The organism is Microbispora sp. NPDC088329 (genome assembly GCF_040685655.1).
Taxonomy (GTDB): domain Bacteria; phylum Actinomycetota; class Actinomycetes; order Streptosporangiales; family Streptosporangiaceae; genus Microbispora.
In genome coordinates this window covers 341966-399636 of sequence record NZ_JBFBIP010000005.1, presented here as the reverse complement: position 1 = coordinate 399636, position 57671 = coordinate 341966, and the positions used below count along the sequence as shown (strand labels likewise).

49 protein-coding genes (2 of these 49 running past the window's edge) are annotated in these 57671 nt (G+C 72.0%); 18 read left to right on the top strand and 31 right to left on the bottom strand.

Annotated features, from left to right (window positions below; all coding sequences use genetic code 11):
* Nucleotides 1–951, bottom strand: partial view of an adenosylhomocysteinase gene (gene ahcY / locus AB0O28_RS13900; RefSeq protein WP_363639820.1) — the 5' portion only. The gene continues 477 nt to the left of window position 1, outside the view; the window shows 951 of its 1428 coding nt (coding positions 1–951); the start codon lies at nt 949–951; the stop codon falls past the left edge of the window.
* A 169-nt stretch (nt 952–1120) separates the two neighbouring features.
* On the opposite strand from ahcY, the gene AB0O28_RS13895 reads away from it, so the two are divergent.
* Genes AB0O28_RS13895 through AB0O28_RS13885 form a run of 3 tightly spaced genes read left to right on the top strand, consistent with a single transcriptional unit; the run spans nt 1121 to nt 3398 of the window.
* Entirely contained in the window at nt 1121–1453 is a 333-nt protein-coding gene (locus AB0O28_RS13895) for a MerR family transcriptional regulator (RefSeq protein ID WP_357035251.1), read from the top strand.
* A 59-nt stretch (nt 1454–1512) separates the two neighbouring features.
* Nucleotides 1513–2736, top strand: a complete 1224-nt coding sequence (locus tag AB0O28_RS13890; protein WP_363639818.1) for a histidine kinase — start codon at nt 1513–1515, stop codon at nt 2734–2736.
* Nucleotides 2733–3398 (top strand): response regulator transcription factor, encoded by a 666-nt coding sequence (locus tag AB0O28_RS13885; protein WP_363639816.1) that lies wholly within the window; start codon nt 2733–2735, stop codon nt 3396–3398. The genes AB0O28_RS13890 and AB0O28_RS13885 overlap by 4 nt, the downstream gene beginning before the upstream one ends.
* Nucleotides 3399–3408: 10 nt before the next feature.
* Here AB0O28_RS13885 and AB0O28_RS13880 read toward each other — a convergent pair whose 3' ends face one another.
* The 7 genes from AB0O28_RS13880 to AB0O28_RS13850 all read right to left on the bottom strand — a co-directional run bounded on the left by AB0O28_RS13880 (nt 3409) and on the right by AB0O28_RS13850 (nt 9765).
* Entirely contained in the window at nt 3409–4848 is a 1440-nt protein-coding gene (locus AB0O28_RS13880) for a DUF6114 domain-containing protein (protein ID WP_363639814.1), read from the bottom strand.
* 46 nt (nt 4849–4894) lie between these two features.
* Entirely contained in the window at nt 4895–5473 is a 579-nt protein-coding gene (locus tag AB0O28_RS13875; RefSeq protein ID WP_363639812.1) for a DUF6230 family protein, read from the bottom strand.
* Between the two features lie 162 nt (nt 5474–5635).
* The gene (locus tag AB0O28_RS13870) at nt 5636–6577 is read right to left on the bottom strand and encodes a cation diffusion facilitator family transporter (protein ID WP_363639810.1); all 942 of its coding nucleotides are present in this window, start codon (nt 6575–6577) and stop codon (nt 5636–5638) included.
* Between the two features lie 34 nt (nt 6578–6611).
* Complete coding sequence (locus AB0O28_RS13865; RefSeq protein ID WP_363639808.1) at nt 6612–7775, bottom strand: SIS domain-containing protein; 1164 nt, start codon at nt 7773–7775, stop codon at nt 6612–6614.
* Nucleotides 7772–7945, bottom strand: a complete 174-nt coding sequence (locus tag AB0O28_RS13860; RefSeq protein ID WP_357035272.1) for a Trm112 family protein — start codon at nt 7943–7945, stop codon at nt 7772–7774. Before AB0O28_RS13860 ends, AB0O28_RS13865 begins: the two co-directional genes overlap by 4 nt.
* 4 nt (nt 7946–7949) lie before the next feature.
* Complete coding sequence (locus tag AB0O28_RS13855; protein WP_363639806.1) at nt 7950–9305, bottom strand: phosphomannomutase/phosphoglucomutase; 1356 nt, start codon at nt 9303–9305, stop codon at nt 7950–7952.
* 94 nt (nt 9306–9399) lie between these two features.
* Nucleotides 9400–9765 carry a DUF3499 domain-containing protein gene (locus tag AB0O28_RS13850; RefSeq protein ID WP_139573364.1) on the bottom strand — a complete coding sequence of 122 codons (366 nt, stop codon included), beginning with the start codon at nt 9763–9765 and terminating at the stop codon, nt 9400–9402.
* A gap of 166 nt (nt 9766–9931) precedes the next feature.
* On the opposite strand from AB0O28_RS13850, the gene AB0O28_RS13845 reads away from it, so the two are divergent.
* Complete coding sequence (locus AB0O28_RS13845; protein ID WP_363639804.1) at nt 9932–10399, top strand: metallopeptidase family protein; 468 nt, start codon at nt 9932–9934, stop codon at nt 10397–10399.
* A gap of 4 nt (nt 10400–10403) precedes the next feature.
* Here AB0O28_RS13845 and AB0O28_RS13840 read toward each other — a convergent pair whose 3' ends face one another.
* From AB0O28_RS13840 to AB0O28_RS13825, 4 genes are all read right to left on the bottom strand, one after another.
* Entirely contained in the window at nt 10404–11861 is a 1458-nt protein-coding gene (locus AB0O28_RS13840) for a DUF5719 family protein (RefSeq protein WP_363639802.1), read from the bottom strand.
* The gene (locus tag AB0O28_RS13835; protein ID WP_363639800.1) at nt 11858–14725 is read right to left on the bottom strand and encodes a glycosyltransferase family 2 protein; all 2868 of its coding nucleotides are present in this window, start codon (nt 14723–14725) and stop codon (nt 11858–11860) included. The genes AB0O28_RS13840 and AB0O28_RS13835 overlap by 4 nt, the downstream gene beginning before the upstream one ends.
* A gap of 155 nt (nt 14726–14880) precedes the next feature.
* Nucleotides 14881–15138, bottom strand: a complete 258-nt coding sequence (locus tag AB0O28_RS13830; protein WP_079313297.1) for a WhiB family transcriptional regulator — start codon at nt 15136–15138, stop codon at nt 14881–14883.
* A 191-nt stretch (nt 15139–15329) separates the two neighbouring features.
* Nucleotides 15330–17402, bottom strand: a complete 2073-nt coding sequence (locus tag AB0O28_RS13825) for a hypothetical protein (protein ID WP_363639797.1) — start codon at nt 17400–17402, stop codon at nt 15330–15332.
* Between the two features lie 172 nt (nt 17403–17574).
* Between AB0O28_RS13825 and cofD the strand changes: the two genes are divergently transcribed.
* Nucleotides 17575–18510 (top strand): 2-phospho-L-lactate transferase, encoded by a 936-nt coding sequence (cofD, locus tag AB0O28_RS13820; RefSeq protein WP_363639795.1) that lies wholly within the window; start codon nt 17575–17577, stop codon nt 18508–18510.
* 35 nt (nt 18511–18545) lie between these two features.
* A complete protein-coding gene (locus AB0O28_RS13815; protein ID WP_363639793.1) occupies nt 18546–19829 on the top strand; it encodes a coenzyme F420-0:L-glutamate ligase in 1284 nt (427 codons plus the stop codon).
* Here AB0O28_RS13815 and AB0O28_RS13810 read toward each other — a convergent pair.
* Entirely contained in the window at nt 19819–22428 is a 2610-nt protein-coding gene (locus AB0O28_RS13810; protein ID WP_363639791.1) for a bifunctional FO biosynthesis protein CofGH, read from the bottom strand. The two genes, AB0O28_RS13815 and AB0O28_RS13810, sit on opposite strands and share 11 nt — an antisense overlap.
* Before the next feature lie 212 nt (nt 22429–22640).
* On the opposite strand from AB0O28_RS13810, the gene AB0O28_RS13805 reads away from it, so the two are divergent.
* Nucleotides 22641–22994: a hypothetical protein gene (locus AB0O28_RS13805; RefSeq protein ID WP_363639789.1), complete on the top strand. Its 354-nt coding sequence runs from the start codon at nt 22641–22643 to the stop codon at nt 22992–22994.
* On the opposite strand, the gene AB0O28_RS13800 is transcribed toward AB0O28_RS13805, so the two are convergent.
* Nucleotides 22979–23962, bottom strand: coding sequence for a DNA-3-methyladenine glycosylase 2 family protein (locus AB0O28_RS13800; RefSeq protein WP_363639787.1), 984 nt, complete (start codon nt 23960–23962; stop codon nt 22979–22981). The two genes, AB0O28_RS13805 and AB0O28_RS13800, sit on opposite strands and share 16 nt — an antisense overlap.
* Nucleotides 23963–23982: 20 nt before the next feature.
* Nucleotides 23983–25086 (bottom strand): NDP-sugar synthase, encoded by a 1104-nt coding sequence (locus tag AB0O28_RS13795; protein ID WP_363639785.1) that lies wholly within the window; start codon nt 25084–25086, stop codon nt 23983–23985.
* 243 nt (nt 25087–25329) lie between these two features.
* Between AB0O28_RS13795 and AB0O28_RS13790 the strand changes: the two genes are divergently transcribed.
* Complete coding sequence (locus AB0O28_RS13790; protein ID WP_363639783.1) at nt 25330–26136, top strand: SAM-dependent methyltransferase; 807 nt, start codon at nt 25330–25332, stop codon at nt 26134–26136.
* A gap of 71 nt (nt 26137–26207) precedes the next feature.
* Here the strand turns inward: AB0O28_RS13790 and AB0O28_RS13785 are convergent, their stop codons facing one another.
* The 5 genes from AB0O28_RS13785 to AB0O28_RS13765 all read right to left on the bottom strand — a co-directional run bounded on the left by AB0O28_RS13785 (nt 26208) and on the right by AB0O28_RS13765 (nt 31428).
* Nucleotides 26208–27335 (bottom strand): glycosyltransferase family 1 protein, encoded by a 1128-nt coding sequence (locus AB0O28_RS13785; RefSeq protein ID WP_363639781.1) that lies wholly within the window; start codon nt 27333–27335, stop codon nt 26208–26210.
* A gap of 229 nt (nt 27336–27564) precedes the next feature.
* Nucleotides 27565–28491, bottom strand: a complete 927-nt coding sequence (locus AB0O28_RS13780; protein ID WP_363639779.1) for a lysylphosphatidylglycerol synthase transmembrane domain-containing protein — start codon at nt 28489–28491, stop codon at nt 27565–27567.
* Complete coding sequence (locus AB0O28_RS13775) at nt 28488–29378, bottom strand: class I SAM-dependent methyltransferase (RefSeq protein ID WP_363639777.1); 891 nt, start codon at nt 29376–29378, stop codon at nt 28488–28490. Before AB0O28_RS13775 ends, AB0O28_RS13780 begins: the two co-directional genes overlap by 4 nt.
* A gap of 50 nt (nt 29379–29428) precedes the next feature.
* On the bottom strand, nt 29429–30499 hold the full coding sequence (locus tag AB0O28_RS13770; RefSeq protein WP_363639775.1) for a glycosyltransferase family 4 protein: 1071 nt from the start codon (nt 30497–30499) through the stop codon (nt 29429–29431).
* Nucleotides 30496–31428 carry a glycosyltransferase family 2 protein gene (locus AB0O28_RS13765; protein ID WP_363639773.1) on the bottom strand — a complete coding sequence of 311 codons (933 nt, stop codon included), beginning with the start codon at nt 31426–31428 and terminating at the stop codon, nt 30496–30498. The genes AB0O28_RS13770 and AB0O28_RS13765 overlap by 4 nt, the downstream gene beginning before the upstream one ends.
* A 374-nt stretch (nt 31429–31802) precedes the next feature.
* Here AB0O28_RS13765 and AB0O28_RS13760 point away from each other — a divergent pair, with 374 nt between their 5' ends.
* Nucleotides 31803–32078, top strand: a complete 276-nt coding sequence (locus AB0O28_RS13760) for a hypothetical protein (protein WP_363639771.1) — start codon at nt 31803–31805, stop codon at nt 32076–32078.
* A gap of 68 nt (nt 32079–32146) precedes the next feature.
* Here the strand turns inward: AB0O28_RS13760 and AB0O28_RS13755 are convergent, their stop codons facing one another.
* From AB0O28_RS13755 to AB0O28_RS13745, 3 genes are read right to left on the bottom strand one after another with little or no spacing between them, the layout of a single operon-like run.
* On the bottom strand, nt 32147–32512 hold the full coding sequence (locus AB0O28_RS13755; RefSeq protein ID WP_363639769.1) for a permease-like cell division protein FtsX: 366 nt from the start codon (nt 32510–32512) through the stop codon (nt 32147–32149).
* 37 nt (nt 32513–32549) lie between these two features.
* Entirely contained in the window at nt 32550–33443 is an 894-nt protein-coding gene (locus AB0O28_RS13750; RefSeq protein WP_363639767.1) for a permease-like cell division protein FtsX, read from the bottom strand.
* Nucleotides 33444–33476: 33 nt separating this feature from the next.
* Nucleotides 33477–35588 carry a hypothetical protein gene (locus AB0O28_RS13745; RefSeq protein WP_363639765.1) on the bottom strand — a complete coding sequence of 704 codons (2112 nt, stop codon included), beginning with the start codon at nt 35586–35588 and terminating at the stop codon, nt 33477–33479.
* Between the two features lie 191 nt (nt 35589–35779).
* Between AB0O28_RS13745 and AB0O28_RS13740 the strand changes: the two genes are divergently transcribed.
* From AB0O28_RS13740 to AB0O28_RS13725, 4 genes are all read left to right on the top strand, one after another.
* Nucleotides 35780–37459, top strand: coding sequence for a hypothetical protein (locus tag AB0O28_RS13740; protein ID WP_363639763.1), 1680 nt, complete (start codon nt 35780–35782; stop codon nt 37457–37459).
* A 315-nt stretch (nt 37460–37774) separates the two neighbouring features.
* Nucleotides 37775–39718 (top strand): LCP family protein, encoded by a 1944-nt coding sequence (locus AB0O28_RS13735; RefSeq protein WP_363639761.1) that lies wholly within the window; start codon nt 37775–37777, stop codon nt 39716–39718.
* A gap of 308 nt (nt 39719–40026) precedes the next feature.
* Nucleotides 40027–42510, top strand: coding sequence for an acyltransferase family protein (locus AB0O28_RS13730; protein WP_363639759.1), 2484 nt, complete (start codon nt 40027–40029; stop codon nt 42508–42510).
* Nucleotides 42511–42577: 67 nt separating this feature from the next.
* Entirely contained in the window at nt 42578–43714 is a 1137-nt protein-coding gene (locus AB0O28_RS13725; RefSeq protein ID WP_363639757.1) for a glycosyltransferase family 4 protein, read from the top strand.
* Between the two features lie 7 nt (nt 43715–43721).
* Here the strand turns inward: AB0O28_RS13725 and AB0O28_RS13720 are convergent, their stop codons facing one another.
* Complete coding sequence (locus AB0O28_RS13720; protein WP_363639755.1) at nt 43722–44387, bottom strand: hypothetical protein; 666 nt, start codon at nt 44385–44387, stop codon at nt 43722–43724.
* Between the two features lie 24 nt (nt 44388–44411).
* Entirely contained in the window at nt 44412–44762 is a 351-nt protein-coding gene (locus AB0O28_RS13715; protein WP_363639753.1) for a hypothetical protein, read from the bottom strand.
* A gap of 138 nt (nt 44763–44900) precedes the next feature.
* On the opposite strand from AB0O28_RS13715, the gene AB0O28_RS13710 reads away from it, so the two are divergent.
* On the top strand, nt 44901–46883 hold the full coding sequence (locus AB0O28_RS13710; RefSeq protein ID WP_363639751.1) for a histidine kinase: 1983 nt from the start codon (nt 44901–44903) through the stop codon (nt 46881–46883).
* On the top strand, nt 46871–47515 hold the full coding sequence (locus AB0O28_RS13705) for a response regulator transcription factor (RefSeq protein ID WP_363639749.1): 645 nt from the start codon (nt 46871–46873) through the stop codon (nt 47513–47515). Before AB0O28_RS13710 ends, AB0O28_RS13705 begins: the two co-directional genes overlap by 13 nt.
* A gap of 261 nt (nt 47516–47776) precedes the next feature.
* Here AB0O28_RS13705 and AB0O28_RS13700 read toward each other — a convergent pair whose 3' ends face one another.
* Both AB0O28_RS13700 and AB0O28_RS13695 read right to left on the bottom strand, forming a co-directional pair.
* Nucleotides 47777–48496, bottom strand: coding sequence for a DUF6596 domain-containing protein (locus tag AB0O28_RS13700; RefSeq protein ID WP_363639747.1), 720 nt, complete (start codon nt 48494–48496; stop codon nt 47777–47779).
* Nucleotides 48493–48762, bottom strand: a complete 270-nt coding sequence (locus tag AB0O28_RS13695; RefSeq protein WP_363639745.1) for a hypothetical protein — start codon at nt 48760–48762, stop codon at nt 48493–48495. Before AB0O28_RS13695 ends, AB0O28_RS13700 begins: the two co-directional genes overlap by 4 nt.
* 149 nt (nt 48763–48911) lie before the next feature.
* Between AB0O28_RS13695 and AB0O28_RS13690 the strand changes: the two genes are divergently transcribed.
* Together AB0O28_RS13690 and AB0O28_RS13685 are read left to right on the top strand one after the other, a co-directional pair.
* A complete protein-coding gene (locus AB0O28_RS13690; RefSeq protein WP_363639743.1) occupies nt 48912–49661 on the top strand; it encodes an acetoacetate decarboxylase family protein in 750 nt (249 codons plus the stop codon).
* Between the two features lie 113 nt (nt 49662–49774).
* A complete protein-coding gene (locus tag AB0O28_RS13685) occupies nt 49775–52993 on the top strand; it encodes a BTAD domain-containing putative transcriptional regulator (protein ID WP_363639741.1) in 3219 nt (1072 codons plus the stop codon).
* Here AB0O28_RS13685 and AB0O28_RS13680 read toward each other — a convergent pair.
* Entirely contained in the window at nt 52914–53636 is a 723-nt protein-coding gene (locus AB0O28_RS13680; RefSeq protein WP_363639739.1) for an ABC transporter permease, read from the bottom strand. The genes AB0O28_RS13685 and AB0O28_RS13680 overlap by 80 nt on opposite strands.
* A 23-nt stretch (nt 53637–53659) precedes the next feature.
* The gene (locus AB0O28_RS13675) at nt 53660–54604 is read right to left on the bottom strand and encodes an ATP-binding cassette domain-containing protein (RefSeq protein ID WP_363639737.1); all 945 of its coding nucleotides are present in this window, start codon (nt 54602–54604) and stop codon (nt 53660–53662) included.
* Between the two features lie 153 nt (nt 54605–54757).
* Here AB0O28_RS13675 and AB0O28_RS13670 point away from each other — a divergent pair, with 153 nt between their 5' ends.
* Nucleotides 54758–55963, top strand: coding sequence for a cytochrome P450 (locus tag AB0O28_RS13670; protein WP_363639735.1), 1206 nt, complete (start codon nt 54758–54760; stop codon nt 55961–55963).
* Between the two features lie 45 nt (nt 55964–56008).
* On the opposite strand, the gene AB0O28_RS13665 is transcribed toward AB0O28_RS13670, so the two are convergent.
* Nucleotides 56009–56890 carry an ion transporter gene (locus AB0O28_RS13665; RefSeq protein ID WP_363639733.1) on the bottom strand — a complete coding sequence of 294 codons (882 nt, stop codon included), beginning with the start codon at nt 56888–56890 and terminating at the stop codon, nt 56009–56011.
* A gap of 97 nt (nt 56891–56987) precedes the next feature.
* A protein-coding gene (locus tag AB0O28_RS13660; RefSeq protein ID WP_363639731.1) for a glycosyltransferase crosses the window boundary here: on the bottom strand, nt 56988–57671 show its 3' portion. It continues 198 nt past the right edge of the window; the window shows 684 of its 882 coding nt (coding positions 199–882); the start codon falls outside the window, past its right edge — the gene reads right to left on this strand; it ends in the stop codon at nt 56988–56990.

The following is a 57671-nucleotide window of genomic DNA, read 5'->3' as shown; positions in this document are numbered from 1 at the left end:
GCAGGTGACGAAGATGTCCGCGATGCCGACGACCTCCTCCAGGGTGGTGACCTGGAAGCCGTCCATGGCGGCCTGCAGCGCGCAGATCGGGTCGATCTCGGTGACGATGACCCGGGCGCCCTGGCCGCGCAGCGCGTCGGCGCAGCCCTTGCCCACGTCGCCGTAGCCGCAGACCACGGCGACCTTGCCGCCGATCAGCACGTCGGTGGCCCGGTTGAGGCCGTCGATCACCGAGTGGCGGCAGCCGTACTTGTTGTCGAACTTCGACTTGGTCACCGAGTCGTTGACGTTGATGGCCGGGAAGAGCAGCGTGCCCGACTTGTGCATCTCGTAGAGCCGGTGCACACCGGTCGTGGTCTCCTCGGTGACGCCCTTGATGTCCTCGGCCACGCGGGTCCACCACTTGTCCTCGGAGACCGTACGGCGGAGCGTGTCGAGGATGACCGCCCACTCCTCCGGGTCGTCCTCACCGGCGACCGGTACGGCGCCGGCCTTCTCGAACTCCGCACCCTTGTGCACGAGCAGGGTGGCGTCGCCGCCGTCGTCGAGGATCATGTTGGGGCCGGAGCCGTCGGGCCAGCGGAGGGCCTGCTCGGTGCACCACCAGTACTCCTCCAGCGTCTCGCCCTTCCAGGCGAAGACCGGCACGCCCTTGGGGTCGTCGGGCGTCCCGTCGGGGCCGACGACGACCGCGGCGGCGGCGTGGTCCTGGGTGGAGAAGATGTTGCAGCTCACCCAGCGGACGTCGGCGCCGAGCGCGACCAGCGTCTCGATCAGCACGGCGGTCTGGATCGTCATGTGCAGCGAGCCCATGATCTTCGCGCCGCGCAGCGGCTGCGCCGCGGCGTACTCCTTGCGGGTCGCCATGAGGCCCGGCATCTCGTGCTCCGCGAGGCGGATCTCTTTGCGGCCGAATTCCGCAAGCGAAAGGTCGGCGACCTTGAAGTCCATGAGTGTGTCTCCTCAGTTGTCCGTCGCTGCGAGTTTAGGCGGCGCGGACGCCGTAGCGCATACGGAGGTACGCGAACCTGACACAAGAATGTGAGATTTCCGCGCGGGCGGGTGCCAGAGGCCCGGCGCACTGTCTAGCGTGGACCCCAGGAACGGGACCGGAGGCACGATGCGCATCACCGAGGCGGCCAGGCGACTCGGCATGTCCCCCCGGATGCTGCGCTACCGGGAGGCCCTCGGCCTGTTGCCTCCCGTTCGGGACAAGGGAGCCCACAGGCGTTTCGGGCCCGACGAGCTGGAGGCGGTACGCCAGGCGATGGAGCTGGAGCGCCGGTTCGACGTCTCACCGGCCGAGCTGGCCTTCGCGCTCCGGGCGCTGTCCGAGCCCGCGGTGGCCCAGGCCGTACGCGACCTCGGTGTGCGCATCGGGCGTATCCAGGCGCCACGCCGCGCGCTGGACTTCGAGAAGGAGAAGGCCCTGCGGCTGCTGAGAGGTCGATGAACCAGGAGTTCACTCCTGGGAGTGACGATCTCCCCTCCGAGCGGAGACAGACTCTCCCCGTGGACATCACTTCGAAGCTCGGATCGATGGAGCGGCGGGTGGCGGCCTTCGACGTCCGGAGAGCCCTCGACTCGCCGCTCCTCGATATCGCCATCGGCCTCGGCCTGTTCCTCCTCGCGCTGGTCCAGCTCGGCGCGTTCCACGGTTACCTCAGCCACGTGGGGATCCCCGCCGCCGGGCTCGCGACGCTGCCGCACGCCCTGCGCCGCCGTCACCCCGTCGAGGCGGTGGCCCTGACCGCCATCGGAGCGATCGCCCTGCTGTTCTTCGAGCGCAGCATCGACGGGGACATCTTCGGCCTCACCTTGCCCGTGTACGCGTCGGGACTGCTGTCCGCCTACACGATCTTCCGCGTGGCCGGCCGGTGGACCGCCTGGCTCCTCGCGGCGGCCTCGTCGGCCGGAGCCTTCCTCGCCGTCTGGTACCTCGGCCCGCACCGGATCGATCTCGCCCTGGGCGGGGCGGCACTGCCGGCCGCGACAGCGCTCCTCGCCGACCTGCGGCGGAGCCGGAACGAGGTGCGCGAAGCCCGGGTGGACAACCTGGAGGCGCTGCGCGAGCAGGCGGCCATGGCCGAGCGGGCCCGCATCGCCAGGGAGATGCACGACATCGTGGCGCACTCGATCTCGATGATCGCCGTCCAGGCGGAGACCGCGCCGTACACCATCGCCGATCTGGGCGACGACGGCAGGAAGGAGTTCGCGGAGATCGCCGCGACGGCCCGGGGCACGCTCGCCGAGATGCGCCGGCTCCTCGGTGTCCTGCGGGCCGACGCACCGCCGGAGACCGCGCCGCAACCCGGCCTGGCGCGGCTGCCGGAGCTGATCGAGCGGCACGGCGGCGAGGTCGACCTCGACGTCGTCGGGGTCGAGCGGGAACTCCCGCAGGCCGTGGACGTCTCGGCGTACCGGATCATTCAGGAGGCCCTGACGAACGCCAGGCAGCACGCGCCGGGCTGCCGCGTGTCGATCGAGATCGCCTACCGGCCCGTGCTGCTCGCGCTCCGCATCGCCGACAACGGACCGGGCCCGGCCCCGGCGGAGCAGACTCCCGCGGAGCGGACGCCGACGGAAAAGGCGTCCGGCGACGCGACCGGCGACGCGATCGGCGGACACGGGCTGGTCGGCATGCGCGAGCGCGCCACGGCCCTGGGCGGCTGGTTCGTCGCCGGGCCGGGTCCGGACGGCGGCTTCCTCATTCAGGTGGGACTGCCCACCGAATGATCAGAGTGCTCGTGGCCGACGACCAGCCGGTGGTGCTCAGGGGGTTCGCCGCCGTATTGGCCGCCCAGCCGGACATCGAGGTCGTCGGCGCCGCCGCCGACGGACGGGAGGCCGTACGGCTGGCCCGCGCCGAGCGGCCGGACGTCGCCGTGCTCGACATCCGGATGCCGCTGCTCAACGGGATCGAGGCCGCCCGGGCCGTCACCGAGATCGGTGTCAGGGCTCTGATGATCACGACGTTCGACCTGGACGAGTACGTCTACCAGGCGCTCCTGGCGGGAGCGAGCGGCTTCCTGTTGAAGGACGTACGGGCCGGGGAACTGGCCGAGTCCGTACGGATCATCGCTCGCGGCGACGCCCTGCTCGCCCCCAAGGTCACCCGGCGGCTCATCGCGGAGTTCACGCGACGGCGGGCCGCCGAGCCCCCGCCGACCGCACCGCGGCGCGCGCGGGCGCCGCTGACCGCGCGCGAGTCCGAGGTGCTGCGGCTCATGGCCCGTGGGCTGTCCAACGCCGAGATCGCGGCGGTTCTGGTGGTGACCGAGCACACGGTGAAGACGCATGTCGCCCGGCTGCTGGCGAAGCTCGGCCTGCGCGATCGCACCCAGGCCGTCGTCCACGCCTACGAGACCGGCCTCGTACGGCCCGGGGACCTCGGCTGATCGCGGGCGCTCAGGCGCCGACCACGAGGTGCAGGTCGTCGGCGCGCAGGGAGTCGGCCGTGACGTACGGCTGCTCGCTGACGACGTCGGTCATCGTCAGCGGGACGTTCAGGGACGGCACCAGTTTGAGCGCCCTGACCAGGAGGTTCGGGTTGTCGGCCGTGAACTCCTGAGGCAGCCCGAGGAGTTTGGCGGTCATCTTCGTCGTGCAGATCACCACGTCGCCCTCGAAGGTGAACGTGCTGCCGGTCAGCGTCGTCGAGCCCATCGTCTGCGTGGGCTGCTCCAGCACGGCCTTGTCCATCGTGAAGCGGAGCATCTTGACCGAGCCGGTCGCGGTGGGCATCTCGACCACACCGGTGAACTTCATTCCGGTCATGGTCAGCGAAGGCGCGCGGACCGCGGCCGTCTCGGTCGCGACCGCCACCGCCCCCGGCGCGGAAGAGACCCCCGGCTCGTCGTCACCGCCCGCCGCGGGCGACGGCGAGGGACTCCTCCTGCCGGTCAGCGACCCCACGACGTCCTGCAGGCTCGTGGGCAGGGCGCCGGTTGGCAGGGCCGTGGGCAGGGCCGTGGGGACCGCGCTGGGCAGGACGCCGTTGAGGACGTCGGACAGGCCGCTGGGAGCGGCGCTCGGGAGGACGCCGGGCAGGAGGGAGCCGCCCTGCCCGCCTGGCACGGGGTCCTCCCGCGCCATGGCCGTTCCGGTCGCCAGGATGACGGGAAGCACGGCGATCGCCAGCGCTCTGGCCGCCGGACCCGGCCCCGCGTCTCCGCGCCCGCCGTCGCCCGGTCGCACACCCCCGTCGTCAGGGCCGCCTTGGGGGCCGTCCTGCGAGTCGTTCGGCACGTCGTCGTCGGGGTCCTCCGGAGAGGGCCCGGCCGCCGGCCCGGCTGCGGACCCAACCTCGGGATCTGGGTGACGGCGAACCCGGGCGACCAGGAACTGCCGGCCTTCGCCCCCGGACTCGGCGGCGGATTCGGCTGCGGACCGCTGCGGCCGGGTCGCGTCCAGCAGTTCCTCGCCGCTGACCACCCGGCGCTCGGTGAAGGTCATCTCCGCTGCCGACGGCCCGGGTGGCACCGGTGGCACGGATGGCCTGGCGGTCTCGGTGGTCTCCGCGGGCGCCCAGGCGACCGCGAGCGCGCCTCCGACCAGGCCGAGCAGCATGCCGACCAGGAAGCCGCCCAGATTGGCGTAGACGAACGACGCGATCGAGACCAGCACGGCGACCACGCCGAGGAAGGCCCGCTGGTTGGGCTGCAGCCAGACCATCAGGCCCAAAATGATCAGCACCAGCGCGATCAGGTAGGTGGCGCCGACCGTGCCCGACTGGATGACCAGCGGCAGGGCCTGGGTCGCGAACGGAATGCTCAGCATTTCCAGGCCGGCCGCGAGCACCAGCAGACCACCCCAGAACGGCCGCGACCGCCGCCAGGATCCGCTCATCGCCGCCCGCCGGGGAGCGTGTGTCCGGCCATGTGAAGCACCCGCATCAGAAGCACTCGTGCTCGCCCGGCTCCACCGCCAGCTTCAACCCCGGCAGCTTGAACGTCGCCGCGTTGACCGACCAGGAGACCTGCCGGAAATCCTTGATGGTGACCGCGCTGGCCTGCTGACCGAACATGCCCGCCGCGCCCTCGGCGCCCGGCACCTGGTCGAGGGAGGCGGCGTCGCGGCCCGCCTCCAGCTTGGTGAAGACCGCGTTGCCCTCGATCTGGGAGGCGTCGACGATCATGTTCTCGGCGGTCACCGGGTCCTTGCCCGTGCCGGCGGTGATCCGGATGGTCACGGCGCCGACGGGCGACTTCACCAGGACCGTCTGGCACATGTTGGTCAAGGTGGCCTTGCGGATGCCGGAGACGGCGACCGGGATCTTCTGACCCTTCTTGTTCTCCACCGTGCTGCCGTACTGGACGAAGCCCTGGCCCTGCAGGGTGTCGGCGGAGACCTTGAACGTGTCACCCGAGACCACGAACGACGCGCCGATCGCCCCCTCGGCCGTCGCGCCGACCAATACGGAGGCGACCGCGAGCGCCGGCACGAACACGAGCGCGAATCGCTTCCATCGCACGCGTCCCTGCCGGACACGTCCCTGTTGAGCCATGAGTCACCTCGGGGGGGAACCAGTCAAATGTAAAAGCAAAGTTACCGACCGGTACCACCGAGGTTGAAGTGACTCACCATCACATTTCAATTACGGTGCGCAGTGAGAACTGGCGGACCGTAACGAGGATCACGCGCCGGCGTGCTGCTCCGAGGCCGCGTCCGCCCGGTAGAGATCCGGCTCCAGGTAGATCACCCGGGCCATCGGAACCGCCTCGCGGATGCGCCGTTCGGCCTCGTCGATGCCCCGCGCCACCTCGCCGGCGGTGTCGTCGTGCTCCACCGCGATCTTCGCGGCGACCAGCAGCTCCTCCGGGCCCAGGTGCAGGGTGCGCAGGTGGATGACCCGGCTGACCTCGGGGGCGGCCTCGAGCGCGGCGCAGATCTTGTCCTCCACCTCGGGGGTCGCGCTCTCGCCGATCAGCAGCGACTTGGTCTCGGTGGCCAGGATGACCGCGATCACGGCGAGCAGCACACCGATCATGAGGGTGCCGACGCCGTCCCACATGCCGTTGCCGGTTATGACGGCCATCGCCACGCCGAACAGCGCGAAGACCAGGCCGATCAGCGCGCCGAAGTCCTCCAGCAGCACGACCGGGAGCTCGGGGGCCTTCGCCCTGCGGATGAACGCCACCCAGGATTGCTCGCCCTTGAGAGCACTCGACTCCTTGATCGCCGTACGGAACGAGAAGCCTTCGGCGACGATCGCGAAGACCAGCACCGCGAAGGCCCAGACCGGCGACTCCACGGGCTGCGGCTCAGCGATCTTGTGCCATCCCTCGTAGAGGGAGAACAGGGCGCCGATCGTGAACAGCACCACGGCCACCACGAACGCGTAGAAGTAGCGCTCCCGGCCGTAGCCGAAGGGGTGCTTGCGGGTGCGCCGCTTCTCGGCGCGCTTGCCGCCGAGCATCAGCAGCGCCTGGTTGCCGGAGTCCGCCACGGAGTGGACCGACTCGGCGAGCATCGACGACGATCCGGTGAACAGGAACGCCACGAACTTCGCCACGGCGATCGCCAGGTTGGCGCCGAGCGCCGCGAGGATCGCCTTGGTACCGCCACCCGCACTCACGATGAACTCCTCATATCAATCGGCCGAGGCGATCCTATTGGGAAATCCCGGAAATCCTGGCCCGGAGTTCCGTAGCCGCCGTGGCCGATGCCGGGTCCATCCCGTACCCGAGCGCGAGGTAGGCAGTCGCGTAGTCGCACAGGCCGACCAGAGCGGCGAGGCGGTCCAGCGGGTGCACACCCTCGGCCAGGATCTCGGACACCGGAACGCCCCGGTCCTCGGCCAGCCGCACGGCGGCCGCGCGGGACCTGGTCACCTGCGGGTGCTCTTCCACGTCGCGCAGCAGGAACAGGCGCAGGCGCACGCCCTCCCCCGGCTCGTCGGCGAACGGGTCGGCGAAGACGTCCCGTCCGGCCAGCGGACCGTCGAACGTCACGATCTGGTTGTGAGTGGCCTCGGGCAGTTCCCCCCAGATCGCCGGGTAGCCCGCGTCCTCGCTGAGCCGGTCGGCCAGGCGGCGGGCCGCCACCGCGGCCAGCGGCGAGGTGCCCCAGATGACCGGAAGCGTCCCGGCCAGCTCCAATGCCAGCGTCTTGCCGGGGTTGATGAACGACTCGCTCGACGGGCGGCACCGATGGGCCAGGTCCTCCAGCCGCTTGGCCACCGACTCGAACTCGCTCTCCCCCGCCGGGACCAGCCCGAGCGCGGCCGCCGCCAGGATCGGCGGCACCAGGAGCGACCACAGCGTGGCCTTCGGCTGTCCGGCCACCCCGGTCGCCCCGCCCACCGGCACGTACGGCCCGCCCGCGCGCGCGACCAGGGCCGACAGCGGCGAGTCGGGGGCGCCCACGCCGACGAGCGCGCACCCGCGCCGTACGGCCTCGGCGGCCACGGCGACGGTCTCCTCGGTCCCGCCGGAGCGGGAGACGGCGATGACGAGGTCGGCGGCGCCGGTCCAGCCGGGCAGCCGATGCCCGCGCACCGTCACCACCGGGACCGGAGCGCCGTACCGGCACAGCGCCTCGAGCACGTCGCCCGCGAGGGCGGAGACGCCCACGCCCGCCACGACGATCGCCCGGGGGCGGCCGTCGCCGCCGATCCGCGCCAGGCCGCTCTCCACCGCCGACCGGTACGCCGCCCGCACCTGGGCGGCCGACGACGCGACGGAACGGAGCATGCCGGAGGGGTCGCCCTCCACCAGGTATGCCTGGTCGTCGAGCCGGTCGGGCTCGAACCGGGCCCCTCCGGCACCGGTCATGCCTTGCGTGCCTCGTCGACGAGGAGCACCGGGATGTCGTCACGCACGGGATAGACCAGCCCGCACGACTCCGAGGTGCAGGCCAGCTCGTCCGTGTCGGGCACGGCGCGGAGCGGGGACTTGCACGCCGGGCAGGCGAGGATGTCCAGCAGCCAGTCGTCGATCTTCAACTCGTCAGCTCCTTACCACGGCGAGCACTTCGTCCCGGACTGCGGCGACCTTCTCCGCGTCGGCGGCCTCCGCGTTGAGCCGGAGCAGCGGCTCGGTGTTGGACGGACGGAGGTTGAACCACCAGTCCGGACCGCTGACGGTGAGTCCGTCCAGCTCGTCGAAGGTAACACCCTCCCGGCCCGCGAAGGTCTCGCGTACCCGGTCGAGGGCGGCGGTCTGGTCGTCGACCCGGCTGTTGATCTCGCCGGACGCGGCGTAGCGCGAGTAGCGGGCCAGCACCTCCGACAGCGGCCGGTCCTGCTCGCCCAGCGCGGCGAGCACGTGAAGGGCGGCCAGCATGCCGGAGTCGGCGAACCAGAAGTCGCGGAAGTAGTAGTGGGCCGAGTGCTCGCCCCCGAAGACGGCGCCGGTGCGGGCCATCTCCGCCTTGATGAACGAGTGGCCGACGCGGGTGCGGACGGGCTTGCCGCCGTGCTCGGCGACGATCTCCGGAACGCCCTTGGAGGTGATCAGGTTGTGGATGATCGTGGCGCCGGGGTTCTTGGCCAGTTCCCGCACCGCGACCAGTGCCGTGATCGTGGACGGCGGGACCGACTCGCCCCGCTCGTCGATGACCCAGCACCGGTCGGCGTCGCCGTCGAAGGCGATGCCGATGTCCGCGCCCTGCGAGACGACCGCCTTCTGCAGGTCGCGCAGGTTCTCCGGCTCGATGGGGTTGGCCTCGTGGTTGGGGAAGCTGCCGTCGAGCTCGAAGTAGAGCGGGGTCAGCTCGATCGGCAGGCCCTTGAAGACCTCCGGCACCGTGTAGCCGCCCATGCCGTTGCCGGCGTCCACGACCACCTTCAGCGGCCGGATGCCCGACAGGTCGACCAGCGTCTTCAAATGGGCGGCGTAGCCCTCCAGCAGGTTCCGCTCGGTCACCGTGCCCTTGCCGGGCTCGCCGCCCAGCCCGCTGTCGAGCAGTTCGGCCGCGCGGTCGCGGATCTCCAGCAGGCCGGTGTCGGTGCCCACCGGCACCGCGCCCGCCCGGCACATCTTCATGCCGTTGTATTTGGCCGGGTTGTGGCTGGCGGTGAACATGACGCCCGGCAGGTTCAGACTGCCGCTGGCGTAGTAGAGCATGTCGGTCGAGCCGAGACCCGCGTTGATCACATCCGCGCCCCGGGAGGTCGCGCCACGGGCGAACGCCGCGGCCAGCGGGCCGGAGGAGGCGCGCATGTCGTGCGCCATCACCACCGAGGTCGCACCGGTCAGCTCCACGAAGGCCGCCCCGACGGCCTGCGCGATCTCCTCGTTCAGCTCGTCCGGCACCACGCCGCGCACGTCGTACGCCTTGAAGATCCTGCTGAGGTCGGCCACTGCACGCCCCTAAAAGTCGTTAAGTTTCGCACCTGAGCCTATAGCGCCTGATTGCCCACCCAACGAGCCCTCCAACGCGCGATTTCGCCCGGGCTCATCGCTCCCTGTTGGGCTGGGCGGACTTGAGCACCCGCAGGTGCCCCCGGCGGCCCACCTCGACCGCCTGGCCGACGGGCTCGCCGGCGGCGGGAGCGGGGCGCGCGGCCTCCCGGACCGCGTTCGCCAGGGCCTCCAGATCGTCCCCGCTGGGGGAGACGGACTCGGACGGAAGGCGCACGACCTCCCATCCCCTGGGCGCGGTGAGCCGTTCCGCGTGCTCCGCGCACAGGTCGTAACAGTGTGGCTCGACGTACGTCGCCAGGGGGCCGAGTACGGCGGTCGAGTCGGCGTAGACATACGTGAGTGTGAAGACGGCAGGCTGCCTGCAGGCGGTACGGGAACAGCTGCGGACGGGGCTCACGGAGGGACCGTATCCGGTCCGCGTTCACATTGCCACCACCCCGCCGCTCTTATTGAACGTGTCGCCACAATTCACTGTTCTCAGAAGTCGACATGACGTTGACGGGCAAAGCGGACACACCCGCGGGGATCCACCGCACCGGCGGCACACGCCTTAAGCTGGCTGCGTGAGCGAGCGGAGCGGTGACAGGCCGGATCCTGTGCGGCGGGTGCGCCGGCGCGACCGGCACGGCCGCGGCATGCGCGGCCCTCTCGCACCCTCGCACGTTCCCATCGCCAAGTCGCGCGGCGAGCGGTTCGACGACCTCGTGCTCGACGCGGTCGACCGGCTCAAGCCGCGGTGGGGCACCCAGCTCGCGTCGGTGGAGTTCGCGGTGGAGGAGGTGCCGCCGGCGGCCGAGCTGGTGGACGGCCCCGCCCGGCTGTCCTCCGATCCCATCCCGCTGGGACGGGCTGAGTCGGCCTCCGGGGAGGATCCGGCCACCGTCGTGCTGTACCGCCGCCCTCTGGAGGCCCGGGCCCGCGACCGGGACCAGCTCGGCACGCTGGTCCTGGACGTGGTCGTCGAACAGGTGGCCAGCCTGCTCGGCCTTACACCGGAGACGATCGACCCCGGCTACGACGACCGCCACTGAAGCTTCACGGGAGCACGACGCCCGGCGCGTCGACGGTCGGGGGCACCAGCGCCCAGGTCCTGGCCATGGCCAGCGGCTGCGTGGTGACCATCTGGCCGTCCTTGACCGACTCGTCGAGGACGCGCCCGCCGTACACCGGCCCGGAGCCCGGCATCGGCCGTACGACGACGCTGAAGCCGCCCTTGGTGCCCTTCGGGGGAGTCAGCCTGATCTCCTTGGTGCGGGCGGCGGGCACCTTCACCTCGACCGGGGCCGGCGCCTCTCCCTTCGTGGGCAGCAGCCGCACCTCCACGGTGGCCGCCCCGAACGGCGCCGACAGCACCAGCCACGAGGTCTGCTTGCCTTCCGCCCGGCCGTCGGCGACGACGCTGCCGAGGTCGACGGAGGCGGCGCCGGCCGCGAAGGCGACGTCCTGCCTCGTCCCCGTTCCGGTGATCTTCATGCCCGCCACGATCGGGATGTCGGACTCCAGCACCAGTGCGGCCGGCTGCCCGCCGATGCCCGTGGACAGGTCGAGCGAGGCCGCCGAGCCGGCCGGCACCTCGATCGTCTCCTTGTTCTTCAGGGCGTAGGAGCCGTCCTCCAGCACGGCCTTGATCCGCACGACCGTGTCCTGCTCCCCCGGCGCGGCGACGTACAGCTCCCGCTGACCGGCGGTGCCGGGGATGCCGGGGACGACGACCCGGGTGGCGGGAGCGGCGGCGACGGGCAGCCAGTCGACGCCCCTGCCCTCGCCCAGCACGGCCTTCACCGCGGCGGCCACCCGGCCGCTCCGGGTGCTCACCTGCAAAGCCATGATCAAGGGGGAGGGTGCGAGGTCGCGCAGCCTGATCACTCGATGCTGGCCGGGCTTGACGACGACGCCGTTGCCACGCTCGCTCAGCACCGGGCCCTCGCCGGAATAGACCATGAACGAGACGTTGGCCGGGGCCGAGTCGGGGTTGGCGAGGTAGAGCGTCATCTCCGCCGCGGCCGGCCCCGGCCCGACGAACCAGCTCTCGGCGCCGGGCTCGACGCACCGCACCCCGGCGAGCCCCCGCTGGGTGCCCGACGTCTCCCGGGCGGTCTGGGCGCTCTCCAGCCCCGCGGCCATCGAACCGGTCGCGTCGACCACGAGGGGGCCGCCACCCGCGGCGATCTCGCGCTGCCACAGCAGGCCCGGCCTGTCGATCACGTCGTCCTTGCCGCCGCTCTTCTCCTCCCCCGGGGCCCTGATCGCCGACAGGGTGGCGCTCCCGGGGGTCTGGGCACGCTCGGGGTCCGCCGGGGTCACCACGCTCACCCGGCTGCCGGACGGCGCCGGGCACACGGCGGTCACCGACTCGACCGGCACCTTGACGGCCTGAGGACGCGCCTGCGCGGCCGGCGCGGGACGGCTGACGAAGGCGACGCCGTATAGCGCGCCCAGCGCGACCAGCACCAGGGCGAGCAGGCCGAAGCGGTTCTCGATCAGTCTCCTCACGCGGGCACCCGATCTTTCCTGCCCTTGTCTTCCTTCGCTCGCCGGCGGCCCCGCGGCCCTTCCTCCACCGGCGCGTCGCCGTAGTCGCCCTCCGGCTCCTTCGTGCGGGCTCCGGGCGAGGCCAGGATCAGCACGAGCACGAGCAGCGCGCCCTGGGCCCACAGCCAGCCCCGGTGCAGCGCCCCGGCGGTCGCCGGCGGCGGGGGCACCGTCACCTGGCCCGCCACACGCCACAGGCCGCCCGTCTCCGAGAGGCTCAGCCGGGCCAGGGCGGGCTGGGAGTCGAGCGCCTGTTGCAGGGCCGGGTCGACGGGGCCAGGGACCGTCACGAAGCGGACCCCGTACGACGCGAGCGTCTGGACGTAGGTGTTTCCCCGGCCCGAGGCCAGCCCGGAGACCGCGGTCGCGAAACGGGGAATCGCGTCCCGGGGCGGTTCGAGGTCGGACTCGCCGATCAACGGGCCCCGGCCGCGCAGCAGCGTGTAGCCGACCCTGCCGTCCCTGGGACGCAGCAGAAGCGTGCCCTCGCCGGGCGCCGACTGGAGCGCGGCGAGCACCGGCACCGGGTCGCTCAGGTCACCGCGCAGCGGGTCGCCGGCGCCCCTGGTCACCCACAGCCCGGCGGCGGCGAGCGGGGTCGCGAAGGCGACCACGACGATCAGCATCGCTCCCAGGCGGCGCAGCCCGCGCGCGGCGCGGAACTCGGCGATGCGGTGCGCCTGGTGTCCCGCGGCCACCAACAGGCCGGTCGCCGCGAACGCCAGCGGCACCCCCGGCCAGGCCGCGCCGTCGATCCGGCTGACCACGATCGCCACCAGCAGCCCGAAGAGCATGACGCCCCAGCCGATCGCGACGACCATCTGGTGACGCCGCAGCAGCAGCGCGGCCAGCGCGACCGCGATCAGGCCCGCCGTCGCCCACATGGGCGGCACCCCGGGCCCGCCGGGGCTGAGCATGAGCAGGGAGTCGGCGCCGAGGCGGGGGTCGATCAGCCGCGCGTCATGCAGGCCGGACTCGAGCAGGATCCGTCCCGGCTCCCTGACGATCTGGGCGAGCCACGGGAACAACAGGACGACCGGGGTGCCGAGACCGATCACGAGCGACCGCCTGACGCCCCTGCGGATGCCGCCGAACGACACCGCGGCGAGCCCGCCGAGGATCGCCACCAGCACGTACACGAGCGGCACGAAGGCCGTGCCCACGGTCAGCAGCAGGCCGAAACCCCAGGCCGCCCGCCGCGATCCGGCGATCACCCGCGTGGCGAGCGCCGCGTAGACGGGCAGCAGCACGATCACGATCGCGGTGCCGAGGCGCCCGCCCGCCACCGCGCCCGTCGCGACCGGCAGCAGGGCGTAGGTCGCGCCCAGCCAGACGCGCGCCGGCGTGTAGGAGATCATCCGTTTCGTCGCCGCGTACGCCGAGATCCCCGCCAGCGGCACGCAGCCGAGCAGCACCACGGCCACGGCCAGCCACGTCTTGCCCAGCGCGACCGCCGACAGCCCGGCCAGCACGGCGACGTACGGCGGGGCCCAGGTCTGCGAGCCGAGCCCGGCGGCGTGATGGTCCTCGACGTAGAACCGCCACAGGTCGGACGCACCTCCGGTGACCGGCACCAGAGCCCCGCCGCCCAGGTGTCCGCCGGAGGACAGGAGCTGGGGCAGCAGCGCCCTTTCGGCAGCCAGCGTGATCACGATGAGGATCAGGCAGAGCACCACGCCGGGGCTGCTGAGCACGCGCTGGACGCCGCCCGAGTCGGTCAGCAGTTCGTCGCCGTCGTCCTCCTGGGCGCGATCCGCGCCCGCGTGGTGGCGGCCCGCCGAGTCCACCGGACCGGCTCCGGCGAGGAAACCCTGCACCATGTCGGCCAGCCGCCGCAGCGCGGCGCCCGGCGGAGTGAGCTTGCGCCGGATCGCCGGCCAGCCCTGCTTCCTGCCCTTCTTCCTGGCCTTGCGGGCCCGGCGCAGGCGCATCGGATGACCGATGACCGAGCCGAGCGCGGCCAGCTCGTCGAGCGCGTTGGCCGGCTGCTTGGCCAGCAGGAACAGCAGGGCCCGCAGCGTGGACCCGAAGACGTTGCGCAGCACCGACCGCACGAGCGCGCCGAACGGCAGGTTCGCCATCAGGACGAACAGACCGTTGCGCCGGTCGAGCCTGCGCGGATGCTCGTCGCTGGTGGCGATCCTGCGGCGCCGCCGCGCCGACGCCTCGGCGTGCCAGGCCACCGCGTCGCTCACGTTGAGCACGCGATGCCCGGCCGTACGGGCCCGCCAGCACAGGTCGAGGTCGTCGCGGAACAGCGGCAGCGCGGGGTCGAGGCCGGACAGCTCGTCCCAGACGTCCCTGCGGATCAGCATGCCCGCGGTGGAGACCGACAGGACGTCGGCGATCCCGTCGTGCTGGCCCTGGTCGTACTCCCTCGGCTCCAGGCCGGTGTCGCGCCGCCCCGACCTGCTGACGGTCACGCCCATCTCCAGCAGCACCCGCCGGTCGAGCCAGTCGCGCAGCTTGGGGCCGAGGATGGCGGCCTTGGGATCCTGCTCGGCGGCCCACAGCAGGGCCTGCAACGCACCGCCGTCGGGCACGCAGTCGTCGTGGAGCAGCCAGACCCATTCCTGACCGGGCGCGGGCGGCAGCCGCCTCAGCACCTCGTGGACGGCCTCGCCGAACCCGGTGGACCGAGGCAGGGTGAGCACGTTGCCCGCGCCGAACGCCTCGGTCAGCAGCTTCCCGCTGCCGTCACGGCTGCCGTTGTCGACGCCCACGACACGGTCGAGAGGCCGGGTCTGGCGCAGCACCGCCGCCAGCGTCTCCTTGAGCCAGCGGGCGCCGTCGTGGGCGACGACGATCGCGGTCACCGAGTGCACGTCGAGTCCTAGGGGGGTCGTACGGCTGAGCGCCGACAACGATACGGCAACCCGGACTCACCCGATCACATCCAGGCGAAACAGACTGTCAGCAGCACCCCAGACATGAATACGGGACCGCGCGCCAAGCGCACGGCCCCGTGCCGGGCTACGACCTAGACGGCCTGGCGCTTGATCTTGCGCCTCTCCCGCTCGGACAGGCCGCCCCAGATGCCGAAACGCTCATCATGCTGCAGCGCGTATTCGAGACACTCGGCGCGCACCTCACACGAGCGGCACACCTTCTTGGCTTCTCTGGTGGAACCGCCCTTCTCAGGAAAGAACGCTTCAGGGTCGGTCTGCGCACACAAAGCGCGCTCCTGCCACCCGAGATCTTCACCATCGAGCGCCTGTGCCATGACCAGATCGGTCATTGCACACCTCCCTGTCGCTCGCCCGCCCACATGGAGCCCCCCATAAAACGCCTGCCCTGTACCCACCCTTGGGAAGGCGTAACAACATGTCTGTAATTACACGCGCGTGGCGCGTGTGGCGTCAAGCGGCATACCGATACCCGGGGAAAGACCTGCTCGCCCCGGTTCGTACGCCCCGATCTACGGTCCTATCAGCGTTCGGAACCATACCAAGGCAGGTTGGGGTCGGTTCCGCGGCCTGCCTGATCGGGGGCGGAACCTTCCTCATACTTTGCCTGCGACCGATCCGGCGTGTAGATGGCCGTCGGGTCGAGTGGCTCCTCCCTGCGCAGCGGGTCGCTGAGCGGGTCCCCGTGGTAGGCGGAGGGGTCGAAGCGGACGGTCTGTTCTGCGGGACCGGCTGCCGGGGGCTGGAACGGCGCGGGCTCGGACTGGGGGTGGCCGAGCGGGTTGTCGTAGTACTCCGGCAGGTCCTGAGGGCCGGTGGGGTGGTCGGGCAGGGCGCCCTGCCGGTAGCTCTGCGCCTGCTGGTAGGCCTGCGCGAGCTGCTGCTCCCTCGGGTCGGCCGGGCCCTCGTACGCGGGGGGAGCGTCGAAGGCCGGGCCACCGGCCGCGTGGCCGGGCGTGTGACCGGCAGTATGACCGGCAGTATGACCGGGGGTGTGACCGGGGGTGTGACCGGGCGTGTGGTCGGCCGCATGGCGGGCGAACTCCGGACCGGAGTACCCGGAGAACGGCGACCCCTGCCCATACTGCTGGTTCTGCTCGTACTGCTGGTTCTGCTCGTACGGCCTGGCCTGGTCGTAGGAGGGCTGGCCGTAATCGGGGGCACCGGGGCCGCCCGGCGCGCCGGGGGAAGCGCTCGGAAACTGGCCGTAGCCGCCGCCGTCGGTCTGCTGGCCCGCGTAGCCGTACTGGTCGAACACCGGGCCCTGCGGCGGCGGGGAGTAATCGGCCCGCTGGGGCGCCGCCTCGGGCTGCGTGCCGTACGCGCCGGTCGGGGGCCGCTCCTGCTGGTAGCCCTGCTGACCGTAGTCGGAGTAGTGCGCGCCGGTCTGGACGTCCTGCAGTGACGGCGCGGGCTGCTGCGCCTGTCCCTGACCATGCCCCTGGGCGGGGGCGGGGATGGGGGCGGGGACGGAAGCAGCGGGCTGGCCGTACGGCGGAGGCTGCGGGGCGGTTGGTGCGGGGTTGTAGACGTCCTGTGGCCGCTCCTGGCCGAAGGCGCCCTGGCTCCGCTCCTGCGCGGCGTACTGCTGCTCCGGGGCGAACTGCTGCTCTGGGGCGTACTGTTCCTGGGCGTACTGCTGCTGGTGCTCGGCGTACCGGTGCTCGGCGGGCGGCAGCGCGGGGTGGGCCGGCGCGGGGTGGGCCGGCGCGCTCTGCCCGTACGCGGGCCCCTGCGGCTGGCCCTGGGGCTGTCCCTGGCTCTGACTCTGGCTCTGGGGCTGGGGCTGGGGCTGGGGCTGGCCCTGCGGCTGGCTGTGGTGAGGGGCGTCGTACTGACCCGGCTGAGGAACGGCCTGGGGAGCGTTGCGCGGGTCGCCCGGAGCGGGGTGGCCGAACTGCTGCTGACCTGGACCCTGCTGGCCTGGACCCTGCTGACCGGGGCCCTGCTGACCGGGGCCCTGCTGGCCGAGACCCTGCTGACCGGTGCTGGGGTTGTGCACGGGCATGCCCGCTCCCGGCGCCTCGCCGTACCCCTGCGGCACCTGCGGCGCATGGGGGGCATGCGGCGTCTGGGGTGCCTGCGGCGGCGCGGGCGCGTAGGACTGGGGCGGGTAGGCGTCCTCGCGCCTGCCGAAGTAGTCTCCCGCCGGCTCCCTGGCGGGCTGGAGCGCGGAGGCCGTGCTCAGCGCGAACAGCGCGCCGAGGACGGCGAGCGCGATCATCGGCAGTCCGGTGATCAGGAGCTCGAACCGGTCGCGGAACGTGGGCAGGTCGCCCACGAGCACGCCCAACAGGGCGATCACGCCGAAGACGACGCCGAGACCGAGCGACCCGGCCGCGCCCAGCGCCACCAGCCGGGCCCGGGGGGTGGGCGCGCCGGCCTTGGCGACGAGCAGCACGGCGCCGGCCACGAGCGCGCTCGAGACCGGGGACACGAGGGAGTGCAGGTTCGCCGCCGCGCGGAGGCCGAACGTGCTGCTCGACGAGGAGCCGATCAGCAAGTGCGCGATGCTCACGAGGACGGTGGTGATCACCACCGCGAGCATCGTCCATGCGGCCGGCTCGCGGAGCCGGCCGGTATCGACCTTGAGCACGACTACCCCCATCGGTCCAAAAGGCACTCGGGGAAGTTTCGCACATGCCTGACTTATGTGTTGGCAGACCCAAGAACCTCACAAGACGAACACACCCTACATTTGGCTGTTCATCCCGTTTTCGGGGTGGGGGGTCGGCGATGCCTCGGGCGGCCGGTGGAAGACTGACGGCATGCGCATCGTGTCCCTCGCCGGAGGAATCGGCGGCGCCCGATTCCTCCGAGGTCTCAAGGCCGCGGCCCCCGATTCCGAGATCACCGTTATCGGCAACACCGGCGACGACATCACCCTGTTCGGCCTTCGTGTCTGCCCCGACCTCGACACCGTCATGTACACACTCGGCGGCGGCATCAACGAGGAGCAGGGCTGGGGACGGGCCGGTGAAACGTTCACGGTGAAGGAGGAGCTCGCGGCGTACGGCATGGAGCCGCAGTGGTTCGGCCTCGGCGACCGGGACTTCGCCACCCACATCGTCCGCACCCAGATGCTGGCGGCCGGATATCCGCTCTCGCAGGTGACCGAGGCCCTGTGCGACCGGTGGCGGCCCGGGGTGCGGCTGCTGCCGATGTCGGACGACCGCACCGAGACCCACGTGGTGGTCTCCGACGAGGCCGGCAGGAGGGCCATCCACTTCCAGGAGTGGTGGGTGCGGCTGCGCGCCTCGGTGCCGGCCGAGCAGATCGTGCTCGTCGGCGCGGACGAGGCCCGTCCCGCGCCGGGTGTGCTCGACGCCATCGCGGCGGCCGACGTCGTGATCCTGCCGCCGTCGAACCCGGTCGTCAGCATCGGCACGATCCTCCAGATCCCGGGCATCCGGGCGGCCCTGGAGGACAAGACCGTCGTCGGCGTCTCCCCCATCATCGGCGGCGCGCCGGTGCGCGGCATGGCCGACGCCTGCCTGACCGCGATCGGCGTGGAGACGAGCGCCCAGGCGGTCCTGGAGCTGTACGGCTCCGCGCTGCTCGACGGCTGGCTCGTGGCCGAGGAGGACAAGGGCGTGACGCTCGACGGCGTCGTGGTGGAGGCCAGGCCGCTCCTGATGAGCGACCCCGAGGCGACGAGGGACATCGCCGCCGCGGCCCTCGCCCTCGCCGAATCCCTCCGCTGACCCCCTTCCCGTGATCTCGTAGACCAAGAGGACCAATGGCCCACATCACCGTAAGCGGCGTCGCCGGGATCCCCGAGGTCGCGCCCGGCGACGACATCGCCCTGCTCGTGGCACGGGCCGCGCCCGACCTGGAGGACGGCGACATCCTGGTCGTCACCTCCAAGATCGTGAGCAAGGCCGAAGGCCGCATCCGCCGGGACGGCAGCCGTACGGCCGCGATCGAGGAGGAGACCGAGCGCGTGGTCGCGCGGCGCGGCGACACGGTCATCGCGCAGACGCGGCACGGCTTCGTGATGGCCGCGGCCGGCGTCGACGCCTCCAACACCTCCCCCGGCACGGTGCTGCTGCTCCCCGAGGACCCGGACGCCTCGGCGGCGCGGATTCGCCGGGGGCTTCGCGAGCGGCTCGGCGTGCGGGTCGGGGTGATCGTCTCCGACACCTTCGGCCGGCCCTGGCGGCACGGCCTGACAGACGTCGCCATCGGCGCGGCCGGCGTACGGCCGGTGGAGGACCTGCGCGGCGGCGCCGACGGCTACGGCAACCCGCTCAACGCCACCGTCACGGCGCTGGCCGACGAGATCGCGGCGGCGGGCGATCTGGCGAAGGGCAAGCTGTCCGGCGTGCCGGTGGCCGTCGTCCGCGGGCTGGGCGACCTGGTGACGGACGAGGACGGCCCCGGCGGGCGGGCCCTCGTCCGCCCCGCCGACGAGGACATGTTCCGGCTCGGCTCGGCCGACGTGGTCTTCGCGCGCCGCACGATCCGCGAGTTCTCCGGCCGCGAGGTCGACCCCGCGGCCGTACGGCGGGCCGTGGCCGCCGCCGTCGCCGCGCCCGCCCCGCACCACACCACCCCCTGGCGGTTCGTGCTGCTGGAGACGCCGGCGGCGCGTACGGAACTGCTCGACGCCATGCGGGACGCGTGGATCGAGGACCTGCGCTCCGACGGTTTCTCCGAGGAGTCGATCGCCCGGCGGATCCGGCGCGGCGACGTGCTCAGGAACGCGCCCTACCTGGCGGTGCCCTGCCTGGTGATGGACGGCTCGCACACCTACAGGAACGACCGCAGGAACGCCGCCGAGCGCGAGATGTTCGTGGTGGCCACCGGCGCCGGCGTGCAGAACTTCCTGGTCCAGCTCGCCGTGCAGGACCTGGGCTCGGCGTGGGTGTCGTCCACGATGTTCTGCCGCGACGTGGTGCGCAAGGTGCTCGGCCTGCCGCACAACTGGGACCCCATGGGCGCCGTGGCCGTCGGTCATCCCGCCGCGCCGCCGAAGGACCGGCCGCCGCGCGACCCGGCCGACTTCTACGTCACGAGGTGACCCCCGGGCGGACGACCGACTGGCACACGCCGTCGCTGCGCCTGGCGGCCTCGGCCCGTTCCTCACTCGGCCGGCCGTACGACGTGGTGCGCTGGCGCAGCGGACGGCCGGTCGGGGCGACCATGGCCGCGATCTCGGTGATCGTCTTGTAGGAGCCGTTCTCGGATCCGGCCATCCGGCTGATCGTCTCCTCCATGAGCGTGCCGCCGAGGTCGTTCACGCCTCCGACGAGCACGTCACGGCAGAGGTCGTCGCGCAGCTTCACCCAGGAGCACTGGATGTTGCGGATCGCGCCGTGCAGCATGATCCGCGCCAGCGCGTGGACCGCGCGGTTCTCCCTGGCGGTCGGCCCCGGCCGGGAGATCCCCGCCAGGTAGATCGGCGCGCTGTGGTGGACGAACGGCAGCAGCACGAACTCGCTGAACCCGCCCGTCTCCTCCTGGATCGACCGGATCAGCCGGATGTGGCGCACCCAGTGCTCGTGGGTGTCCACGTGGCCGTACATCATGGTCGAGGTCGTCGGGATGCCGACCCGGTGCGCCGTGGTGATGACCTCGATCCACTCCCTGGCCGGGAGCTTGCCCTTGGTGAGCACCCACCGGACGTCGTCGTCGAGGATCTCGGCGGCCGTTCCGGGCAGCGAGTCGACGCCCGCCTCCCGCGCCGCGTGCAGCCACTCCTCGACCGACAGGTTCGTGCGGCTCGCGCCGTTGACGACCTCCATCGGCGAGAACGCGTGCACGTGGATCTCGGGGCAGCGCTCCTTGACGGCCCGTGCGATGTCGAAGTAGGCCGTGCCTGGCAGGTCGGGGTGGATGCCGCCCTGCATGCACACCTCGGTCGCCCCGGCCTCCCACGCCTCCTGCGCCCGGTCGGCCACCTCGCTCAGCGACAGGGTGTAGGCGTCGGCGTCGGTGCGCCGCTGGGCGAACGCGCAGAACCGGCAGCCGGTGTAGCAGACGTTGGTGAAGTTGATGTTGCGGTTGACGACGTAGGTGACGTCGTCGCCCACCGCCTCGCGGCGCAGCCCGTCGGCGATCCGGCACAGCTCGTCGAGGCCGGCGTCGTCGGCGCCCGCCCCCGACTGGTCCCCGGCGAGGTCGAGCAGTGTCAGCGCCTGCTCGTCGGTCAGCCGCGCGGGGTCCTTCTCGGCCTGCCGCAGCGCCTCCCGCACGTCAGCCCCGACCGTGCGGCTCCGGGCGCCCGGCAGGCGCTCGCGCAGGGCGTCCCAGTCGCCGTACACGCTGTCGAAGTCGGCGCGGCGGTCGCTCGTACGGCCCTCGGCGTCGACGGCCGTGTGCAGATCGGCCCGTCCGCCGGTGACGAGGCCGCCGAGGCCGCCGTCGGGCTCCTGCCAGGGACGGCCGAGGAGAACCGCGTCCTCCCGGGCGAGCCCGGTGGCGGGGTCGGCCAGCGCCGCCACGTGCTCGCGCAGCCGGGGGTCGAGCCACGGCTCCCCCGCGAGGACGTACTCGGGATAGATCGTGAGGCGCTCGCGCAGCGTGAACCCGGCGGCGGCGGTCCGCGCGGCGAGGTCGTCGATCTGCGGCCACGGCCGCTCCGGGTTGACGTGGTCGGGCGTGAGCGGGGAGACCCCGCCCCAGTCGTCGATGCCCGCCCGCAGCATCAGCGCGTACTCCTCGCCGATCAAGTTGGGCGGCGCCTGCACGCGGACCTTCGGCCCGAGCACCAGCCGTGTCACCGCGATCGTCGCGGCCAGCTCGTGCAGGTCGGCGTCGGGCATGCCGCGCATGGCCGTGTCGGGCTTGGCGCGGAAGTTCTGGACGATGACCTCCTGGACGCCGCCGTACTCCCTGGCCACCCGGCGAATCGCGAAGATCGACTCGGCCCGCTCCTCGATCGTCTCGCCGATGCCGATCAGCAGGCCCGTCGTGAACGGCACGCTGGAGCGGCCGGCGTCCTCCAGCACGCGCAGCCGTACGTCGGGGTCCTTGTCGGGAGAGCCGTAGTGGGCCTCGCCCTTCTCGGTGAACAGCCGCCGTGAGGTGGTCTCCAGCATCATGCCCATCGAAGGCGCGACCGGCTTGAGCCGCTGCAGGTCCTTCCAGGTCAGCACGCCGGGATTGAGGTGCGGCAGCAGTCCTGTCTCCTCCAGCACCCGGATCGCCATCGCCCGGACGTACGACAACGTGTCGTCGTACCCGTGGGCGTCCAGCCACTCGCGCGCCTGGTGCCACCGGTCCTCAGGCCGGTCGCCGAGCGTGAAAAGCGCCTCCTTGCAGCCCATCGCCGCGCCCTGGCGGGCGATCTCCAGCACCTCGTCCGGGGACAGGAAGGCGCTCGGCAGCTTGTGCGGGGCGGTGGCGAACGTGCAGTAGCCGCACCTGTCCCGGCACAACCGGGTCAGCGGGATGAACACCTTGCGGCTGTAGGTGACGACGCCTGGCCGTCCGGCGGCCTCCAGGCCCGCGTCTCTGACCCGCGATGCGTGCGCGAGCAGGGCGTCGAGGTCGTCGCCGCGGGCGCGCAGCAGGATCGCCGCCTCGGCGAGGTCGAGGGCCTTGCCGTCCCTTGCCCGCGCGAGTGCCCGGCGGGTGCCGCTGTCGGAGCTGACGTTCGGGGGTCGCTTCGCCGTCATACGCCGCACCCTACGGGGCGTGGGTCCGTCCGCCGTACCCAGCCCCCGGCGGTCCGAACGGAAGAAGTCATGGCGTACGCCCATCGGGGCCTTTGCGGCCGGAGGGTATGAGCGGTGAGCGAGATCGACGAATGGGCGAGGAATTTATGGCCGCTATTAGGGCAAATAGTGCGTTTTGTCTAGCCTCGGGAATCGCGGCGGTCCTCATCGGAGTGCCGGCGCCGGCGGCGGCCGGCGTGCTCGCGGCGCCGCACGCGGGGCACGGCGGCGGATCGGGCAAGGGTCACGCCAAGCAGGTCACGGACGGCCGCAACACGGCCAACGCCCCCACGATCACCAGCGCCGTCCACCAGGTGTCCACGGGCAGGCGCAACGTGAACGCCGCAGCGGGCAACAACGGTGTCGCGGTCACCGGCCTCCAGCAGGAGGCGAGCGTCAGCTTCTTCACCGACACCCTCAGCGGCAACTGCAAGAAGGGGGTCGCGGACTGCGAGATCAACCAGAAGCTGCGTCCGCACGAGGCCGGTCACCCCCGGCACGGCGGACGCGGTCAGAAGGCCCGGTAGTCGCGCGCCGCCATGCGCGGGCCGCGTGCCGGCGGCCTGAGGCCGCTGAGCTCGATCAGCCTGACCACGCGGTGGCGGTGCCCCCGGAACGGCTCGAGCAGTTCGAGCATGCCGTCGTCGTCGGTCTTCCGCCCGGTCAGCGCGTAGCCGACGATGCCCGGCAGGTGGAAGTCGCCCACGCTCGGGGCGTCCGGGTCGCCGTGGGCCCGCTGGCGCACCTCGGCGGAGGTCCACACGCCGATCCCCGGCAGCGCCCGCAGCAGGCGATCCGCCTCCGCCGACGCCTCCGTGATGGTGGTGGCGGTGCGCTCCAGCTTCTCGGCGTGCCGGGCCGCGTTGACGATCGTCCTGGCCCGTACGGCCTCCGCGCCCGCCCGATGCCAGTCCCACGACGGGATCGCCCGCCACACCTCCGGCGGCGGGACCACGTACATGCCCTCGGGGGCCGGGCCGGGGGCCGGCTCGCCGTACCGGCGCAGCAGGAACCGCCAGGCCCGCCACGCCTCCCTGCCGACCACCTTCTGTTCGAGCACGGCGGGCGCGAGCGCCTCGAACACCCGCAGGGAGCGCCCGATCCGCAGCCCGGCGGCCCTCCCGGCCAGGCCCGCGACGAACGCGGCGACGCCGGCGTGCCGGTCGTCGCCCGAGCCGGCGAGCCGCGCGAGCATCGCGGCGAAGCCGGCCACGTCGTCGTCGGCGCCCAGCAGCGACGGGAGCGTCTCCAGCAGCCAGCCGGCTCCCGGCCCCCACGCCTGCCCGAGGACCTCGTCGCCGCTCACCGTCACGCGCAGCGTGCCGGGCCCTTCGGGGGTGCGCGAGGTGCGCCAGATCGCCCCGTCAGGCGTACGCCTCCAGGCCGGGTCGCCTCCTCCGCGCCGATGTGGGGACAGCGTCAGCACGACGTCGAGCGGCCCGGACGGCCGCCACCGCCGCTCGCTTCGCCGTTCGGTGGAAGCCGCACGGACCATGTCAGACGTCACTGGCCGTTTCAGACGTCGCTTGAGAAGCGGACCGCGCACTCGGGCAGATTTACCCCGGGCCAGACGCGCATACCGGAGATGAGCTCGTTGCCCGGGCCGATCAGCGCGCCGTCGCCGACGACGACCTCGCGCAGCACGGCGCCGGAGGCGACGCGGGCGCCGACGCCGACGACCGAGTCCACGATGGTCGCGCCGGACGCGACGTGGCAGTCCTCGTACAGCACGCTGCCGCGCACGCTCGCGCCGGCCTCGACCGTGGCCCTGGCGCAGACGACGGTGCCGCCGGTGACCTTGGCCTCGGGCGACACGACCGCCCCGTCCAGCAGGAGGCGCTCGCCCGCAGGGCCGGGCAGCGCGGGCGAGCCGAGCCTGCCCAGCACCAGGTCGGCCGAGCCCCGCACGAACGCCGCCGGCGTGCCCACGTCCAGCCAGTACGAGCTGTCGGCGAAGCCGAGCACCAGCTCACCGGCCGCGATCAGCCCGGGGAAGGTCTCACGCTCCACCGAGACCACCTGGCCCTCGGGGATCGTGTCGATGACCGAACGCTGGAACACGTAGCACCCGGCGTTGATCCGGTTGGTCACGGGATTGGGCGTCTTCTCCAGGAAGGCGCTGACCCTGCCGTCGCCGTCGGTCGGCACGCAGCCGAACCTCGACGGGTCGTCCACCTCGGTGAGGTGCAGGGTCACCGCGGCGCCCCGCGCGACGTGCAACTCCACCTGGGCGGCGATGTCGTGACCCGACAGGATGTCGCCGTTCAGCACGAGCACCGGCGCCCCGGGCGGGCAGGTCAGGGCCCGCGCGGCGTTGCGAATCGCGCCACCGGTCCCGAGGGGGGTCTCCTCGGTCATGTAGACGATCTCCAGGCCGAAGCCCGACCCGTCGCCGAACGCCTCACTGAACATCGACGCCCGATAGGACGTCGCGAAGACCACCCGGCGCACCCCGTACGCCCGTGCCTTGGCCAGCTGGTGCGCGAGGAAGGGCACCCCCGCCGTCGGAAGCAGCGGCTTGGGCGTGCTGAGCGTCAGCGGTCGCAGACGTGTGCCCTGGCCGCCCACGAGAAGGATCGCCTCGAGACCATCCGGCGACCGCACAGAACTCTCCCTCACAGCCGCGAGGGTAGCCTAGCCGCGCCCTCCGCATGGCTCGCCGCCGCCGACCGTTGCGCGGACGTTTCCCGACGGGCGCGCAACCTCCGTTCACGAACTTCGAACCGGCGATATGCGGGACCATTTCAGGGACTGGAGAGAAATAGCCCTTTTACGGCGGTTTGCCATTGCGCGGTGCGTTGATCGTTTAGATTGGGGACCGCGTGTCAGACAGTGTCTCGTGGTGTGCCTTAGGAGGATCCGATGAGTGAGGACGCTTCGATTGAGCAGAGATCGGCGCGTATCAACACCTCCGTTCCGCATTCGGCCCGCGTTTGGGACTACTGGCTGGGCGGCAAGGACAACTTCGCCCCCGACCGCGCGGTAGGGGACGAGATCGTGAAGGTCATGCCGGACCTGCCGGTCAACGCGCGGGCCGAACGGGAGTTCATCGGCCGCGTCGTGCGCCATCTGGCCGGCGAGGCCGGGATCGACCAGTTCCTGGACGTGGGCACCGGCATCCCCACGGCGGACAACACCCATGAGGTGGCGCAACGCGTCAACCCCAGGGCACGCATCGTCTATGTGGACAACGACCCCATCGTGCTGGTTCACGCTCACGCGCTGCTGCGCAGCACGCCCGAGGGGGCCACCGCCTACCTCGACGCCGACCTGCGCGAACCCGCGCCCATCCTGCGGGAGGCCGCGCGGACGCTGGATTTCTCCCGCCCGATCGCGTTGATGCTCATGGGCGTGCTGGAGTTCGTACCCGACGCCGTTCAGGCGCACAGGGCGGTGAGCACGTTGCTGGGGGCGCTGCCCCCGGGCAGCTACCTCGCGATCGCGCACAGCGTCCGCAGCCCCTCGATGGACGAGGCCGCCGCCAGATGGAACGCCAGCAACGCCAGCCCCCTCACTCTGCGCACGCCGAAGGAACTGGAGGAGTTCTTCGACGGGCTGGAGTTTCTGCCGCCGGGTTTGGTGTCACTGCCGAAGTGGCGGCCCGAAGCCACCACGAGCTTCCGTCACCGCGAGGTGTACCAGTACGGCGGCGTGGGCCGCAAAGCGTAGGCCGCCCGCGAAGCACACCACCGGCAGGAATGGCGTACGCCTCCTCAGTTCGTGCCCGACGAATCCTGGCCCTAGCCTTCGACGGCGCGCTGATAGGCGAGGAGGTGGGCCTCGGCCGAGTGCCGCCAGGTGAACTCGCGTGACCGGGTGACCCCCGCCTGTGCCAGCGACTCGCGCCGCTCCGGCGACTGCAGCAGGGCGCGCAGCGCCCGCGCGATGCTGTCGGCGTCGGGCTCGGTGTAGGCCACCGCGTCGCCGCCCACCTCGGGCAGGGAGGCGCGGTGGGTGGTCAGCACGGGCGCCCCGCAGGCCATCGCCTCCAGCACCGGCAGCCCGAACCCCTCACATCGCGACGGGGAGGCGACCACGAGCGCCCCGCCGAGGAAGCCCGGCAGGTCGGCGAAGGGCAGGAAACCGGGGCGCACGACCTTCACCCGGGGCGGCAGCGCGGCGACGGCGGCGTCGACCTCCTCGTCCCACGCCGGGCCGCCCGCCAGCACCAACGCGGGCGGCACGGACAGGTCGGCGACCGCGCGCCCGAACCCGGTCACCAGGTTCGGCACGTTCTTGCGCGGCTCCAGCGCCCCGAGATAGGCGACGTACGGCCGCCCGTGCAGGCCCATGCGCCCGGCCACCCGGCGCACGTCCTCGGGCGTGGGCGGGTGGAACAACGTGGGGTCCACCCCGTGATAGGCGACGTCGATCCGGGTGGGATCGGCGGCCAGCACCCGGACGAGCTCGTCCATGGTGGCCTTCGAGGGCACGATCACCCGGTTCGCGTGGCGTACGGCGGTGCGGGTGGCCGACCGGAAGAACGAGGCCCTGACGGGGTCGTGCTGGTCGGGGTCGGTGAACGAGGTCACGTCGTGGACGGTGGCCACCGTGGGCAGGCCCGAGCCCAGCGGGATCGAATAGTAGGGGGCGTGGATCACCTGGGCGCCGGCGTGCCGGGCCAGGACCGGCAGGCCGGTCTGCTCCCAGGCCAGCCGCTTGTTGCGGTTGGTGATCGCGGGCGGTCCGGAGAGGATCCGCGCCGAGGGGGCCAGCGCCGCGTACCGCTCGGCGTCCGCGCGCTGGCAGACCACCGCGATGTCCGCGCCCGCCTCGTGCAGGGCCGCGACCAGTCCATCGACATACCTGATCAGGGCGCCGCGATCGGCGGGGACCGCGGCGGCGTCGACGAGCACCCGGGGTGTCAAGTGAATCGCTCCCCTCACTGGGCCCGCGCCGAGCCGGGAGGATCACTCCCCGCCCGCGCGGTCCCGCTGGTTCCGGCGGTGTTTCCGGCAGGGGCCAGGGGCCCACGCCATGAACTGACGCCTTCCCCCGCATCCCTCCCTGTCACTCTATTTCCGGCGTCCCCCGAAACGTGAGCGATATCACATGAGGGTCGTCCCCGGATGCGCCACCCGCGCCGATTCCACGGGTTCAGGCCGGGACTACGGGTTCCTTCCGCGTACGGACCGAGCGCCGGGAGGCCAGCCCGGCGGCGCCGGCGCACACGAGGTCGCCGACGGACACGATGAGCCGGGAGCACAGCACCGCGGCGGTGGCCTTGGGCCCGTCGAGCACCGGGGCGAGCGCGGCCACCATCGCGACCTCCCGCACGCCCACGCCGGCCGGGGCGATCACGACCACGAACCCCAGGCACCAGGCGAGCGCGAACGCGCCGAAGCTGAGGATCACGGCCGAGGGCCCGCTCGCCCCGAGGCCGTGCACGATCAGCGCCAGGTGCACGCCGTAGGCCGCCCAGCCCGCCAGGGCCCAGCCGCACGCGACGAGCACGCCGCGCCGGGTGAGCGGTCGTTCGAGCGGCGGGCGGCGCAGCTTGCGCAGCCCGAACGCGATGACGCCGTTGACCACCTTCGGATGCAGGGCGGCGACGACCACGGGCACGAGCAGCAGCAGCCAGGCATATCGGGCGACCGACTGCCCGGCGAGCACCGGCAGCGTCACGACGGCCACCAGCAGGCCGGTGCCGAGGTAGATCGGATACGTCAGGAAGAAGGCGGCCGCGCTGCGCGGCCGGGGGATGCCGTGGTCGCGGCCCATCTCCATCTGCGCGAGCATCGGCCACACCGACCCGGGGATGTACTTGCCGAGCTGACCCACGAAGAAGATCTTGGACGCGTCGGTGAACGCCAGCGGGGAACCCAGGTCGGTCAGCAGCGCCCGCCACATGAGCATCCCCGACAGCAGCGCGCCGAGCACCGCCACCAGCGAGCCGGCGAGCTCCGCCCACGACAGCCGGGCGAACCCGTCCGCCACGTCGGTCCACTTGCCCGCCACCGCCCAGACGCCGAATCCCAGCGCCACGAGCAGGAACAGCGCGCGCAGGAGTTTGCGGCGGCTCATCGGGACGTACGGACCGGCTCGGGCGGCTGCGGGAGCGGCGCGCCGAGGGGACGGCGGGGCGTCTTGGTCGCCACCCACAGGTAGGTGGGGACGACCGGCAGCAGCGCCCGCAGGGCCGGGCGCGGGGTCCGCTCCAGCGTGGCCTTGGCGGCGCGGCCGGCCGCGCCGGGGAACAGCTCGCCCCCGGCGAACCGCTCGGGCGCGGCCAGCACCGGGAACGTGTAGTCCCACACGTGGAAGTCCGCCAGCATCCGCCGCAGCCCCGGACGGGTGCGGAAGCGCTCGTAGTAATGGTCGGCGCGGCCGAACGCCCGCACGTACCGGTCGGCCGCGGCGGGCGGCAGATAGGACAGGAAAGGCAGCTTGTAGTGCGGCTCCATGACGCCGAGCCGGTTGCCCAGGCCCAGGTAGAGCACGCCGTCGTCGGACAGCACCCGGTGCATGTCGGCGATCACGGCGTCGGGGTCCACCACGTGCTCGTAGATGTGGTTGAAGACCAGCACGTCGATCGAGCCGTCCGGGAACGGCAGGCGGGAGCCGTCGGCGCAGACGAAGCCCACCCGTCCGCCGAAGCGGTCGGACGCCCTGCGCAGGCCGGGGACGTCGATGTCGAGCCCGAGCGTGTGCCGCGCGCCCGCGGCGGCGAGCTCGTCGGCGATGAACCCGGCCGAGCACCCCACGTCGCCGACGGTCAGCCCCGACAGCACCTCGCCCGGCTTGGCCGCGTCCCTGCCCAGGAAGTGCGCGAGCACAGCGATGATCTTCGCGGCCTTGCGCCGGCGCTTGTCCTCGTCGAGCATCGCGGCCTGGAGCTCGGAGTATTCCAGCTGGGCCGCGCGTTCCCCGCTCACCCTCGTCTCCCGCTCGCTCTCGTCGTCACGCTGCACAACAGTACCCGTGCCCGCCCCGCCCACGTCTCGTGATCACGGGGGTTCGATCAGGCGAGGAGGGTGTCGAGGTAGGCGGCCCAGTGCGGGTCGGGGTCGACGGGCGCGACGCCCGCCCGCAACCGCTCGGGGGTCCCCGGCTCGTAGAACCGCTTGATCGCCTCCGCCAGCGCGCCGGCCGAGCCCGGCTCCACCAGCAGGCCGTCCACGCCGTCGCGTACGTTGTCGGGCAGCGCCCCGACCCGGGTGGCGATCACCGGCACTCCGTGCTCGTGACCGAGCCACACGTTCTGGCTGGCGGTCGCCGACCGGTAGGGCAGCACCAGCGCGTCGGCCGCGGCGAACAGCCCCGGCACGTCCTCGGCCGCCACGTATCCCGGCCGGATCTCGACCCGCTCGGCGAGGCCCAGCCGGGCGATCAGGGCGCGGGTGTCCTCCAGGCCGCCCCAGAACTCGCCCGCGACCGTGAGCCGTACGCCGGGCACCTGCGCGAGCGCCTCGAGCAACAGGTCGAGCCCCTTGTAGGGCCGGACGATGCCGAAGAACAGCAGCCTGTCCCGCGGCTCGCGGCCCGCCGTCCCGCGCGCGCCGCGCGCGGGCAGGTGCGGCGCGAGGGCGGCCACCCGCACCGGCGCGGCGGTGAGCGCGCGGGCGAGGTCCGCCTGCTGCTCCGAGTGGGCGAGCACGCCGTCCACCCTGCGCAGCAGCGCCTTCATCAGCGGCCTGTCGTACGGCTTGGTCTCGTGCGGCAGCACGTTGTGACACAGCGCCACCACGCGGGCCCGGCGGCGCAGGCCGTACAGGATGCCGAGGTAGGCGGGCACCTGCACCGGGCTGAGCACGGCGAGGACGACGAGGTCGGCCCCGCGCGACCGCCGCCCGCAGGCCACCCAGCCGTCCGGCCGCCGCCAGTCGAGGTCGCGGCGCGTGTTCGCGTACGGCTCGCCCTCGGGGCTGTCGATCGTCTGCTGCCCGGGATACAGGAACGACGGGTACTGCGCCCGCCACGACTCGATGACCACGTCGTGGCCCCGCGCCCGCAGCCGGCGGGCCAGCTCGGTGGTGTGCTGCGCCCCGCCGCCCTTGTACGGATACGTCGGGCCGACGATCGCGATCCTCACACATCACCCCGAGATCGCACGATCAGGTCGGCCAGCAGGGCCACCGCACCGATCAGCATGCCGGATATGAAGATCACGATGGCGTTGCTCGTGAGGTAGAAGCCGTAGCGGATCACGTCGTACAGGCCCTTGACGAAACCGATGCCGACCAGCCAGAGCGCGGGCGGCATGAGCACCTTGAGCGGGTTGAAGTACATGACCATCCGCAGCACCTGCAGGATGTAGCGGTAGGCGTCGGAGACGAAGTTGAACTTCGACTTCCCGGCCCGCTTCGCATACTCGATCGGCAGGTAGTAGACGTCGTGCTGGTTCGACATGAACGCCAGCGTGATCGTCGTGACGCAGGAGAAGCCGGGGGGCAGCAGCCGCAGGTACGGCTTGGCGACCGACTTGCGGAAGGCCCGCAGGCCCGAGTTGAGGTCGGGGATCTTCTGCCCGGCCAGCCGCTCGGCCACCTTGCGGATGAACCACTTCGCCGGCACCCGCAGGACCTTGTGCGAGCCCTCCTCGGTGGTGCGCGCGCCCACGACCTGGTCGATCGTCTGGTCCTTCTCCAGGATCTGGACCAGCTCGGGGATGCGCTCGTTCGGGTAGCTCATGTCGGCGTCGGTCCACACGACGATCTCGCCGCGGGCCTCCTGGCTGCCGATGCGCCGTACGGTGCCCGAGCCGCCGTTGCGGTGGAACGCCCTGATCCGCATGTGCGGGAAGCGCGGCGCGGCCTCCTGCAGCCGCGCGAGCGTCTGGTCGGTGGAGCAGTCGTCCACGGCCAGCAGTTCGTAGGTGTATCCGCTCGCGTCCATGGCCGCGCAGATGCGCTCGACCTCGTCGATGACGTGGTCCTGCTCGTTGTAACACGGCAGGACTATCGTGACGTACGGGGTTTCTGCGGGAGTCACGGCGCTTCCAGAGGTCTCGGGCGTGGTCACGTCCGGCTAGGGTACTCTGCCCCGCCAAATCGCGGTCTCACTTCGCGGACGCCCGCACAGCCACCTGCCCCGCCGTCACGGGTGCGCGGGCTGACTTCGGGTCCGCCTGCCTGCCCGCCCGTCCGGAAATCGTATTGCCAGTCGCTCCGAGGGCCGCGAATACTCCTTGTGGTCATCTGCGCGGCGACAGCCGATGGAAACGACGGGGCGGGGTGCGCATGGCGCGGGCGAGGTTGCGGAGGCTGTACGCGGACGGGCGAGAGTTCGTGTGGACGGCCCGGATCGACTACGTGACAGGCGAGCGTGACTGCCACAGATGCGTCCGCCTTCGCGTATGGGGTGCCGGTGCCGGGAAGAACGGCCGCGTGCTCCACGTGGATCTGTTGTCCACGGCGGTCCTGCCCTGGGGGTGTGCGACCGACTCCGCCTATCCGACTCCGAAGGATGTGCGGAAGATCGTCGATCACGCCTTGACGCATGGATGGGACCCCGACCTCGTCGGGGGGACCTTCTTCCTGAGCGAGAGCGAACACGCCGGCGAGTTCGAACTGGACGGTTTCCTTCTCAGCGATCGCCTTCGGGACGACGGAGCGCCAGATCCGACCGAGCGGGTGTTCCGCGCCCGCGCGCGAGAGGCCTCGAAGCCCTGACCTTCCGATCCGCGGATTCCCGAACGGTGCGCCGCCGTCATACCGCGACCGGGAGACTCGGTGAGTCCTCACGGGGGCGCATGCCGCACCACCTTCACGACACCCGGCACACCGGCGAGCGCCCGCCGCACCCGGGCGAGGTCCCAAGAGCCGGCGAACCTGACGTGGAAGGCCTCCGGCATCAGCTCTACGTGGTAGAACTCCGGCCGGTCCACCCAGTGCACGTGACGCATGACGGCCAGGGCGTGCCCGGCGTCCTCGAAGTAGATCTCGTCGACGCCGGGCAGCGCCCGGACGCGGTCGAGCACGGCCCGCCGGTCGGCCGGGCCGCCCTCGCAGTCCTTCCGGTACAGCCGGACCGCCACGTCGGCCCTGCCCCACCAGGGGTCGTCCCGGTAGGACTCGACATGGAAGACCCCGGGCAGCCGCTGCACCTCGCCGAGGACCCGCCCTGCGGCGCCTCGGGAAGGGTCACCGCACCGACACCACCTGGGCGACGCCGGGCATCCGGCCGAAGAGCTTCTCCATATCGGCCCCTGCGGGCGGCCTGTCGAATTTCACGTAGAACGCCTCGGGCAGGGCTCGCGGCCCGACGCCGCTTCCGAGCCCGTTCCAGAGGATCCGCCGACTGTCCTCGAGCGCGTGGGCGGCGTCCTCGAAGTAGACGGCCTCCACTCCGTCGAGGCCCTTGATGCTGTCGAGCACGGCCGCCTTCTCGCGTTCGGAGGTCTTCGTACGCCCCCGGCACGGTTCGTAGAGGTCGCTTTCCTCAGGGCAGAGCTTGATCCCGATGTCGGCCATCCCCCACCAGAGGCTGTCACCGAAGATGTAGACGTTCGAGACGCCGGGCAGCGCCTCCAGGCGACGCCGGAGCGCGTCCCAGTCCCCGGGACCGAGATGGCCGGTATAGGACTCCGGCATGTCGTCGACTCCGGTCACGCTCGCGACCTTGAGGCCCGACGGGTCGTCGGACAGGCCTTCGCGGAAGCTCTCGAAGGCCTGTTCCTTCGACTCGAAGTGGAAGTCCCGGATCTGCGGAAGCGCGTGGAGCGCGGCCTCGATCGCCCGCCTGTCCTCGGTCGTGGCCGTGCGGTGGTGGCAGTTCGGCCAGACCTCGGTGCTGTTCCGGTCGCAGAGGTAGGCCGAGAAGGACCCGCTCTGCGGCCGGGAACCGTCCGGCGGGGGCAGCGGCCAGCCGGACCGCTCGTAGAACCGCCACCCGGCGATCCCGAGCGCGATGAGGCCGGCGAGGAGCACGACCACCAGCCCGGCGATGACGAGCGGCTTCCGGAGGGCGTACATCCGGAATGCCGGCTCCGGCCGCTCGTCACCGGAGGACAATTCCTCCATCGCAGGGGAATCCACACGCCGCACCCTAGATCTAGCCGCGCCCTGGATCTAATCGGTGGGTACGGTCATCCAGACGTCGATGGCGAGCGACCAGGTGCCGTTGGGCGGGTCCACCAGGGAGCGCTCGTCCTGCCGGGTGCGCAGGCTCATCACCCGGGTCGCCGGGCCGTACGCCATGAGCTGCTCGGGCTCGGCGGCGAGCAGCACGGGCACGCGGCCGGTGCGCCGGACGCCCTCGACCAGGCGCAGCACGTCGGCCGGACGCGGCACGTCGCGGCCGGGAACGTGGACCACCCGGGCCGTCGGCACCCCGCACTGGCCACGCACGACCTGCGTCAGCCGGTCGCCCGTGACGCGCTCGGCGACGAGCACGGAGGCGTTCGCCGGGATCGCGCGGCACAGACCCGCCACCGCTGCGGCCTCCCCCCGGTTGACCGGCGAGAACGCGGTGCCGATCGAGGTGATCGCGGGCGGGACCGCCAGCAGCAGCGCCCCCACCGCGACGGCGGCCCGCGAGCGTCCCGGACGGGCGGTGAACCAGCCCGTGCGCGCGAGCCGCCGCGAGAGCCACCGCAGGCCCCAGACGGCGAGCAGCACCAGCCCGGGGATGACGATCGGCACCAGCCTGCGGGACGCGAAGGGGTGGTCGGGGGTGATCGCCGGACGCCAGAGCGTCGTCACCGTCGTCCACCCGATCACGGCCAGCGGCAGCAGCCAGCCGAACTCCCCACCCCTGATCAAACGGCGCGCGAGCACGGCCGCCGCCACGGTCGCCAGCACGACGGCGGGGATCCCGGCGTACCAGAAGAGCCAATTCAGGGAGTGCTCGTAGTACAGCCGCGACCCGTCGCCGGGCAGGCCGTTCGCGACCTGGGTCTTCTCGATGAAGTCGGCCGTGAGCCGGTCCTCGGGCGTGACCGCGACACGGCGCACGGTCTGCACCCAGGGTCGTACGGCGAAGCCCGCCAGGACCAGCACGACCAGGGCCGCGGCGGCGTCCGGCAGCCACCGGGCTCCCGTAGGAAGCCGGCGCGCGCGGGCGGCGATCCAGGGCGCGAGAGCCGTGCCGGCGACCGTGAGCACCACGACGACGGCGCAGATCGCGAGCAGGGGCATGAGCGAGCCCGACAGATACTCCAGGTAGGGCCGGGCGAGGACGTAGCCGCCGGTGAACCCCCACAGACCGCCCACGACCAGGCCGGCCAGCAGGGGCACGCCCAGCCGCCCCTCGGGGAAGGACCTCGCGCGGGGTGTCCGCCGGAGCGCGATGAGCACCCCCGCGAAGGCGAGCACGGGGAGCACGTCGCGCAGTCCGTCGATGCGCACCAGCAGCGCCAGCCCGAACGACAGCCCCGCGAGCGCGGCGGAGGCGAAGCCCGCGGCGGGTGGTGCCGCTCCGAGCGCGGCCCGGAGCCGGGCCCGCGCGTCGAGCAGCAGATTCATCCCGCCGAACAGCAGGATCAGCGAAGGGATCTCGCTGAACGTCGTCCGCGACGTGTAGAGGATCGGCAGGCTGACCGCGAACACGAGGGCGGCAAGAGGCGCCCAGCGCGCGCCCACGAGCCGCGCGGCGGTCCCGGCGACGGTGAGCACCGCGAGCGCGCCCAGCACGGGCGGCACGAGCAGCAGGCCGGGGACGCCGCCCAGCCAGTGGCCGATCGCGTGGATCATCGGCGGCCCGGCCATGAACTGCGGGGCGATCCCGCCGTCGACCGCGTAGAACCCCATGCTGTCGAAGCGCAGTGAGGGGTCGGGGCCGCCGAAGTCCCCCACGGGGACCGGCAGCGACCCGTGCCGGGCGAGCCACACGGCGTACTGCGCGTAGGTCGACGGATCACGCCGGATGATCAGTTGCTCGCCGTGCAGGAGTCCGTTGAACACCCCCGACCCGAGCGCCACGGCGAGTGTGGCCGCCGTCGCCCACCGGTGCCGTGCGGCGCTCCCGGGCAGGCCGCGCAGGCCGTACGCGCACAGCAGGAGGGCGGCGGCGCCGCCGAGCAGCGCCATGGGCAACGGCCGGAACCATCCGAGCAGCAGCAGCGGAAGCCCCGCGAGCAGCCACCCGTTCAGCGCGAGCGCGGGCACGACGGAGACGGCCGCGAGCGTCCTGCCCGCCGCCTCCTGCTCCCGTGGCAGCCGTGAGTGGCCGGATCTGTGCACTGGAATGCACCCGAGACTAGCGGTCCGTCCCGTAGCCCGGCCTTCACCGGGCGACCCGGCCGCCGCGCGCGTCGCCCTCGTCCACAGGCATGAGTCGTCCACAGGCGCGGGTTGTCCACAGGCAGGGGCGGGGCTCGCACGGGGCTTCCGGGGAGCCGGTAGCGTACGCCGGGAGGCAGGCGGGGGGGCGCATGAGGGTGTCGGACAGCCGGGGCTCGGCGCCCTGGCCGGAGCGGGACGAGCCCCCGCACGGGCCCCCGCGCGAACGCCCCGGCCCCGCCCGACACCGGCTGCGCGGGCGTCTGGCGCCCCGCGACCCGTTCCACCCTCTGGCCTGGGCGCGTGCGGATCTCCCCATGTGGGCGCGCCGGCATCGGTGGTTCCTCGTGGTCTTCGGGCTGGGGGCGCTCCTGCGGCTGGTGACCGCGCTCGGGTACCGGCCCGCGCTGTGGTTCCCCGACTCCTACACGTACGTCGTGACGGCCATGCGGCCGAGGCCGGACCTCGTCCGCCCGGCGGGCTACTCGATGTTCCTGAGGCTGCTGGAGGCGTTCCACAGCTTCGCCCTGGTCGTGACCGTCCAGCACATGCTGGGTCTGCTCGTCGGCGTGATGCTCTACGTGACCGTCCTGCGACGCGGCGGCCCCCGGTGGGCGGCCGTCCTGGCCTGCGTCCCGGTGCTGCTCGACGCGTATCAGATCGAGCTGGAGCACCTGCTCGTCTCCGACTCGCTGTTCACGTTCCTGGTCGTGGGTGCGGTGTGCCTGGCGATGCGCCGCCCGCTGACGCCGCGCTCGGCCGCCGCGCTCGGTCTCGTGCTGGCCGCCGCCACGCTGACCAGGACCGTCGGGCTGCCGCTGATCGCGGTCTTCGCGCTCTTGCTACTCGCGTACGGCGTGCGCCGGGCGAGCGGAGCGATGCGCCCGGGCAGGGCGGTGGCCAGGCTCACCGTGCCCTTCCTGGTGGCGGCGCTGCTGCCCGTCGCGGGCTACGCGGGCTGGTTCTACGCGACCTACCAGCGCGTCGGGCTGGTCGGCTCCAACGGTGTCTTCCTCTACGCCCGCACGATGTCGTTCGCCGACTGCTCGGTGATGAAGCCGCCGGCCGACCTCGCCGTGCTGTGCGACTCCCGGCCTCCCGCGTCCCGGCCCGCGTCCCAGGAGTACATCTGGAACGCGCAGTCCCCCCTGGTCCGGCTGCCCGGCATCACGTTCACCGAGGAGACCGACGCCCTGGCCGGGAGGTTCGCCTCTCTCGCGATCCGCAGCCAGCCGCTCGACTATCTGGGCAGCACGCTCGCCGAGCTCGGCAGGTCGTTCACACCGGGCCGGCCCGTCTACCCCGATGCCGAGACGTACGGGTACTACGAGTTTCCGGCGACCGTGCCGCCGCCGCCCGGGCGGCACCCCGCGGTGGTGGGCAAGGAGTTCGCGCAGCGTTACGAGCGTGGCTCCCTCACGGTGCGCATCTCCGAGCCGTTCGCGGGCGCGATGCGGGCCTATCAGGACGTCGCGCGACTGCCGGGCACGCTGCTGCTGGCGATCCTCCTGGTCCCCCCGGCCGCCTGGGCCGTCAGGGCCCTGCCGGCGCGCGTGTCCCGGAGGGCACGCACGACCCGCGCGGCGTACGCGGGTCCAGAGCCCGCGAGCCGGCCCTCTCAGAACCGGCGCGCTCAGGACCGGCCCTCCTCGGGACGGGCCTCGCCGAGGTACGCCCCCGGGAGTTGGGGCATCGCCTGGGTGACGGCCTGGGCGCTGCTGCTCGTCCCGCCCGCCACGGCCCAGTTCGACTACCGCTACGTCCTGCCCGCGGTGCCGCTCGCCTGCCTGGCCGCCGCCCTGTCCGTTCGGGGGCTCCACCGACGGACCTGACGGCTACGACCTGGCCAAACGGCCCACACAACATCAAATTCAGGTAAAGGCAAACTCATTCTCATACCCAAAATGTCGGCGTTTAGTATGCTCTGCCCCTGGATCAGGGGGGCGTGGCACGGCGTGATCGCGGCCCGGATCCTCCCAATCGCGGCGCCCGCAGACGCTCTCGTGACCTACCCTCGGAGCGCGACGTGTGATCGCCAGGCAAGGAGGACAAGTGTGCGAGCGAACCAGTAATCCTTCCGGCCTCTCGCCCGCTCCTCCGGTCACCACACACCGGCGTCCGGCTGCCGATTCCCGGGCGGGCGCGCGGTGAGCGAGCGCAGGCGCGTCGCCGCGCGTACCAGTCCTCCGCAGGCTCCGTCCGACCAGAGAGTCTGGGGTCCCCCGGACGCCGGCTCGTACGACGGGGCCTTCGAGCCCCCGCGAGGCCGCGGATCGGCCCCGGCGCCCGCCGGGTACGCCGACATGCCGGTGGCCGCCACCCCCGCCGGCTACGCCGAGATGCCGGGGAGGCGAGGCGGGCAGCGCCCGCCCCGGGACGACCACCCTCCGGAGGTCTACGACGAGGGACGCCGCCGAGGCGGGCGGCGCGCCGAGCCGAGCGGTCCGCCCGAGCCCCCGTACGACCCCTCGTACGAGGAGGAGCCGCCGCGGCGACGCGGCCGCAGGCGCGGCGGCGACGAGGAGACCGGCCGCAACCCGGTCCCCACCGCACCCACCGTCGCGAGCCGTGCGGCCGGGGGCGGCGCTCTCCCTCCGGACGGCAGGCCGCCTCGCCGGCGTGGCGGAGGCGGTGGCGGCGGCCGGTCCCGCCTCGGGATCGGCGGATGGATCAGCGTCGTGCTCACGTGCGTGATGGTGATCGGCACGCTGACGGCCTACAAGGTCTACCGGAGCACCATCGGCCTGTTCAACGTGGGCAAGTCCGGCGACGACCTCGACAAGAACCGCCCCGTCAACGAGACCGGCGCGATCAACGTGCTGCTCGTGGGCTCGGACACCCGTGCGGGAGACAACAAGAAGTACGGCCAGCACCTGGTCAACGACGGCGAGCGCACCGACACGATCATGCTGCTGCACGTGTCGCCCAACCGTGACGGGGCGACGCTGCTCAGCTTCCCCCGCGACTCCATGGTGATGATCCCCGCCTGTTACAACAGGAACAGGACGGTCGTCCCCGCGCATCTGGGCATGATCAACTCGGCGTTCTCCGACGGCGGGATGATCTGCACGCGCCGGACCATCGAGAGCCTCACCGGGATCCGCGTCCACCACTACGTGAAGGTCGACTTCACCGGCTTCAAGAACATCGTGAACGCGCTCGGCGGCATCGAGATCTGCCTGCCGCAGGCCGTCAACGACAAGAAGTCGAAGCTCACGCTCCCCGCCGGCAAGCAGACCGTGAAGGGCGAGGCGGCGCTCGGCTATGTGCGGCTGCGTTACGGCCTCGGCGACGGCAGCGACATCTCCCGGATCAAGCGTCAGCAGGTCTTCATCTCCCAGGTCGTGAAGAAGGCGACCAGCAGCGCCCTGCTCACCGACCTCGGCAAGCTGCAGAACTTCATCGCCGCCGCGGCGAGGTCCGTCACCATGGACGACGCGCTCAACACCGAGGAGCTCCTCAAGATCGCGCAGAGCGCGCAGAAGCTCTCGGCGAAGGGCTTCAAAGCAACCACCGTGCCGTGGGAGCCGTACGTCGCCGACAAGAACCGCGTCCAGTGGAAGCAGCCGGCCGCGGGCAACCTCTTCAGGGCCATCGCGAACGACACCGAGGTGGCCCCCACCGCCTCCGCGAGCCCGGCCGCGTCCGCCGCGCCCTCGGGGCCGGTGGTCACCAAGCCGCAGCAGGTCAAGGTGCAGGTGTTCAACGGCACCAACACGAACAACCTGGCCAAAGAGGTCGCCGAGGAGCTGACCGGGCTCGGCTTCAACGTCGTCGGCGTCGGTGACGCGAGGAAGCCCGGCGGCATCGACCAGCCGAAGACCATGGTCCGCTACACCGGTCAGGGCTGGAACTACTCGAAGATCCTCGTCGGCAAGCTGGTCAACCCCGTCAGCCCGGAGACCGGCAAGGTGGCGAGCGGCATAGTCACGCCGTTCACCCCGTCGTCGCCTCCGCCGGACGCACCCAAGGGCAAGGTGCGCGGGCCGATCATCCAGCTCGTCATCGGCGCCGACTGGAAGGGTGTCCGCTCCCCCATCAACCTGGGCGACAACGTCGTCACCTCCGACACCAACCCCTGCGCGAGCTGACCCACGTCGCGCCCTGCCCACCACCCGGCCGGGGCTCCAGGCCGACCACCTTGGCGGCGGAGCCCTGGCCCGGTCCGCGTCCGGCGGCCTGACAGAGGAACACGACAGGTGTCACGTTGGTTACGTTCGGCCCCAGAGGCGACATCAGCGTTCAAGAACGTTAGGGTGAGCACCTGGCGAACGCGCCCTGTTCGCCCGTTCGGGCTGATGCGCCGGGGCGCCTTCGCTAGTGTCCGAAAGGACGCGGCGACGCACCCCAGGTCGTAGCCGTTCCCCGAGCCTCCAACAGATAGCTGAGCGTTTCTCCCGTGAGTGACCCCCGCCATCAATCCCCGGTTCCCGGTTTCCCCCAGGGCGTCGACCCCGATGCCGAAGAGGCTCCCACCGGAGTGATAGGCCGCATCACCGGAGAGTGGCCCGCCCCGGGCGGCGGTCTGCCGCAGCGGGAGCCGAAGACCGCGGACCGCCCGCAGACACACGGCCGCCAGACACACGAGCCGCAGACACACGAGCCGCATGAGCACGGGCGACACGAGGGCGGTCTCCCGGCGGCCGGCGACGAGAGCCCGGCCGCGCCGCCGCACGGGCGCCATGAGAGCGGCGAGAGGGCCGAAGAAAGCGCGGCGGGCGCGACAGCCGCGGCCGCGGAAGCGTTGAGCGCCGAAGGCCCGGGTGCCCCGTTCACCGGTTCCGCCCCCGCCGAGGCCGCGCCGCACGACAAGGCGTACGAGCAGCCGTACGAGAAGCCGCCCCTGCCCACGCGCAAGCCGCGGAGCGCGGGGGACCGGAGTGCGGCGTCCATCGGTTCGGCGTCCATCGGTTCGGCGCCCGCCGGCTCCGGGACGCAGGACAAGCCGTACGAGAAGCAGCCCCTGCCCGTACGGAAGCCGCGCAAGCCGGGTGCCTCCCGCCTGGGCATGCCGCCCGCGTCCGCCCCGCAGCCGGACGGCTTCGACTACTTCTCCGCGGGCCGGGACCTGGACCGGCGTAACGCGGAACCGCAGGGCACACCGCCCATGAGCGCCGCCGAGGGCCCCGCATGGCCGCAGGCGTTCCCCGACAACGGTCCCCGCAACCTCTCCGACGCCTTTCCCGGCGTCGGCCGGCGGTCGCCGGGCGGCGCACGAGACGGCTTCGGCTCCCAGGACGGCGCCGACGTTCCCACGCCTCCCTTCGGTGACTCTCCCGCCTTCCCCTCGCCGGCCTTCGGTGCCGGGCCCGAGCCGCTGGGAACGAGGTTCCCCGGTTTCCCAGAACCCCCCGGCTTCCCCGAACCGCCCGCCTTCCCAGAACCGCCCGCCTTCCCCGAGCCTCCGGCGTCCGCGGCCGGCAGGACGGCGAACCCCTTCCTGGACACCCCCCCGTCCGGTGCGGGCCCCGCCTTCCCGCCGGACGATCCCTTCGGCGCCGTTCCGTTCCCCGATACCGCCCCCGGCCCGCGCGGCGGGCGCGGCGTGCCGGACGCCTTCCACGCGGCCGCCCCGGCGGCCTTCAGCCCCGCGCCCACGCCGGACGCACCGGCCCACGCATGGCCTGGCCAGGACGCCGATCCCGCGCAGTGGGATCCCTGGCGACGCTCCTCCCCCGACGGCGCCGACGGTGTGAACGATCCCCGCCAGACCGGTCCGCTCGGCAGGCCGCTGCGCGCTCCGCTGCCCGCCTGGGCCGAGGCACCCGTCCGGCCGGACGACCCGTTCGCGCGAGGCACGGGACAGCGGGACGGGCTGGAGGACGAGCCCGAGCCGGAGCCCGCTCCCCGGGCCAAAAAGCCCCGCGACCCCTACCTGGACAACGTGAAGTTCGTCGGCATCGCCCTGGTGCCGATCGGGCACTCGCTGGTCCCGACGCTGGCGGCCGACTCCTCCCGGGCGGCGTATCTATTCATCTACGTCTTCCACATGCCGCTGTTCGTCATCGTCAGCGGCTACCTTTCCAGGAACTTCTGGAACTCCAACGCCAAGACCAACAAGCTGGTCGACACGTTCCTCGTGCCGTACGTGATCGTCGAACTGGGGTACGCCCTGCTGCGCACCGCCTTCGGGCACAAGTTCAGCCTCACGATCATGGACCCGGCCTGGTTGAACTGGTATCTGCTCGCGCTGCTGTTCTGGCGGCTGTCCACACCCGTGTGGAAGCGGATGAAGTACCCGTTCGTCATCTCGATCGCCGTGTACCTGTTCGCCGGGTTCTCCGAACTGTCCGGCGACTTCAGCATGGACCGCTTCTTCGGACTGCTGCCGTTCTTCGTCCTCGGCCTCGTGCTCAAGCCGGAAGTCTTCGACTTCCTCAAGCAGCGCTGGGTGAGGGTGCTGTCGGTGTTCGTGCTGGTGGGCGCCGCGGGCGTGGCGATCTTCCTGGTGAAGAACTACTCGATCAAGCTCGGCCCGATCTACTACAAGGACAGCTACAAGGACCTCCACCTGGTCTGGTGGAAGGGCATGCTGCTGCGCACCGGCCTGCTGGTGGCCGCGCTGGCCATGTCGGCGGCCGTGATGTCGCTGGTCCCCCGGCGCCAGACCTGGTTCACCGACCTCGGCACCCGCACGCTCTACTGCTACCTGCTGCACGGCGTGCCCGTGATGATCGCCAAGGAGATGGGCTGGCTCAGCTTCTCCTGGCTGTACGGCCCGCTCGGGGTGGCGGCCATCGCGTGCTCCTGCTTCGCCCTGGCCATCGTGCTGTGCCTGCCGGTGACCCGTAAGGCGTTCAAGTGGCTGCTCGAACCCCGGCTGGTCTGGCTGTACAGAAGGCCGAGCGGGCAGGTGCCGCAGCCGGCGAACACCGGAAGTTAAGCCTCATTTCGGGAGGCATTCACTTCGCACATCCGGTCACTTCGGATGACGCGGTCAGCCTCCCCATATGAGGGTATGCGTCGGCACGACAGTCCATCACCCGGAGGACGCGCGGATCACCCACCGGCAGATCCGGGCGCTGCTCGACGCGGGGCACGAGGTGACCTTCGTCGCGCCGTTCACGCACTGTAACGTGACGCCGCGGCCGGGCATCCGGGCCGTCGACGTGCCGCGGGCGGTGGGCCTGCGCCGGGGAAGGGCGCTGCGGGCCGCCGCCTCCGCCCTGCGCACGGCGGCGCGGGACGCCGACCTGCTGCTCGTGCACGACATCGAGCTGCTGCTCGCGCTGCCGCGCAGGCGGCCTCCCACGGTCTGGGACGTCCACGAGGACACGATCGGCGCGCTGGGCGCCAAGACGTACCTGCCCGGGCCGTTGCGGAGCGTCCTGCCGCCGCTGATCCGCGCGGTGGAGGGCCGGGCGGAGCAGCGGCTCCACCTCATCCTCGCGGAGGAGTCCTATCGTGAGCGCTTCCCCGGCGCGCATCCCGTGGTGCCCAACCACACGTACGTACCGCCGGCGCCGCCCCCGCCGCCCGGGGACTCCCGCATCGTCTACGTGGGTCACATCTCCCTGGCGCGCGGCGCGGCCGAGATGGTGGAGATCGCCCGGCGGCTCCGGCCGTACGGCGTCCGCCTGGACCTGATCGGACCGGCGGACGCCGCGGTGCGTCCGATGCTGCGTGACGCGCAGCGCGCGGGGCTGCTCGACTGGTTCGGATACGTCCCCAACACCCACGCGCTGCGGATGGCCGAGGGCGCCCTGGCCGGGCTGTCCCTGCTGCACGATGTGCCGAACTACCGCGAGTCGACGCCCACGAAGGTCGTCGAATACATGGCCCGCGGCGTCCCCGTCGTCACGACCCCGCTGCCGAGGGCGGCGTCCCTGGTGGGCCGGGTCGACTGCGGGACGATCGTGCCGTTCGGCGACGTCGGCGCGGTGGCCGACGCGGTCGTGCAGTGCGTGCTCCGCCTGCGCGCGGATGCCGAACGGCGTGCCGCGATGGGCGTCCGGGGCTACGTCGAGGCGCTGAACCACTACCACTGGCCGGCCGTGGCCGGGGAGTTCGTCGCCCTGCTGGAGCGCTGGGCCCAGGCGCCGAACCACGTTCCGGCCCTGAGCCCCGGCCGTACGGTCCCGGCCTGACCGCCGCTCAGGGCCGGCGGGACGCGGCCAGCAGGCGCAGCCCGGCGACGGCGAGGCCGGCGGCCTGAGTGAGCGCGCCCGCGACCTCGAACCACTCGGTGCCGGCCACGAGCCCGATCACGTGCAGCGGCGGCCACGCCATGATCGCGACGGCGGCCCAGAGCGGCACCACGCGGGCACGGAGCAGGGCCAGCCCGAGCAGCAGCGTGCCGACCAGGTTGCCGAGCACGAAGAGCAGGAACACCCAGACGGCCGACGGGTCGCTCTGGGCGCCGTCGAGGACCGCCGCGTAATCAGCGAGAGGACCCCCGCGCTCGACCATGACGGTGGCGGTGATCCCCGAAAAGGCGACGGCGAAGTAGCAGATGTATCCGGCCGCCATGAGGGTCGCGCCGAGGAAGCCGAGCCTGCTGCTCCGGTCTCCGATGAGGCGCCTGGCGCCGAGGACCGCCGGGACCATGAGCAGGCTGCCCAGCATCGCGGCGACGGTGGCCAGGCGCATCTCGCCGGGGTGAGCCGCCGTCAGCGCCAGCGCCTGCGCGCCGGTGGCGTCGCTTCCCCCGTGGCGTGTGGCCCAGGCGTACGTCGCGTTGGCGACGACGAAACCCAACGGCGCGGTGAACAGCGCCAACGCGAGCGGCGCATGACGAGTGTGCGGCGGAGCCGTGTCCATGACTCTCCTTGGGCCGGGACGGGGTCAGGCGTGGGAGCGCAGGGCCGGGGCGAGGAACGCGACGCATGCGAGGGTGAGCACGATCCCGGCCGCGGCCACCGCGATCGCCGGCGCCGGGACCCCGTCGGCGAAGAACGCCGGCACCGCGGTGAGCGCCGACAGCAGCCTGGTGACGATCACGGCCACCACCCCGGCGCGGCTGCCGCGCCAGGCCGGCACGACGCCCACCACGGTGATCAGGCCGAGTACGCCGTCGGCCAGGGCCACCGCGAACGGCGGGTGCTCGCCGTCGCCGAACGGCACGGAGATCACGTCGATGAGACCGAACAGGCCGGCGATGACCAGGCCGGCGACGAGAAGGACGGAGCGTTTCATGGGCTTCTCCTGAGCTGCGGGATACCGATGTCCGCAGTGTGCGCGCGCCGGCCCCGCCGGCGGATCCGGGCCGCCCCCGGTCCGATCTCCGTGCTGGCACGTATTCACCCCGGCCGCCCCGCGGCCTACGGTGTGCTCGTGGCACTCCCCCGTCTGCTCGCCTACGCCGCCGCGATGCTGGTGTGCGCGCTGATGGGCGCCCCGGCGGTGCTCGCCGTCGCCGGCGACGGGACGGTGGCGCCGGACGGCATGGCGCTGGTGATCGGCGTCGCGCTCACCCTGCCCTCCGTCGTGCTCGGCATGCTGGTCGCCGCCCGGCGTCCGCGCAGTGTGGTGGGCCTGCTGCTGGTGCTGGCCGGTGCGACGACCGTGTACGTCGCGGTGGGCGAGTCGTACGCGAGCCTGGCCGTGCGGCGGGGGCTGTTCACCGAGGTCTACGCCGCGCTGTCGCAGGGCGACTGGATGTTCCTGTATGTGCCCGCGGCGCTGCTCATGCTCGTCTTTCCCGACGGACGCCTGCCGGGCCGGCGCTGGCGCTGGGCCGTCGCCGGGCTGCTGGTCGTGCCCGTGCTGTTCATGCTGATCGCGGCATGCGTCCCCGAGGCGTATCAGCCGCCGTTCGAGAACACGCCGCACCTGCTGCGGCCTCCCCGGGCGTACCTGCCGGTCCTGGAGGTCGTGGGGGTAACGCTGCTGCCGGTCTTCCTCGGGCTGCTGATCACGTCGGCGGCGGCGATGGTCATCCGCTACCGGCGGGCGGCCGACGAGGTGAGCCGGGCACGGGTCAAGTGGTTCGCCCTCGGTGCCGGTTTCCTGCCGCTCACGCTGCTGCTGTGCTGGGCCGGTTACCTGTTTTTCGGCGGCCCCGACCTGGCGGTGTTCGGCCTTTCGGCGACGGCCGTGGCGATCCCGGTGTCGACTGCGATCGCGGTGCTGCGTCACGACCTCTACGACGTCGACCGGGCGATCAGCGCGGCGGTCACCTACGGCCTGGTGACCGCGGTCCTGCTGGCCTTCTACATGGCCGCCTCGTTCCTCGTCGGCTTCGGCGCCGGGCGCGGCTCGCCCGTCGTGGCGGCGGCCGCCACCGCCGTCTGCGCCGCCGCGCTCTCTCCCCTGCGTGTACGGCTCCAGCGCCGGGTGGACCGGCGGCTCTACCCGGCCAGGCAGGCCGTGCTGACCGCCGTCGCGCGGCTGCGTGACCGCATGCACGCCGGGCAGGCCCGGCCGGAGGAGCTGGAGGCGGCACTGCGTGACGCGCTGCGCGACCCGGACCTGCGCGTCGGCTACCGGCTGCCCGGCGCGACCGGGCTGGTCGACGCGAGCGGCGCCCCCGTCGATCCCGGCGACTCCCCCGTGACACCCGTGCGGCTCGGGGGCCACGAGATCGGTGCGCTCGTGCGCGGACGAGCCGGAAGCCGGGAGCTGCTGCGCGAGGCGGCAGACGCGAGCGCGCTGCTCATCGAGGTGGTGCGGCTGCGGATCGAGGTGAGCCGGGCGCTCGACGAGGCCGAGGCCGGCCGGACCCGGCTGCTGCACGCCGGTTACGAGGAGCGGCGGCGGCTCGAACGCGACCTGCATGACGGGGCCCAGCAGCGCCTGGTGTCTCTCGGCATGGCGATCCGGCTCGCGCAGCGTCACCTCGGCGGCGGCACGGCCGGCGTCGACGCCCTGCTGGACGAGTGGGTGGCCGAGCTGGCCGCCGCGGTCACGGAGCTGCGGCAGATCGCGCACGGCCTGCGGCCGAGCAGCCTCGACGACGGTCTCGGCAACGCGCTGGTCATGCTGGCCGGGAAAGTCCCGGTGCCCGTGGCGCTCGACGTGTCGGCCGGCGACCTGCCCGACGACGTGGCGATGACCGCCTACTACGTCGCGAGTGAAGCGATGACGAACGCCGTCAAACACGCCGGTTCCGCCGCGATCGGCGTCCGCGTCAGCCGGACCGCCGACCGGGTCACCGTACGGATCAGCGACGACGGGCGGGGCGGGGCCGAGATGCGGCCGGGGGCCGGGCTGGCCGGCCTGGCCGACCGGGTACGCGCGGCGGGCGGCGCGCTGCGACTGTCCAGCCCGGAGGGCGGCGGGACGACGGTGGAGGCGGTGCTGCCGTGCGCGTCGTGATCGGCGAGGACTCCGCCCTGTTCAGGGAGGGCCTGGCCCGTCTGCTCGCCGACGCCGGGCACGAGATCGTGGCGAAGGCCCATGACGCCCCCGGGCTGGTCGCCGCCGTGGACGCCGCCGCTCCCGACCTGGTCATCGCGGACATCCGGATGCCGCCCGACCACACCGACGACGGCGCGCGGGCGGCCCGGCGGATCCGCGACGCCCACCCCGGCCTCGGCATCGTCCTGCTCTCCCAGCACGTCGAGACCCGGCACTCCGTCGATCTGGTGTCCCGCGGCGGGTTCGGCTACCTGCTCAAGGACCGGGTCTTCGACGTGGACGACTTCCTCGACACGCTGCGCCGGGTGGCGGCGGGCGGTTCCGCGCTCGACCCCGAGGTCGTCTCGCGTCTCATCGGCGTACGCCGGGCCGCCGACCCCCTCGCGTCGCTCAGCGCGCGCGAGCGAGAGGTGCTGGCGCTGATGGCGGAGGGCCGGACGAACGTCGGCATCGCCCGGCGGCTCTACCTGACCGACCGGACGGTGGAGACCCACGTCAGCTCGATCCTCGCCAAGCTCGGCCTGCCCGGCACTGAGGAGGACCACCGCCGCGTGCTGGCCGTCCTGCTCTACCTGAACTCCCGGACCTGACGCAGCCGCCGCTCGAGGAAGGCCCGCTCGGAGGCGTTCCGGGTGCGGGCGATCGCCGTCTCGTACGCCCGCGCGGCCTCCCCCGGCCGAGCCGCCGCAGCAGGTCGGCCCTGACGGCATGGAACAGGTGGTAGCCGTGCAGGTCGAGACCGTCCACGAGGGCGAGCGCGGCCTCCGGCCCGTCCACCTCGGCCACCGCGACGGCCCGGTTCAAGGCGACGACAGGGTTCGGGGCGAGGGCGAGCATGTGGTCGTACAGGCTCAGGATCTGCCTCCAGTCGGTGGCGGCGGCGATCGGCGTGGACCGCGTTGATCGCCGCCTGGATCTGGTAGGGCCCCGGCCGGCCGCGCCGCAGGCACGCCCGCACGATGTCCTGGCCCTCGGCGACGAGCGCGCGGTCCCACCGGCCGCGGTCCTGCTCCGCCGGACGGGGTGGTGCGGGCGTCGCGCCGCGCGTGGACGAGCAGCATGAGCGCGAGCAGCCCCATCACCTCCGGCTCGTCGGGCATCAGCGCGGCCGGCAGGCGGCCGAGCCTGATGGCCTCCGCGCACAGGTCGTCGCGGGCCAGCCGGTCGCCCGCGCTCGGCGTGTGCCCCTCGGTGAAGATCAGGTAGACGACGGCGAGCACGGCCCTGAGCCGCTCCGGCAGGTCGGCCTCCCGCGGGACGCGGTACGGGATCCCCGCGTCGCGGATCTTGGCCTTGGCCCGGACCAGCCGCTGGGCCATGGTCGGCTCGGGGACCAGGAACGCCCGCGCGATCTCGGCCGTGGTGAGGCCGCCGAGCAGGCGCAGCGTCAGCGCGACCCGGGCGGCCGGGGCGAGCGCGGGATGGCAGCAGGTGAAGATCAGGCGGAGCCGGTCGTCGTGCACGGCACCCTCCTCGGCCGCTTCGTCGTCGGGGTCGTCAGGGGCGTGCAGCAGGGCCGCCCGCGCGTGCCGGTCCGCACGCAGGGACTCACGCCGGTGGCGGTCGATCACCCGGTTGCGGGCGGTCGTGATGATCCAGCCGGCCGGGCTCGGCGGTGTCCCGTCGCGCGGCCACCGTCGGTGACGAGCTCCTCCCCGTCGCGCACCCGCACCACGGTCGCCGTGGCCGGGTCGTGCAGCCCGCCGGAGAAGACCCACGCCCCCGCGGCGCGCAGTTCCTCGTTGAGGACCGCCAGGTCCCGCATGATCGGCTCCAGGACCTCCGGCGGGGGCGTCCCGCCGTCGGGCTGCTGGATGCTGAGCAGATAGTGCCTCATGGTCTCGTCCGCTTCCTCGGCGAGGCCCGCCCGGCGCGGGCCCGTTCACCTTCTACACGAACGGCCGCCCCGGAAATCGACATCAGGACTGGCACAACCTTGCCGCCGTACGGCTGTCGCCCGGCCGCCGGGCTTGCTGTACTGGAACCATGGCAAGCCATGTCGTCCAGGGGCGCAGGGTCGAGACGCCGGTGGAGGTCCGCGACGCGTCGGTCTGCCTCGCCGCCTTCCTGGTGCGGGCCGACGCCGCCCGCGCCGTCCTCGCGTACTCCAGGATGGACGTCACCGAGGTCCTGCCGGGCAAGGCCCTGTGCTCGCTGGTGTTCGTCCGTTACCACGACTCCGACCTGGGCTCCTACAACGAGTTCGGGGTCACCTTCCTCGTACGGCCGGCCGACGCGGGCCCTCCGCCGAGACGCGGTCCGCTGGCCGGGCTGAGGGACCTGCGCGGGGCGGGGTCGGGCGCCTTCGTCCACTGGCTGCCGGTCGACCAGGCGTTCACGCTGGAGGCCGGGCGGGTTATCTGGGGCTTCCCCAAGGAGCTGGCCGACGTGGACCTGCGGCTCGGCTCGCCGTACAAGCGGTGTCTGCTCCGCAGGGACGGCCGGATGGTCGTCGATCTGCTGGTCAGGCCCGGCGTTCCGGCGGCGCCCGCGCCGCTGCTCGGCGCGGCCCTTGCCGCGCCGGACGCCTACGCCCACCTGGACGGCGTCACCCGCCGCATCCCCTGGACGGCCCGCGCCCGGGGCATCCGCTGGCGGCCGGGCGGCGCGCTCATCCGGCTCGGCAACCATCCGATCGCCAAGGAGCTCAGCGAGCTCGGCCTGCCCCGGCGGGCCCTGATGACGGCCACGGCCGAGCACGTGTCGATGGCGTTCGAGGAGCCGGGACCGGCGTGACGCCCCGCCACCCGAGCCGCTGACACCTATGGTCACGAGCCGCAGCCCGCGAGACGGGCGACGGCGTATGCGGTCCCGGCCGAACACCGGTGGTGTGCGAGACAATCACTGATGTGCGAGTCGGATTGCTCGGGCCGTTCGAGGTCCGGAACGGCGATGGCGCCGTGGTGGAGGTTCCCGGGATCCGGCTGCGCGCGCTGCTCGCCGCACTCGCCCTCGAGCCCGGCCGGATCGTCCCACGTGCGAGGCTGGTGGACTGGATCTGGGGGGAACGGCCGCCCGCCGACGAAGTGAATGCCTTGCAGGCGTTGGTGTCCAGGCTGCGCAGGGTGTTGCCCGACGGTGCGATCGAGGCGGATTCCGGCGGCTATCGGCTGGCCGTGGCTCCCGACGCCGTGGACGTGTGCCGGTTCGAGCACCTGGTCGGTCAGGCCCGCACCGCCGAGCCCGCAGCGCGGGCCGAACTGCTGCGGTCGGCGTTGGCACTGTGGCGCGGCACGGCCATGGCGGACATCGCACTGCGGGACAGCGACGCGTTCGACGCCGCGATCGCGCGTCTGGACGAACTCCACGTCGCCGCGCTCGGGGATCGGGTGGACGCCGACATCCGCCTCGGCCGCGGCTCGGAACTGGTCTCCGAGCTGACCGAGGTGGTCGCCGCGTTTCCGCTACGGGAAGGGTTCGTGGCTGCCCTGATGCGGGCGCTCGCCGAAGCGGGGCGTACGGCTGAAGCGTTGACCGTGTATCAGCGGACGCGCGAGCGGCTCGCCGAGGAGCTGGGCACCGATCCGTCGGCCGAGCTCTCCGCGCTGCACACCGCATTGCTGCGGGGCGAGCTGGGTGAGCGGGCGGAGAACGGCAGGACGAACCTGCGCGCCGAGCTGACGAGTTTCGTCGGCAAGGACGACGACGTCTCCGCGGTCGCCGGTCTGGCCGTCACACACCGGCTGGTCACCTTGATAGGGGCGGGCGGCTCCGGCAAGACGAGGCTGGCCACGGAGACCGCGCGGACCATGCTCGCCGAGCTGCCGGACGGGGCGTGGCTGGTCGAACTGGCCTCGGTGCGGGCGGGCGGTGAGCTGGCGCAGGCCGCCCTCACCTCGATAGGCCTGCGCGACCAGGCGCTGCTCGGCGCCGCCCGGGGTGGGGAACCGATGGATCAGCTTGTCGCCGCGGTCCGGGAGCGCGCGATCCTGCTGATCCTGGACAACTGCGAGCACGTGATCGAGGAGGCCGCGGCTTTCGCGGATCGGCTTCTGGGAGAGTGCCGGAGGCTGCGTATTCTGGCCACGAGCAGGGAACCGCTCGGTATCACCGGGGAGGTGCTGTGGCAGGTCGAGCCGCTCGCGCTGCCCGCGAAGGGAGCACACCCCTCCGAGGTCGGCTCCTCGCCCGCCGTGCGGCTGCTGCGGGACCGCGCGGGTTTGGTGCGCAAGGACATCGGCTCCGACGCGCACACCTTGTCGGCCATCGCACGGATCTGCCGGGCGCTCGACGGGATTCCGCTGGCGATCGAACTGGCCGCGGCACGGCTGCGCACCATGTCCGTCGAGCAGCTGGCACGCCGGCTCGACGACCGTTTCCACCTCTTGACCAGCGGCAGCCGTACGGCGCTCCCCCGGCACAAAACGCTGCGCGCGGTCGTGGACTGGAGCTGGGATCTGCTGACCGAGGCCGAACGTCGCGTGCTGCGGCGGCTCTCGGTGTTCTCCGGCGGGGCGAGCCTGGAAGCGGCCGAACGGGTGTGCGGGGACGACGCGGGGGATGAGGCGTTCGCCGGGGAGCAGGTGCTCGACCTGCTGACCGCGTTGATCGAGAAGTCGCTGCTGCTCGCCGACGGCGAGGGCACGCCGCGCTACCGGATGCTCGACACCATCAGGGAGTACGCGGCGCACCGGCTCGCCGAAGCCGGGGAGACCGAGCAGGCGCGCCGGGCGCACCTCGCCTACTTCACCGAACTGGCCGACACGGCCGATCCGCACCTGCGCCGGGCCGAGCAGCTGGAATGGCTGGCCAGGCTCGAGGCCGAGCACGACAACATCAGTGCGGCCCTGCGCGGGGCGATCGCGGAGGGATGGGCCGAGGAGGCGATGCGGCTCGTCGGGGCCGCGGGCTGGTACTGGTACCTCAGCGGGCACAGGGCCGAGGGCACCGAGTTGAGCGTCGCGGCGGCCTCGCTGCCCGGTCAGGTGCCCGACGAGGTGCGGGCGATGGCGTACACCATCGTGGTGGTGTTCGTGACCTCCAGGATCGGCGGTGATCAGTTTCAGGCGCGGGAGTGGATCGAGGAGGCGCACCGGCTCGCCCAGCGCAGCGGGTATCGCAATCCGCTGCTCGGGTTCGTCGCGCCGCTGGAGCGGATGCTGCAGGGGCCGGCGGAGTTCCTGCCCGCGTTCGAGCCGCTCATCGGCGACGACGATCCGTGGGTGCGCGCACAGGCCAGGCTCGCTCGTGGCCGGCTGCGGCTCACGCTCGGCGGCGACGAGACCGATGTGGACATCGACGCCGAGATCGGCCTCGCCGAGTTCCGTACGCTGGGCGACCGATGGGGAACTTCGCTGGCGCTGACCTTCCTGGCCGATCGGCTCGCCATGCGCGGTGAGTTCGCGCGCGCGTGCGAACACTACGAAGAGGCGGCTGTGGCGCTGACCGAGGTGGGTGCGACCGAGGACGTGGTCGTTCTGCGGGCGCGGCAGGCTCAGCTGTACTGGCTGCTGGGCGACGAGCCGTCCAGCACCTCCGCGATGGCCGAAGCGCAGCGGTGCGCGAGCGGGATCACCTGGCCGGGCGTGCTCGGCGAGCTGGCGTTCTCTCAGGCACAACTGGCGCGCTGGCGCGGCGAGCCGGACCAGGCACGCCGGCATCTGGCCAAGGTGCGGGCGACGCCGGACAACAGGGCGATGGACCAATCCGCCCGCGCCAGGACCATGGACCTGTTCGGCTACCTCGCCGAGGATCTCGCAGAGGCCCGCGGATATCGGACCGAGGCCTTCTGCGCGGTTGTGGAGGTGATGTACCCGCCGATGATCGCCGAGGTGTTGATCGGGATCGCGGATCTCGCGCTGCGGCAGGGGGACCACGAGCAGGCCGCGCGACTGCTCGCGGCGAGCGACGCCGTGCGCGGCACGCCGGATCTTTCGCAGCCGGACGCCGCCAGGATCGCCGCGGATGCACGGAATCACCTCGGTGAACCCGTGTTCACCGAGGCGACCCGTGACGGCGGGAGGCGGGATTGGCGCGAGCTGGCCGAGATCACGCTCGCTTCTCGAACGACGCGCGCGCCCACAGGTAGCCGACCAACGCCAGCCCCGCACACCAGGCGATCGCCGTGATGGCCGAGCCCGCCGACGGCGCGCCGGTCAGCAACCCGCGCAGGGTTTCGATGATCGGCGTGAACGGCTGGTATTCGGCGAACTGCCGCGCACCGGGACCCATCTTGCCTGCCGGCACGAACGCGCTGCTCAGGAAGGGAAGGAGCATCAGCGGGACAGCGGCGAGGCCCGCGCTCTCCGGCGTTTTCGCCGCTAGTCCGAACGCGACGGTCAGCCAGCCGATCGCGAACACCGTCAGCACGACGATGCCGATCACGCCGAGCCATTCCGCGAAACTCGCCGACGGCCGGAATCCCATCAGGAACGCGACCCCGGTGACGAACGCGATGGCCACCAGGCTCCGCAGCATGGTCACGATCACGTGCGCGTTCAGCACCGCGGCCCGGGACACGTCCATGACGCGAAGCCGGTTGATGAATCCGGTCGTCATATCGGAGTTCACCGCGATCGCGGTGGCGCCGATGCCGTAGCAGATCGTCGTCAGCATCAACCCCGGTGTCGCGTAGTCGGCGTAGTCGACGCCGACGCTGAACGCGTCGCCGAACACGTAGACCATCAGGAACATCAGAAAGACCGGCATGACGACGCCGTTGAACAGCGCCATCGGATTCCGCATCGTGTGCCGGAAGTTGCGCCGCAGCATGGTCCCGGAATCCGCGATGACGTTCATCGGGCGTTGACCTCCTTGTTCGCGTTGCCGGTAAGGGCGAGGAAGACGTCATCCAGGTCCGGTGTGTGCACCGACAGTTCCTCGACGTCGATGGAATGCCGATCGAGCCGATCGAGCAGCGCGCGCAACGACCTCACCCCGCCGTCGCCGGGCACACGCAAGGTCAGCTCTTCGTCGTCCCTCGCGGACCCGGGCAGGATGCGTGCCGCGGCGTCGAGTTCGTGCCGTCCGGTGAACCGCAGCCGGACGTGGCTGCCGGGGACCCTGCGCTTGAGCTCGTCGGCGGTGCCCTCCGCGACCAGCCGGCCCTGATCGAGCACCGCGATGCGGTCGGCGAGCTCGTCGGCCTCCTCCAGATACTGGGTGGTGAGGAAGACGGTCGTACCGCCGGCGACCAGTTCCCGGATGATCTCCCACATGGTGCGGCGGCTGCGCGGATCGAGGCCCGTCGTGGGCTCGTCCAGGAAGATGATCCGCGGCTCGCCGACCAGCGTCATGGCGAGGTCCAGCTTGCGGCGCATCCCACCGGAGTAGGACGCCGCCGGTTTGCCCGCCGCTTCGGCCAGTTCGAACCGGTCGAGCAGCCGGCCGGCGATCCGCCTGCCCTGCGCCTTGGGCAGGTGCAGGAGATCGGCCATCATCAGCAGGTTCTCCTCGCCGGTCAGCAGGGCGTCCACCGCGGCGAACTGCCCGGTGACCCCGATCGCCGCGCGCACCGCCCTGGTTTGCGTGACCACGTCGTGCCCGGCGACGACCACCTGGCCGGCGTCGGGGGTCAGCAGCGTGGTCAGCACGTTCACCGTCGTGGTCTTGCCTGCGCCGTTGGGCCCGAGCAGGGCGAAGATCGTCCCGGTCCGCACATCCAGGTCGATGCCGTCGAGCACGATCTTGTCTTTATATGCCTTCCGCAGCCCCGAGGCCGCTATGGCTGAGCCGTTCATGGCGTTCACGATCGCGGAGGGCTCTGATACCAGGCCGTCACCGAGCTGACACGGCGACGGCCCCGTATCAGCTCGACGACGGCGCGGTGTCAGGGCGGTCGGCGATCGTGGAAACACGCACTCTCGCGAGTGAAACCCCGGCCCACAAGAGGAATGACCATGGTCCACACCGTCACCGCCCTGCCGACGGCACGTCAGCCCGGCTGCCCCTTCGACCCGCCGGCCGAGCTGATCGACGCCCGCCGGCACGGCCCCATCAGCCGCTACCCCTTCCCTGACGGGCACCAGGGCTGGCTGATCACCGGATACGACCTGGTCCGGTCGGTGCTGGCCGACTCGCGGTTCAGCTCGCGCAAGGAACTAATGATCCACCACCCGTCCATCGACTACACCGGCGTGGAGGTCCCTCCGGCGCCGCCCGGCGAGTTCCTCCTCATGGACGAGCCGCAGCACGGGCGCTATCGCAAACCGCTGGTGGGCAAGTTCACCGTACGGCGGATGCGGCAGCTCACCGAGCGCATCGAGCAGATCACCGCCGACCACCTGGACGCCATGGAGGAGGCCGGGCCGCCGGTGGACCTGGTGACCGCGTTCGCCAAGCCCATCCCCTCCATCGTGATCTGTGAGCTGCTGGGCGTGCCATACGAGGACCGGGGCCGCTTCCAGGACCAGATCGACACGTTCCTCGGCGGGGAGACCAGCGACGAGGACCTGATAGCGGCCTACACCGCGACCCAGCACTACCTCGCGGAGTTGGTGGCCGCCAAGCGCGCGAACCCCACCGACGACGTGCTCAGCGACCTCACCGGCAGCGATCTCACCGATGAGGAGCTGAGGGGGATGAGCCTGATCCTGCTGGCGGCCGGGTTCGACACCACCGCGAACATGCTGGCGCTGGGCACCTTCGCGCTGCTGCGCAACCCGGAGCAGCTCGCAGCACTGCGTGCCGATCCCGCGCTCACCGACCGGGCCGTGGAGGAGCTGCTGCGTTATCTGAGCGTCGCCAAGACGTTCATCAGGACCGCGCTGGAGGACGTCGAACTGGGCGGCCAGACCATCGAGGCCGGCACGACGGTCATCCTGTCGTACAACACCGCCAACCGTGACCCTGAGCGCTTCACCGATCCCCACCTGCTCGACCTCCGGCGGCAGGACGGCGGGCACCTGGCTTTCGGCCACGGCATCCACCAGTGCCTGGGTCAGCAGCTGGCCCGCGTCGAGATGCGGGTGGCGTTCCCCGCGCTGCTCAACCGCTTCCCCACGCTGCGCCTGGCCGTACCGGCCGAGGAGGTCGGCCTCCGTCCGGAGACCGCGGACATCTTCGGGGTGAAGAGCCTCCCGGTCACCTGGGACGCGTGACCGAGAGCCACACGAAGGCGCTCGCCGGAGAAGTGGTGCCCGGCTTCACGGGTCGTGACGGCAGGAGCAGCGGTCCGCTTCCGAGGGGGCGTCGGCTTCTGAAGGACGGGCGTCCACGGTCACCGGCAGGCCGGCCGCCAGCCGGTCGACCTTCTCGCTCAGCGCCCTGATCTCGTTCATGACCGCGATGTGCTGCTCCAGCTCCAACGCCTGGTCGTCCTTCCACCGCTGGGCGTTGACCTCGGCCTCCATCGCGGAAACGATCACACCGATGAGCAGGTTGAGCACGAAGAACGCCGTGATCACGATGAACGTGGCGAAGAAGATCCACGCCAGCGGCTCCTTCGCCATCACGTCCTCGGCCACCTGCGGCCAGTTCTCGACCGTGAGCACCGTGAACATGGTGAACAGCGACTTCCCGAGATCCCCGAAGTACTGCGGGGCCGCTTCGCGGAAGAGCTGTTCGCCGATCACGGACGCCGTGTAGAGCGACAGCAGCAGGAGGACCACGGCCGAGGCCAGTCCCGGAATCGCGGCGAACAGCGCCGAGACCACCCGCCGCATGCCCGGCACCACGGAGATCAGCCGCAGTACGCGCAGGAACCGGAAGAGCCGCAGGATCGACAACGACTCGGAGGCCGGCACGAGGGCCACGGCGACGATGATCAGGTCGAACCAGCTCCAGGGGTCACGGAAGAACGCCTTGCGGTGCACGACGATCCGCAGGATGATCTCGACGACGAAAATGCCGAGGATGACCCGGTCGATCACGAGGAAGGTCGTGGCGTGGCGGTCGGCCAGCTCGGGCGACGTCTCCAGCCCGAGCGCGATCCCGTTCAGCGCGATGACGGCGATGACCGCACGTTGGAAGACCGGAGAGTCGACGAAAACGCGGAGCCGTTCGCGGTGGAAAACGGGCAATCCCACACCTCAGAAGATCAGGCAGACCAAACGCCCGAAATCTTACAGTTTGGGGTTGACCTCGGTTTCCGGGGAGCGTCACCGCCGACACCCCGGCCGCGCCCTAGACGATGGGCGGGCGGCCGAGACGGAGCATGCGCCAGGCGGTGCGCCAGGCCATGGGACGGCGCTCGCCCGCCGGCTCGCGCAGTCCTTCGAAGAAGCCGCGGAACCACGCCTTGATCGCGGGCACCGAGCGCTCGCGTACGAGCGTGAGCACGACCCAGTTGAGCAGGTAGAACAGCGCGAGGGGCCACGGCAGGTTGCGCCGGGCCAGCCACACCCGGTTGCGTGCGTTCAGCCGGTAGAAGTCCGTGTGACGGGACGGCAGCACCAGCGGGTGGTACATCACCGTGTCGGCGTCGTACTCGATGCGGTAACCCTCGCCCAGCAGGCGCCAGGCGAGGTCGGTCTCCTCGTGGGCGTAGAAGAATTTCTCCGGCAACCCACCGACCTGCAAAAACGCCGACTTTCGGATGGCGCAGGCGCCGCCCAGGAAGGTCGTCACCGGGGAGGACCGCTCGGGGTCGCCGGCCCGCAGGCGGGGAACGTGCCGCCGCTGCACCGAGCCGCCCTCGGGGTCCATCACCCGGAAACTGATCACGGCGAGGTCGGGCTCGTGCGTGAACCGCTCACGGACGTGCGCGGCCACCTTGGGGTTGGCGTACCAGCCATCGTCGTCGAGGAACAGGACGATGTCGCCCGAGCACTCCTGCACACCGCGGTTGCGGCCCTCGGGAATGCCGGC

Excerpts from the sequence above, each read along its gene's own strand:
- AB0O28_RS13720 (WP_363639755.1), bottom strand. The coding sequence starts at position 44,387 with ATGGACACGGCTCCGCCGCACACTCGTCATGCGCCGCTCGCGTTGGCG.
- AB0O28_RS13790 (WP_363639783.1), top strand. The coding sequence starts at position 25,330 with ATGAGTGAGGACGCTTCGATTGAGCAGAGATCGGCGCGTATCAACACC.
- AB0O28_RS13675 (WP_363639737.1), bottom strand. The coding sequence starts at position 54,604 with ATGAACGGCTCAGCCATAGCGGCCTCGGGGCTGCGGAAGGCATATAAA.
- AB0O28_RS13725 (WP_363639757.1), top strand. The coding sequence starts at position 42,578 with ATGAGGGTATGCGTCGGCACGACAGTCCATCACCCGGAGGACGCGCGG.
- AB0O28_RS13815 (WP_363639793.1), top strand. The coding sequence starts at position 18,546 with ATGGCCCACATCACCGTAAGCGGCGTCGCCGGGATCCCCGAGGTCGCG.
- AB0O28_RS13880 (WP_363639814.1), bottom strand. The coding sequence starts at position 4,848 with ATGAGCGGATCCTGGCGGCGGTCGCGGCCGTTCTGGGGTGGTCTGCTG.
- cofD (WP_363639795.1), top strand. The coding sequence starts at position 17,575 with ATGCGCATCGTGTCCCTCGCCGGAGGAATCGGCGGCGCCCGATTCCTC.
- AB0O28_RS13695 (WP_363639745.1), bottom strand. The coding sequence starts at position 48,762 with ATGAGGCACTATCTGCTCAGCATCCAGCAGCCCGACGGCGGGACGCCC.
- AB0O28_RS13740 (WP_363639763.1), top strand. The coding sequence starts at position 35,780 with ATGAGGGTGTCGGACAGCCGGGGCTCGGCGCCCTGGCCGGAGCGGGAC.
- AB0O28_RS13895 (WP_357035251.1), top strand. The coding sequence starts at position 1,121 with ATGCGCATCACCGAGGCGGCCAGGCGACTCGGCATGTCCCCCCGGATG.
- AB0O28_RS13670 (WP_363639735.1), top strand. The coding sequence starts at position 54,758 with ATGACCATGGTCCACACCGTCACCGCCCTGCCGACGGCACGTCAGCCC.
- AB0O28_RS13800 (WP_363639787.1), bottom strand. The coding sequence starts at position 23,962 with ATGGTCCGTGCGGCTTCCACCGAACGGCGAAGCGAGCGGCGGTGGCGG.
- AB0O28_RS13780 (WP_363639779.1), bottom strand. The coding sequence starts at position 28,491 with ATGAGCCGCCGCAAACTCCTGCGCGCGCTGTTCCTGCTCGTGGCGCTG.
- AB0O28_RS13830 (WP_079313297.1), bottom strand. The coding sequence starts at position 15,138 with ATGACCGATCTGGTCATGGCACAGGCGCTCGATGGTGAAGATCTCGGG.
- AB0O28_RS13680 (WP_363639739.1), bottom strand. The coding sequence starts at position 53,636 with ATGCTGCGGCGCAACTTCCGGCACACGATGCGGAATCCGATGGCGCTG.
- AB0O28_RS13865 (WP_363639808.1), bottom strand. The coding sequence starts at position 7,775 with ATGACCGGTGCCGGAGGGGCCCGGTTCGAGCCCGACCGGCTCGACGAC.
- AB0O28_RS13810 (WP_363639791.1), bottom strand. The coding sequence starts at position 22,428 with ATGACGGCGAAGCGACCCCCGAACGTCAGCTCCGACAGCGGCACCCGC.
- AB0O28_RS13885 (WP_363639816.1), top strand. The coding sequence starts at position 2,733 with ATGATCAGAGTGCTCGTGGCCGACGACCAGCCGGTGGTGCTCAGGGGG.
- AB0O28_RS13715 (WP_363639753.1), bottom strand. The coding sequence starts at position 44,762 with ATGAAACGCTCCGTCCTTCTCGTCGCCGGCCTGGTCATCGCCGGCCTG.
- AB0O28_RS13690 (WP_363639743.1), top strand. The coding sequence starts at position 48,912 with ATGGCAAGCCATGTCGTCCAGGGGCGCAGGGTCGAGACGCCGGTGGAG.